Below are 56,743 nucleotides of genomic sequence, written 5' to 3' on the forward strand. Positions count from 1 at the left end.
CCTGCCCCCTCCCTGTAGGAGCGGCCCCAGCCGCGAGCCTTTTGTAGTCGAAGTGGTACGCACACAAGAACAGGAGCGAGGACGACACGATGAGCAGCACCGCAAGCTATGTGCACGGCGCATCCGAAAAGCAACTGATCGGCCAGACCATCGGCCGCTTCTTCGACGAGGCCTGCGCCTCCCATGCCGAACGCGAGGCGCTGATCGTGCGCCACCAGGACGTGCGCCTGACCTACGCCCAGCTCAAGCTCAAGGTTGACGCGCTGGCCTGCGGATTGATGCGGCTTGGCCTCGAACCGGGCGATCGCATCGGGATCTGGTCGCAGAACAACATGGAATGGGCGCTGACCCAGTTCGCCACCGCCAAGGCCGGGCTGGTGCTGGTGAACATCAACCCGGCCTATCGCCGCTCCGAACTCGAGTACGCGCTCAACAAGGTCGGCTGCCGTGCGCTGATCCTGTCGCCCGCTTTCAAGACCAGCAACTACCTCGAGATGATCGCCGACCTCGCACCCGAACTCGGCCACTGCGAGCCTGGCCTGCTGCGCAGCCACCGCCTGCCCGCGCTCGAGATGGTGATCCGCATGGGCGCGGACAGGTCGCCCGGCATGCTCAACTTCGACGAGCTGCTGCGTGCGCCCGCTCGCGAGGAGTTCGCTGCGCTGGCTGTACTGTCCGAGAGGCTGCAGTTCGACGACCCGATCAACATCCAGTTCACCTCCGGCACCACCGGCCATCCCAAGGGCGCGACGCTGTCGCACCACAACATCCTCAACAACGGCTACTTCGTCGGCGAAGCGATCAAGCTCGTGCCGGGCGACCGCCTGTGCATCCCGGTGCCGCTGTACCACTGCTTCGGCATGGTGATGGGCAACCTCGGCTGCCTGACCCACGGCGCGACCATGGTGTACCCGGCCGAGGCCTTCGAGCCGCTGGCCGTGCTGGAGACGGTCGCGCAGGAGCGGTGCTCCGCGCTTTACGGCGTACCAACGATGTTCATCGCCGCGCTCGACCATCCGCGCTTCGCCGAGTTCGATCTCTCCAGCCTGCGCACCGGCATCATGGCCGGCAGTCCGTGCCCGATCGAGGTCATGAAGCGGGTGATCGGCAAGATGAACATGTCGGAGGTGACCATTGCCTACGGCATGACCGAGACCTCGCCGGTGAGCTTCCAGAGCGGTACCGACGACCCCATCGACCGCCGTGTATCGACCGTCGGCCGCGTCCAGCCCCATCTGGAAGTGAAGATCGTCGATACCGACGGCCGCATCGTGCCGCGTGGCACGCCGGGCGAGCTGTGCACGCGCGGTTACTCGGTGATGCTTGGCTACTGGGGCGACGAGGCCAAGACCCGGGAGGCGATCGACGCTGGCGGCTGGATGCATACCGGCGACCTTGCGATCATCGACGACGAGGGCTATTGCAACATCGTCGGTCGTATCAAGGACATGGTGATCCGCGGTGGCGAGAACATCTATCCGCGCGAGATCGAGGAGTTCCTCTACGCTCACCCCAAGGTGCTCGATGTCCAGGTGGTCGGCATTCCCGATCAGAGGTTCGGCGAGGAACTGTGCGCCTGGATCATCGTGCGCGAGGGCGAGGGCCTGACCGAGGACGAGGTGCGCGCCTATTGCCAGGGGCAGATCGCGCACTACAAGATCCCGCGCTACATCCGTTTCGTCGACAGCTTCCCGATGACGGTGACCGGCAAGATCCAGAAGTTCCAGATCCGTCAGAAGATGAAGGAGGAACTCGGCCTCGACGAAGCGAAAACCGCCTGACCAGGAGCGTGCATACATGACCACACCGAAGCTGCCCAACGCCGTGCGCATTGTCGAGATGGGGCCGCGCGACGGCTTGCAGAACGAGAAGCAACTGGTTCCCACCGAGACCAAGGTCGAACTCGTGCGTCGTCTTGAGCGTGCCGGGCTCAAGGCGATCGAGACCACTTCCTTCGTGTCGCCCAAGTGGGTGCCGCAGATGGGTGACAACGCCGAGGTACTCGCGCGCGTGCTCGCGCAGCCAGCGGCTGGTGTCGCGTATCCGGTGCTGACGCCCAACCTCAAGGGCTTCGAGGCGGCGCTTGCTGCCGGGGCGAAGGAGGTGGCGGTGTTTGGCGCCGCGTCCGAGTCCTTCAGCCAGAAGAACATCAACTGCTCGATCGCCGAGTCGCTGGCGCGCTTCCGTCCGGTCACCGAGGCGGCGCACGCGGCCGGCGTGCGCGTGCGCGGCTACGTGTCCTGCGTGGTCGGCTGCCCCTACGAGGGTGCAGTGGTGCCGCCGGCGGTGGCCGAGGTCGCGGCCACCCTGCGCGACATGGGCTGCTACGAGATCTCGCTTGGCGACACGATCGGTGTCGGTAACCCGGCGAGCATCCAGCGCATGCTCGAGGCCGTGGCGATGCGTGTGCCGGTCGAACTGCTTGCCGGCCACTATCACGACACCTACGGCATGGCGGTCGCCAACGTGCATGCCTCGCTGCAGATGGGCGTGGCGGTGTTCGACGCTTCGGTTGGTGGCCTGGGCGGCTGCCCGTATGCAGCGGGGGCATCGGGGAACGTTGCGACCGAGGATGTGGTCTGGCTGCTGCACGGCCTGGGCATCGATACCCGCATCGAACTCGACGCCCTCGTCGACACCGCGGCCTGGATCAGCGGTCAGCTCGGCCGCGAGCCGGCATCGCGCGTGGCGCGTGCGGTGCTCGCCAAGCGCGCGCAGCGCGCGCCGGCTGGTCCATAATCCTGGCTTTGGATCATGAGCTTGCCCGCACGCACGGGCGGCCGACCTGCCAACAGAGAGCTTCGCATGAGTGTTCCTTCCCCCTGTATCAACATCTGCCGCATGTGTCCGGACACCGGCTGGTGCGAGGGCTGCCAGCGCACGATCGACGAGATCACGCGCTGGAGCCGCAGCAGCGACGACGAGCGCCGCACCATCCTGGCCGCGGTTGCCGAGCGTCGTGAATGGCTGGGTGCGACTGCGCCGATAGCGGAGACACGTGCATGAGCGGCGACGCCCTGTGTGTCGGCGTGTGCATGATCGACTGGGATTCCGGCGTCTGCCTCGGTTGTGGGCGCACCGCCGACGAGATCAACGGGGTGCCGGTTGCACCGCCGCCGCCGGCACTCAAGGCCGATGACGCGCCGGTACCGCTGCCGGCCAATGTCGCCGCCGAGCTCGGGGAGGGCAGCGATTGACCCAGCGCCCCCGTCTGCCGCGTACGCTGCAGGTTCTCGAGCGTGGCTGGCTGTCGGCGAACAACGTGGTGCTGGTCGACGGCGACGAGGCGACGCTGGTCGACTCAGGCTACGTGAGTCATGCCGCGCAGACGGTAGAACTGCTGCGCGACGCGCTCGATGGCCGCAGGCTGGGTCGGCTGCTCAACACGCACTCGCATTCGGACCACATTGGCGGCAACGCCAGCGTGCAGCGTGCCTTCGGCTGCTCGATCACCGTGCCCGTCGGCATGGCGCCGGCGGTGAATGAGTGGGACGAGCAGGCCTTGCTGCTGAGCACTGCAGCGCAATCGGGCGAGCGCTTCCATGCCGATGCCACGCTCAGCCCGGGCGAGCGCTTCGTCGCCGGCGAACTCGAGTGGGAGGCGATTGCAGTCCCTGGGCACGACATGGATGCGCTGGCCTACTACAACGCCGAGCGCCGCATCCTGATGTCGGGCGACGCGCTGTGGCGCGACGGCTTCGGCATCCTGTTCGCGGACGTGCTCGGCACCGGAGACGGCCTTGGCGAGGCGCGGCGGACGTTGGAGGAGATAGGCCGGCTGGCGGTGGATGTCGTCATCCCCGGCCACGGCGCACCGTTTGCCGAGTTCGACGATGCGCTCGGACGCGCCTTCGCCCGCTTGCGCGCTTTCGAGGCCGACAGCGCGCGCATGGCGCGCAACGCCATCCGCGCATGCATGACCTTCAAGCTGCTCGAGGTGCGCAGCATGGCGCTCGACGAGTTGCCGCGGCATCTTGCCGAGACGCCGCTCTACCGCGAGGCCAACGCGCGTTTTCTTGGACTGGACCCGGATGCGCTTGCTGCCTGGCTGGTGAAGGAGCTGGAGCGTGCCGGCGTTGCCCGCCGTGAGCATGGTGAGCTGGTTGCGCACTGAGCCATGCTTGCCCGCCTGATCCGCTCCGATCGGCCCGACGAACTGCAGCGCGGCCTGCGCTGGCTCTACGGTTTCGTGCGGCCGCAGCGACGCGCGATCGCGGGCCTGCTGTTGCTGTCGTTCGCAGCGACGCTGCTCGTGCTGCTGCAGCCCTGGCTGATCAAGCTGCTCATCGACGAAGGCCTGCTCGCGCGGGACTACGGCGTGCTGCTGGCCGTCGCCGGGACGATGGTCTTGGTCGGCATCGTCGGCACCGTCCTTGCCGGCATCAACCGGCTGCTCCACACGCGGCTCTCCGGCACCATCCTGTTCGCCTTGCGCAGTGATCTCTACGGCCACCTGCAGCGCCTGTCGCCCGCATTCTATGGTCGTCAGCGCATGGGCGACCTGATGTCGCGCATCGATGGCGACGTCGCCGAGATCCAGCGCTTTGCGGTCGATAGCCTGTTCGCGGCCGTCAGCAGTCTGATCGGCCTCGCCGGGGCGGTGTTGCTGATGCTCAGCCTGTCCTGGGAACTGTCCTTGCTTGTTCTGGTGCTGGTGCCGCTCGAGGTGGTATGGCTGCGCTGGATGCGGCGCAAGGTGGAGGTCGATACGCGGCGCGTACGCGAGCGCGCTGCCGATGTGTCGAGCTTCCTGGTCGAGACCCTGCCGGCGATGAAGTTCATCCAGGCCTCCAGCCGCGAGGCAGACGAACGCGCACGCCTGGACGCGCTGGGCGCGCACTACCTGGGCGGGCTGCTGCGTCTGCAGCGCACCGAATTCCTGACTCATGCCGTGCCGGCGACCCTGACCTCGCTGACACGCGCTGCCGCATTCGTGATCGGCGGCTGGTGGGTGATCAACGACGCCTGGCAGCTCGGCGCGCTGATTGCGTTCTCGACCTACCTCGGCATGGCGACCGGCCCGGTCAACAGCCTGCTCGGCCTGTACGTGGCAGTGCAGCGCATGAGCGTGAGCCTGATGCGGGTGAGCGAGTTGCGCGAGGCGCCGGTGGACGTCGAAATGCGCGTCGGGCTGCATGCGCCGGACGCCGCATGGCGGGGCGGGATCGAGCTCGACGGTGTGGTCTTTCGCCACCCTGGGCGTCAGGAAGCCGTGCTCGATGGCGCTTCGGTGAGCATTCCGGCCGGCAGCAAGGTGGCGCTGACCGGCGCCTCGGGCGTGGGCAAGTCCACGCTCATCGATCTGTTGCATCGCCATTACGATCCTGCCGCCGGTGCAATCAGGATCGACGGCGTGGACCTGCGCGCGCTCGCCCTCAATGAGCTGCGTCGCGCGGTGGCGGTCGTCAGCCAGGACATCGTGCTGTTCCGCGGCTCGCTCGCGGCCAACATCCGCTATGCCGCGCCGCAGGCCGACGATGCCGCTGTACGTGAGGCGGCGCGGCGGGCGCAGCTCGATGTGCTGATCGCGCAGTTGCCGCAAGGGCTCGATACGCCCTTGGGCGAGCGCGGCCAGCAGTTGTCGGGCGGCCAGCGCCAGCGTATCGCGATCGCCCGTGCGCTGTTGCAGGACCCCTGCGTCCTGGTCCTCGACGAGGCGACCTCGGCGGTCGACGAAGCGACCGAGGCCGCGGTGATCGCCGAGGTCGATGCCCTGTTCGCTGGGCGTACGCGCATCCTGATCAGTCATCGTGCAGCCACGCTGTGCGGGTGCGATCTGCGCCTGCGCCTGGAGGGCGGCCGGATCGACGTCCTCGACCTGCCTGCGGAGCTCGCCTAGGTGGCGGCCGCGGCGCTGCGGGTGGCGTTCGTCGATAGCGGCTGCGCCCCCAGACACCAGAATTGCGTTGCGGCCGCGGCAGCCTTCGTGCTCGATGACCGCGGCGTGCGGCGCATCGAGGCGGCGCCCGACGCGCTCGGACATGGCAGCCGCGTCGCCGATATCCTGCTGCATTGCGCACCCCGGATCGAACTCCTGGTCGCCCAGGTGTTCCGCGAGCGTCTCGGTACCACGCCGCTGCAGGTGGCTGCCGCGATCGACTGGGCGGTCGAGTGCGGTGCCGGCCTGATCAACCTCAGCCTTGGCCTGCGTGAGCCGCGCCCCGTGCTCGCCGCCGCCTGCGCGCGCGCGCGCGCCGCGGGCGTGGTGCTGTGTGCGGCTGCACCGGCACGGGGCCCGGCGGTGTATCCCGCAGGCTTCGCGGGCGTGCTGCGGGTGACCGGCGATGCGCGCTGCGCGCCGTCCGAGATCGCGGCCCTGGGCGCGGAGCATGCCGATTTCGGCTCCCATGTGCGGCCGCTGGACGGCACACTGTCCGGCGCCGGCGCCAGCATGGCTTGTGCCTGGCTGAGTGGCCTCGCTGCCCGTCACCTGGCGGCGGCAGGCCGTGCCGACCAGCTGCATGCATGGTTGCGTGCGCAGGCTCGCCACCATGGTGCGGACAATCCGGGGAGCAGGACGCATGAGCAATGAGGGAATCGTGGTCATCGGCGCCGGGCCGGCGGGTGCGGCGACCGCGCTGGGGCTGGCCCGGCTCGGCGAGCCCGTCGTGCTGGTCGGTGAGCCGCGCCGGTTTGCCGCTGTCGAGGGGGTGTCGTCGCGGGTCATCGAGGCCCTCCGCAGTCTGGGTTTCGAGCGCGCGCTCGATGCCTTCGCGCCGCCCTCCCCGCGGCGAGCGAACTGGAACGGGGTGCATGCCGAGGCCAACTCCGAGAGCCTCGTCGATCGGCAGTGCTTCGATCGCGCCATGCTCGTGGATCTGGAGCGCCTGGGGGTGCAGGTGGTGCGCGGGCGCGTTACCGCCGTGCACGCGGAGCAGGGGCGCTACCGGATCGGCGTGGACGCCGCCGATCGCCGTCTTGCCCTGGCTGCGGACTTCGTGGTCGAGGCCCGTGGCCGTGCTGCCCCTGCAGGCGGGCGGCCGCGGCTGCGTGGGGTGGAGACGGTGTCGCTGCTGCAGTACTGGAGAGGCCCGGAAACCTCACCGGGTTCGACGGTGCAGAGCTGCGAGGATGGCTGGATGTGGATGGCTGCACTGGCAGATGGGCGGCGCTATCTGCAGCTGACCCTGGATGTCGCCACCGCAAGCCTGCCTGCCAAGAAGGCGCTCGGCGACTACTGTCGTGCCCGCTTCGAGGCTGTCGACGCGGCTGCAGCCTTCATGGCCGATGCGGCGCCGGTCGGCGAGCCCCATGCGCGTACCAGCACGGCCGTGCTCGGTGGCGAGGTCGCCGGCGACGACTGGCTTCGCGTCGGCGATGCGGCGATGGCGGTCGATCCGCTATCGGGCAACGGCATCTTCCAGGCGCTGTCTTCCGCCTTGCAGGCGCCGGCGGTGGTGGCGACGCTGCGCCATGACCCCGAGCATGGCGGACTTGCCCGGCGCTTCCACCAGCAGCGCATCGAACACCTTTTTCACCGCTTCGCCCGCATTGGCCGGGACTTCTACGCGCAGGAGTCGCGCTGGTCCGATGCGCCATTCTGGGCGGCGCGGCGCAGCTGGCCCGACGCCGCACCAGTGCACGCGGCGGTGACGCCGGAGACGGTGGGCATCGACAGCCGTCCGGTGGTCAAGGACGGCCGCATCGTCGAGCGGACGGTGGTGGTGACGCCCGAGCAGCCGCTCGGCGTGTGGCATCTGGATGGGGTGGAGCTTGCGCCGGCGCTGTGCGCGCTGCGTGCGGCGGGCGCAGGGGTGTCTCCTGAGGCGGTGCTGGAGGCCCGGCTGGGCCTTGCCGCGCCCCGGGCTTCGCAGATCGTGGGCTGGATGAAGGGTCAGGGGTGGATTTCCTGAGGCTGCGCGTTGCCAATTTGGGCTAATGGGCGTAGCAAAAAAACTAATTGGCGTGCAGCCAGAGTCAGATCCGGCGCTTGAGCGTTTCGGAGGGCAGTTCGTCGAACATGGCCTTGTACTCGGCGGCGAAGTGCGACAGGTGCCAGAACCCCCAGCGTGCGGCAATGTCCGCGACCGTCTCGCGGCCGTTCGCGTCTGCGCTCTTGAGTGCCCGCCGCACGGCGTTGAGTCGGATCGCGCGCAGGAACTTGACCGGGTTGAGGTTGAGCACGTCCTGGAAGCTGTACTGCAGCGTGCGGCGCGATACGCCGAGCTCGATGCACAGGTCGGCCACCGTGATCGGCTCGTCGATGTGGGCCTCCATGTAGGCGCGTGCTTGTGCGACCACGAGCTGGCGGGTGCGACATGATGCGGGGCTGGCCGATGCGGTGGTGGCGGACGCAAGGGTGTCGAGCAGCGTGGCGAACAGGGCCTGCTCCATCGCCTTGCGCATCTGCGCGTGGTGGAGGAGCGCAGGCGTGGCCCGCAGGCTTGCCATCATCGTCGCCAGCAGCTTGCCGAGGGCGGTAACCTGCTCGGGGCTGGCGGGCGCAATGCTGCGTGCCGCGAGTTCGGCCTCGATGTTGCGGTGATCGACCTGCTGCGCGTAGTCGCACAGTGCCCTGGCGTCCGCCGTACAGGCCAGGATCTCGAGCCGGCGGGGAGTGCGGAAGTCCAGTTCGTCGGCGCCGCCCAGCGTCAGCATCGAATGCGCGTCATAGACCTCGCCACCAAACCAGCCCGTGCCTTCGATCGCAACCGGTACCGCGAAGGTGCGCGATCCAGGCCAGGCGATCCCGGATTGGTGAACGGACTGGTTCAGCCCCTCGCGGAACAACTGAACGTTGCCGAAGCAGAATTCCTCGAACACGCCGGAAAAGCTGCCGGCGCTCAGTTGATCGTAGCGCTGTTGCCAGTTGCTCAGGCATGCGGCGTGATCGTCCGCGTCTTTCGTTTCGCGTGAGGAATGCGAGTAGGGGAGGCGGTCCGTCCTGGTGGCGGCCGGGCTCATTGCCGGTACTCCCCCGGGGGGCTCCCGGTGGTGCTGGCCAACATGTCTCTTCCTTGTCCGATCGGTGTGCGATCGCCATTGTCGTTATGTGATCCAGTCAGGGGCGGGCGTGGCCTTCACCGCAGCCTTGCCCCCGGTCTGTGCCTGGAGCATGGCACGTCGGTGTCCGCGATGGCAAGCCGGAGCCCGAGCCTGCCCTTGCCGTTTTCGGATAACAGGACCGGCGGTCCGACGCCTAGGATGAATCGAACCCTTCACAGGAGCCCGGCGGCGATCGGGTGCGGCAAGGGCTTCATCAGAGGACACAAGAGGAGATCCGGTCTTGAAGATCAAAACGATTACGGCTGCGCTGGGCAGCCTGGCGGCCCTTGGTGCAGCGCTGGCGCCGGCGCCGGCCCTGGCATCGGCCGAGGCGCTGATACGTGCGAAGTGCCTGCCCTGTCACACCGAGGGCGATGAGGGAATCAGTCGCATCAGTCAGCAGCGCAAAAGTCCCGAAGGGTGGCTGATGTCGGTGGCACGCATGCAGATCGTCCATGGCCTGAAGGTCACGGACGACGAGCGGCGCACCGTGGTCAAGTACCTCGCCGACACGCAGGGTCTGGCGCCCTCCGAGACCGACGGCGTGCGTTACGCGCTCGAGCGACGCTTGAATGCGGTCGAGCAGTTCGAATCCGAGCAGTTCACCCAGATGTGCGCGCGCTGCCATTCCGGCGCCCGGGTGATGCTGCAGCGCCGGCCTGCGGAAGAGTGGGAGCATCTGGTGCATTTCCATCTCGGTCAGTACCCGACTACCGAGTACCAGGCGCTGGGGCGTGACCGCGACTGGTTCGGCATCGCGCTCAAGGAAATGGTCCCCGAGCTGGCGCGCACCCTGCCCTTGCAGACGGAGGCCTGGACGCAATGGCAGGCGCGTGCACCGCAGGTGGTGAAGGGCGAGTGGAGCATGAGCGGCCACATGAGCGGGCGCGGCGGCTTCTCGGGTGTCATGAAGGTCAGCGCCGCCAAGGGCAAGGACCTGTACGCGCTGAGCTTCGACGGGCGCTGGGATGACGGCAGTGAGATGAGCGGCAAGGGGCAGGCGCTGCTGTACACCGGTTATGAGTGGCGCGGCGATCTGGTCGTCGATGGCACGCCGATGCGCCAGGTGTTTGCGCTCGAGGACGGCGTGCTGCGCGGACGCATGTTCCTGCGGGATCAGGACGAGATCGGCGCCGATGTCGTGGCCAGCCTGCAGCAACCCGGCAACAGCCGTGTGCTGGCGGTGCACCCGGCCCACCTCAAGGCCGGCATGGCGGCCGAGTTGCGCATCGTCGGTTCCGGCCTGCAGGGTGAGGTGAGCCTGCCCCCGGGGGTGCGCTTGCTGGAGACGATCCGGCGCTCCGATGCCGAAGTCGTGTTGCGCGTGGAGGCGGCGGATGACGCGCGTGGCGTGCACCAGGTCGCAGTGGGTGAGGCGCGTGGCGGCACGCTCGCTGTGTATGACAGCATCGCGGCGGTGAAGGTGATGCCGGCGTTCGCGGTGGCCCGCATCGGTGGCAATGGCACACCGACGGCGAAGGTGGAGGCCCGCTTCGACGCCGAGGCCTGGGCGGCCGGGCCGGATGGAAAGATCGGTACCGAGGACGACTTCCGCATCGGTTTCGTGCCGGCGAACTGGTCGGTCGAGCCCTTCGACGAGGTTGCCGTGCGCGACGAGGACGTCAAGTTCGCCGGCCTGATGGACGCGGCGAGCGGCGTGTTCGTGCCGGGTGACGCCGGGCCCAATCCGGCGCGCCGGATGTCGGCCAGCAATGTGGGCAATCTCAAGGTCGTGGCCGAGGTGGCTCAGGGTGCCGAGCGCCTGCGCGGCGAGGGCCAGGTGATCGTGGCGCCGCCGCGCTGGAACAACCCGCCGATTCCGTGAGCGGGTCCGCTGTCCGTGCCTGCAGGCGTTTGCCTGCACCCCGAAACCCGCGATTCACGAGGAGTTCCCCATGAGTGCGGTCCTGAATCTCGTGCATGACAACCTGCACGAAGTGCGCGTCGATGGTACGCGCATGCTGTTCCATATCCCGAGCAGTTCGCTGTTCGCGCTCGACACGCTGACCGCGGCCTTGCTCGACCGTATCCGCCGCCAGAGCCTGAGTGCCGAGGCCCTGATCGACGGCCTGCGTACGGAGTTCGAGGCCCATGAGGTGGCCGAGGCGATCCGCGAGCTGGTCGCGCTCGAGCTCATCGACGACGGCCGCCCGGCCGGCGCCACCGCGCTCGCGCACACCTTCGAGCGTTTCCCGCTCACCACGGTGGTGCTCAACGTCAACACCGGCTGCAACCTGAGCTGCACCTACTGCTACAAGGAAGATCTCGACAAGCCCTCGGCGGGTCGCAAGATGGCCTTCGAGACCGCACGCGACGCGATCGAGATGATGCTGCGCGAGTCGCCCGACGAACCCCGCTACACCGTCGTCTTCTTCGGCGGCGAGCCACTCAGCAACCTGCCGCTTATCAAGGACGTGGTGGCGTACTGCGAGACGCGCTTCCCCGAGCTCGGCAAGCAGGTCGATTTCGTCATGACGACGAACGCCACGCTGCTTGCAGACGACACCATCGACTGGCTCAACGCCCACCGCTTCGGCCTGTCGATCAGCATCGACGGTCCCAAGGCGATCCATGACCGCAACCGGCTCACGGTCGGCGGTCAGGGCACCTACGAGACCGTGCGCCGCAAGGCCGAGCGCCTGCTGTCGCGCTATCGCGCGCGGCCGGTCGGCGCGCGTGTCACGCTGACCCATGGCACCACCGAAGTCGAGCGCATCTGGGATCACCTGTTCAACGAGCTCGGCTTTGCCGAAGTCGGCTTCGCGCCGGTGACCTCGGGCGACATCAGCACCTTCAACCTCACGGGCGAGGAGCTGGTCGAGGTCTTCGCCGGGCTCAAGCGGCTTGGCCAGCGCTACCTGGAGGCAGCGCTGGAAGGTCGCAACATCGGCTTCTCCAACATGCACCAGCTGATCACCGACCTGCACGAAGGCCACAAGAAGGCGCTGCCCTGCGGCGCCGGGCTGAAGATGCTGGCGGTCGATCACAAGGGCGAACTGAACCTGTGCCACCGCTTCACCGGCTCCACGCTGCCGACTTTCGGCGATGTGAAGAACGGCATCAAGCGCGAGCAGCTCGGCGACTTCCTGTCCCAGCGCCTGGATCGCACCGATACCGGCTGCGCCAGCTGCCGCATCCGCAACCTGTGCTCGGGCGGCTGCTACCACGAGAGCTACGCGCGCTACGGCGATCCGGCACACCCCACCTACCACTACTGCGATCTGATGCGCGACTGGGTGGACTTCGGCATCGAGGTCTACAGCCGCATCATGGCCGGCAACCCGGCCTTCATCGAACAGCATATTTCCCCGAGGAGGGCGTCATGAAACATCTCAAGGCGATCAATAACAAGGCGCGGCTGCTGGACAAGGCGGTTGCGGAGGACCGGATCGAGGAGGTGGTGGCGATGAGCGCCCTCGCCGGCTGCACGGCGACGGTGGACCCGGGCTGGGAAGTGGACGCCTTCGGCGGCGTGGCCTCGCTGTGCCAGCCGATGGAGTCCGACCTCTACGGCTGTGCTGATCCGTGCTGGTGGCCGGCCCAGGTGCCCGATGTGATGAACACCTACCCGGATTGGAACAAGGACGCGGCCAACACCCGCGAGGACTGGCGCAATCTCGGCTCGGTCTTCCCGGGCGACAAGCTGTAAGGGGGCGGACATGAAGACAACGATGACCGGCGGCGCGCTGCGCCGCACCGCGGCCGCGCTCGCCTGCCTGGCCGCCAGCACCCTGCCTGCGGCTGCAGGCAACGAGGCGCTGGCGCTCAAGCCCGGCAACGAGTACCTGATGGTGGCGAACTATCCGAACAACCTGAACGTGGTCGACCTGGCCAGCGACAGTGTCTACAAGACCTGCAAGCTGCCCGACGCCTTCGGGCCGGGGATCACGCAGATCGCACCTGACCGCCGCACGGCCTATGTCCTCAACAACCGCTTCGGCACGATCTACGGCGTAGACCTCGATACCTGCAAGGTGACTTTCCGCGCCGAGATGTCGCAGGGCGAGAACGAACGCGCCAAGTCGATCGGGTCGTTCACCATCAGCCCCGACGGCAAGGAGCTGTACGCGGTGCAGAACCCCACCCGGATCAACCGCGACCACTATCGCGTCGGCGAGCCGCGCTTCGTCGCCTATGACACCCAGGCCGGTCTTGAGGCCAAGCCGGTACGTACGTTTCCGGCGCCGCGCCAGCTCAACATCATGCTTGCAGGTGACGACGGTGCCGTCTATGTGGCGGGTCCCAACCTCTACAAGGTGGATGTGAAGACGGGCGAGATGACGGTCGCGCTGCCGATCCGCGACTGGCAGCGGCCCACCCATGCCCCGCTCGACGTGCTCTACCTGTGGCCGGTACAGACGCCTACGCGCGACTTCACCATCCTCTACACCACGGCGAAGTTCCAGGACGACAAGCAGGACATGGAGACGGCCGAGTACCAGTACGGCTTCCTCAACGTCGACCTCAAGAGCGGCGAGACCGAGGCGCGCGAATTCGGCCCGCTGACCGAGATCTATTTCACCGGGATCCGCTCGCCGAAGGATCGCAACATCATCTACGGCCTGCTCCATCGCCTCACCAAGTACGACATCGCGCAGCAGAAGCTGGTGGAGGCGGCCGAGCTCGATCACACCTACTACACGTTGCTGACCAACCAGGCGGGGAGCCGGCTGTATCTCACCGGAACCTTCAACGACATCTCCATCCACGACGCCGACACGCTGGCGAAGGTCGGCCAGGTGAAGCTGCCAGGCGGCGACATGTCGCTCGGCACCGGGCAGGTCTTCGTGCGCTGAGTCCGCACACCCAAGCACTGATCCGCTGATCCGCGAGGCGGGGCGTTCATCGGGACCTCACGGGTCCTGAGGGGCTCCTGCACGCCAAAACAATCAATCAGGAGACGAACATCATGCGCATTCACACGACCGTGGTCGCCTTGCTCGCAGGGCTGGCCACACTGGGCAGCGCACAGGCCGCCGACTTCTACGAGCGCGACGGCACCACCCTGGGCTTCAACGTCGACGGCATGGCGGGCGCCTTCTCGACACGCGAGGACTACCTCGGCGAGGGCGGCAAGAAGTGGCGAGAAGCCTTCGTGCACGGCGTCCTGGTCGGCAAGGCTCGCGCCGGCAACGGTGAACTGTACGGCGGGTTGGGCGCGATCGCCCAGGGCTCCTGGGGCGACGGCGATGCTGGCGGCTATACCACCGGGCGTGAGCGCGACATCGACCTCGAGGATGCCTACCTCGGCTGGCGCAGCGCCGGCGGCCTGCTTGACTTCTCCTTCGGCCGCCAGCAGTTCCAGCTCGGTGACGGCTTTCTGATCGCGGGCGACCGCATCAACCTCGGCAAGGGCCTCGACGTACTCGGTGTCGATGTCGATCGCGGCGGCGCCTACTACCTTGCTGCGAAGAAAAGCTTCGGCAATACCGCCATCCTGCGTGTCGACCCCGACGGCCCGTTGCGCGGCGACGCGTTCTGGCTGCAGTCGGACAACCCCTATCACCAGGACACCGAGCTCGGCGGCCTGAACGTGGAGTACGTGTCGGAGACGTACGGCACGCTTGGCCTGAGCTGGATGAAGGTGCTCGATGTGGACAAGGGCACGGGGCTGGGCATCTTCGACCGCCGCGATGGCATGCGCATCACCAGCGTTCGCGGTCAGGGCAGCCTGGGGGTGGAGAACCTGTTCCTGTCCTTCGAGTACGTCGACCAGCGCGGTGGCAGCACGGATGTGAAGAACGACGCCGACGCGTGGACCGTCGAGGGCGGGTGGACCTTTGCCGATCTGCCGTGGAGTCCGACGCTCAACTACCGCCATGCGCGCTTCTCGGCCGACAAGGCCGGAACGGCCCGCAACGAGGCCTTCGATCCGCTGTTCTTCGGTCTCAGCCGAGGCCTGGGGACCTGGTTCCAGGGCGAGGTTGCCGCCAACTATGCCGGACCGGCCAACAGCGGCGACAAAGTGGACCGACTTGAGCTGACCCTGTCGCCGCGTGCCGATCTGTCGGTGACCCTCCAGTACTGGGACATCAAGTCCATCGGTGATGGCGCCGAGCTCGATGGGCGCGAAATCGACCTCTTCGCCTTCTGGCAGATCAACGACAACTTCACCTTTGTGCCGCTGCTCGGCCTCTATGAGCCGCGCGGCGGGGACGTGAAGGCGCTGCAGGGCAACGACCGCCGCAATGTCTATCTGCAGGCCGTGCTGCTGTTCAACTTCTGAGCGCGCCGCAGTTCGCGCCCAAACCGATACCTGATCAAACCAGACCCAAACCTACATACGGAGACGAACGATGGATCGATACAAGGGTGAGTTGCTGAGTGCCAACACGCGCCGCTTCCTGGCCCAGCCCAAGCGCATGCTGATTGGCAGTGAGTGGCTGGAGGCCGTCGGCGGTGGTGTGCTGGAGGTGGTCGACCCGGCCAGCGCACAGGTGTTTGCCAGCGTGCCGGCCGGCGAGGCGGCCGATATCGACCGCGCAGTGGCAGCGGCGCGCAAGGCCTTCGAGCAGGGGGAGTGGCCGCGCATGCGTCCGGTGGACCGCGAGCGCCTGCTGCTGCGCCTGGCCGACCTGGTCGAGGCGAACGCGCAGGAGCTGGCCGAGATCGAGGCCCTCGACAACGGCAAGCCGGTGACCATGGCGCGCGCGGTCGACGTGGCGCTGGTGGTGGATTTCCTGCGCTACATGGCGGGCTGGGCGACCAAGCTGGAAGGCTCGACGATGGAAGTCTCGGTGCCGCTGGTGCGCAACCGCGAGTTCTTCGGCTTTACCCGGCGCGAGCCGGTGGGGGTGGTGGGTGCGATCATCCCGTGGAACTTCCCGCTTCTGATGGTGGCCTGGAAAGCGGGGCCGGCGCTGGCCTCGGGCTGCACCATGGTGCTCAAGCCGGCCGAAGAGACTCCGTTGTCGGCGCTGCGCTTTGCAGAGCTGGTGCTGGAGGCGGGCTACCCGGCCGGCGTGTTCAACGTGGTCACCGGTCATGGTCATACCGCGGGCGCAGCGCTGGCCTCGCACACCGGCATCGAGAAGGTTGCCTTCACCGGCTCGACCGAGATCGGCAAGCTGGTGGGCAAGGCGGCGCTCGACAACATGACGCGGGTGTCGCTGGAACTCGGAGGCAAGAGCCCGGTGATCGTGCTCGACGACGCCGATCCGGCGGTGGCGGCGGCGGGTGCGGCGCAGGCGATCTTCTTCAACCAGGGGCAGGTGTGCTGCGCGGGTTCGCGCCTGTATGTGCATAAGAGCCGCTTCGAGCGCGTGGTCGAGGGCCTGTCCGAGATCGCCGCCGGCATGAAGCTCGGTGCCGGCATCGATCCCACGACCCAGATCGGTCCGCTGGTGTCGGCCACCCAGCAGCAGCGTGTGCTCGGCTACATCCGCAGCGGTTTCGAGCAGGGCGCGCGCGCCCTGGCGGGCGGTGCGGCAGGCGAGGGCGAGGGCTACTTCGTCAAGCCCACCGTGCTGGTGGACACCCGCGACGACATGAAGGTGGTGCGCGAGGAGATCTTCGGTCCGGTGGTGGTGGCAATGCCGTATGACGACCTCGACGAGGTCGCCCGCCGCGCCAACGACACCCCGTTCGGCCTGGGCGCCAGCATCTGGTCGAACGACCTGTCGCGGGTGCATCGGCTGGTGCCGAAGATCAAGGCCGGAACGGTGTGGGTCAACTGCCACAACATCCTCGACGCCTCGATGCCCTTCGGCGGCTACAAGCAATCGGGCATCGGTCGCGAGATGGGGCGCGCGGTGCTCGATCTCTACACCGAGAGCAAGTCGGTGATCATGGCCCTGTAAGCACCCTGTGCGCCGTCGGCCTTGCCGCGGCGCACAGGACGGGGGCCTGCGGGCTGGTGGCCCGCGACCCCTGCGGCCGCGAGGAGGAACGGGAATGAATGCCCCTGAACTGGCGGTGGCGGCCTGCCATGCGCTCGATCTGGCGTGGACAGCGGCTGCAACTGCGGAACGCGCAGAACACTGGCAGCGTCTCCATGGCGATGCGGAGCTTGCGACCTGGCTGGCGCCGCTGCAGCCCACCCATCTGTATTTCGGCAGCGAGTTCTGCGAGCACCTGCTGCCTTCCGCACGGGCGTTGCGCGAGGCCCTGAGCCAGGCTAAGAGCGCCGGGCTGCGTCTGGTCCTGCTCACTCCAGTGGCCTCGCCCGAGGTTCTGGCGCAGCTCGATGTGCTGCTGCCGACGCTGCCCGCCGGCAGCGAGGTGGTGGTCAATGACTGGGGTGTCGCACACGAGCTTGCGAGCCGGTTCGGGGACTTGCGTCCGGTGGCCGGGCGCGTGCTGTGCCGCATGACCAAGGATCCCCGTATCGACGCGGGCTGGGCGGGGCGCTGCGGCCATGGCCTCGCCGCACCGACGATGCACGCCCTTTTCTCGCGCCTGGGCATTCGGCGCCTGGAGATCGACGTGCCCTTGTTCGCCGATGAGGAAGTATTCGCCGACCTGCCGCTGCCTGCCGCGGTACATCTGCCCTACGTCTATGTGGCCAAGGGCCGGATGTGCCGGGCGGGTTCGCTGTCGGTGACAGGAACGGAGCGCTTCGCCGTCGGGCGGCGCTGCCAGAAGGAATGCCTGCGCTTTTCGGCGCTGGCGTCGCGGCCCGGGCGGGCGGATGTGGCTGCCAGCGTGCAGCTTGGCAACACCTTTTTCAGCCGCCATTCGGCGGCGATGGCGAGCAGTCTGCGGCAGGCGGTCGACAGCAAGCGTGTCGCCCGCCTGGTCGTTCCGGGAGCGCCGCTATGAGGATCGTTGCCCCGGTGTCGCGCGTTGCCGAGATCGAGCCGCTGGCGCAGGCGGGCGCCAGCGAGTTCTACTGCGGCCTGGTGCCGCCCGATTGGCTCGGCCGTTTTCACGCCATCAATGCCAATCGTCGCCCGTCGGGCAACCTGACGCGCTACGAGGACCTGGCGCGTGCGATCGACATTGCCCACGCCCATGAGGCCACCGTGTCGCTCGTGCTCAACGCCCAGCACTATTCCGCCGCCCAGATCGGTGCCGCGGAGGATATCGCCGGGCGCTTCGCGGCGCTGGGCGGCGATGCGCTGATCGTCAGCGATCTCGGCCTGCTCCATGCGCTGGCGCTGCGCTTTCCGGCGCTGCGCATGCACGTCAGCTCGGTGGCGACCTGTCGCAACGCCGGTGCGGCGCGGCTGTGCCGCGAGCTCGGCGCGCAGCGCCTGATCCTGCCGCGTGACGTCACCCTGGCCGAGGCCGCCAGCATTGCCGCCGAGGTCCCCGACATCGAGATCGAAGCCTTCGTACTCAACGACGGCTGCATCTTCGAGGAAGGCGCTTGCCACACCATTCACCTGCCGGGCCAGCTCGGCGGCCCGATCTGTCTCGACCGCTTCGAATACCGCTACCGCCGCCGCGATGGCGGGGCGGTGTCGCCGCGGCTGGCGGCGCGCCTGCAGCAGAATGACGCAGAGTACGAGCGCTGGCTGTGGTACCGCTTCTCCTGCGGTTTCAGCACCACGCCCGAAGGCCTGCCCTACGGGCCGTGCGGCCTGTGTGCGGTGCCGGTGCTGCGGCGCGGGCGGGTGGCGGCGATCAAGATTGCCGGGCGTGAAGCGCCCACCGCGCGCAAGCTGGCGAGCGTGCGCATGGTCCGGTCGGTGCTCGAGCGCGTGCGTGCGGGCGAGGACGATGCGGCGGTGCGCGCGTTCGCGGTCGGGCTGCGGCCTTCCGAGTCGCACTGCGCAACGGGCTACATGTGCTATTACCCCGAAGTGCTGCGCGTGGAGGGGCGCTGAGATGGACGCCATCTCCCGCCGCACGCCGAGCGGGGCGGTCATGGCTCTGGCCGCGCTCGCGCTCGCGATCTGGCCCGAACTCGGCCAGCCGGTTCTCGCAGTAGTGGTGGCGCTCGCCGTACATGCCGCGCTGAGGCCGCGTGGGCGGGCTCTTGCGTTGACGCTGTCGGCGGCGCTGGCGTGGGCGTGTGTGTTGGCCCTCGGCTGGCATTTTGCCAGCGACCGTTTCGAGGTGCGCTATGTCTGGCTGTACAGCAGCGCGGAACTGCCGCTCCACCTCAAGCTCGCCAACCTGTGGGGCGGTGATGAGGGCACGACGCTGCTGCTCGCAGCCCTGTGCATCAGTCTCGCGGCAGGCGGTGCGCTGCGTGCGCGGGTCGGGCCCAACCTGTCGCCGACCGCGGCGATCGCGGCGTGGCTTGTGTTGACCGCGCTGTGGCTCGCGCCCTTTGCGGAGACACCCCCGGAATGGTTGGTGCAATCGGCATCGCAGGGCATGAATGCGCATCTGATGAAGCCGTGGATGCTGTTCCATGCGCCCCTGGTGCTGGCGGCCTACGCCTGGACGCTCGCACTCGCGGAGCCGGCGCTCGAGGCGCTGTGCGGTCGCCCGGCGCCATGGCCGATGCTGGCCAGAACGCGGGCGCGGCGGGCGTGGGTGGTGCTTACCGCCGGCATTGGCTTCGGCATGCTGTGGGCGTTCGAAGATGCGATGTATGGCCAGGTCTGGCACTGGGATCCGGTGCAGACTGCGGTGTTCTGCACCTGGTGCCTGCTGGGCGCTCACCTCCACGGATTCGGGGGCTGGGCAGTCGGACGGCGGCGCTGGCAGGTCATGCCGTGGGCGGCGGTGCTTGCTGCAGTCACGATACCGCTTGCGATGGCCGTGACGCGCAACCCGCTGCTTGCGAGTTCGCACCGTTACGTGGGTGCAGACTCGTGGGTCAGCCATGTCGTTCTCGCTTCGATCCTGCTGCTGGCGGCGGTCGGCGCGGGGATTGCGGGCAGGCGGGTCCGCGCCGACCGCCTGCCGGCTACCGACCGTGGCACGCAGCGGCTGGGGATGTGGCTTGTGCAGATCTGCTTTCTGGGCGCGGCCGCGATTGCCGCTGCGCAACTCTTGCTCGCCTTCGGCGCTACCGCGCTTGATCTGCCACGAGCGGAACATCACAAGCCCTTCCTCGCGATGCTTGCCAACCTGACTACCGGTGCCGAGCTCGCGGCCCTGCGCGCGGCCTTCGAGCAATGGGATGTCGACGGTCACGCCGTTGGGCGCATGCTGTCGCTCCCGCTCGTGGCCGTGGGGCTGATCGGCGGCTGGTACTTCTGCCGCCGGGCATCTGCGCGGGGGGCTGCGGTGTCCTTGCCGCTTGCGGTCGCAGTGGTGGCAGGAAATGCAGTGTCTGGCGGTCTGCTGACGGGGGGCTACCAGGGCACGGGTGTCCTGTCGCAACAGATCGTCGCCGTCCTGCCCTTCCTGGATGCCGGATTGGCCAGTGGCGCCTACTTCGCGCTCGGGTGTGGCGCCTGGCTGCTGGCGAGTCTGCGCCGGCAGGGGGCAAGGGGGGTGTCGGCAGCATTGCCCGTGGTCGCGATCCATGCCGGGCTGGTTCTTGCACTGTGGGGCGGGCTGCTGGCAACCGCGCTCAACAGCTACACGCAGCATGAGATCGTCTTCGCTGGCGAGCCGACGGAGTGGGTTCGGGATCGCCATGGCTTTGCCTTGCGCCTGACTGGCCTTGACATGGCACCGCTGCGCGATGGCGGGGTCGGAACGACTGGCGGTGTGCATGCGCTTACCCGCATTGAGCTGCGCGAGCCGGGAGGTGCGCTGGTGGATGGGCAGACGCTGTATCGGGACAGTCGTGCGCCGCCCGAGCGCTACGATGGCCCCCTGCGCCAGGTCTGTGAATTGCTCGACTACCGCTATGCGCGCCATACGGCAACGCCGGGTTACCTGTTGCAGCCCCTGGTCGACCAGGGCTTGTGGCGCACGACCCAGTTCTGGATTGCCCCGGGTGCGGTGGTCGAGTCGCTGGCTGCGGGCGGCAGCGGCGGGGAGGTCATCGTCGTGGTGAAGACCTTCCCCTTCCTGTCGCTGCTGTGGGGAGGGCTGTTGATCATGCTGGCGGGCAGCGCCTGGCTCGCTTTCCGCACCCCTGGCAGGGATGGTCCGACGCCACAGGCGCGGCCGAGGTGATCGCATCGTCGTAAGCGCCGTCGATAAGAAGCCTTTTCATTGACCTGCAACAAGCGGATACAATCGAGCCTTCAATTTTTGGCAAGCGTGGTCATGCAAGAATCCGTCGATTGGATCAATGGCTGGGTGTGGAGCCCGGCCCTGGTGTATCTGTGCCTTCTGGTCGGGCTTTACTTCTCGATCCGCACGCGCTTCATGCAGGTTCGCCATATCGGTGAGATGGTGCAGGCGATGTTCCGCGGCAAGAGCTCTGCAGCCGGGGTGTCGTCGTTCCAGGCCTTGACGATCGCGCTGTCTGGCCGTGTTGGCACCGGTAACATCGCCGGCGTGGCGACGGCGATCGGTTTTGGCGGTCCGGGAGCGATCTTCTGGATGTGGATGGTCGCCTTCCTGGGCGCGGCGACGGCCTATATCGAGTCTGCGCTCGGCCAGATCTACAAGACCGAGCAGCATGGGCTCTACCGCGGCGGACCGGCCTACTACATCGAGAAGGGGCTGGGCTGGCGGGTGTATGCGATCGTGTTTGCCGTCGCCACGCTCTTTGCCTGCGGCGTCCTGCTTCCTGGGGTGCAGACCAACAGCATCGCAGCGGGCATGCAGAACGCCTTCGGCGTTGCGCCTGCAGTGACCGGCACCATCATCGTCATTCTGCTCGGCCTGATCATCTTCGGTGGCGTGCGTCGTATCGCGCAAGTGACCCAGGTGGTGGTGCCCTTCATGGCGCTGGGCTACATCCTCGCTGCAGCGGTGGTGGTCGCACTCAATGTCGAGAAGGTGCCCGAGGTCGTGCGCCTGATCGTGTCCTCGGCCTTCGGTCTGGAGGCTGGGTTCGGCGCCATGATCGGCCTGGCGATCCAGTGGGGCGTCAAGCGCGGCGTGTATTCGAACGAGGCCGGCCAGGGCTCCGGCCCGCATGCCGCCGCCGCGGCCGAGGTGCCCCACCCGGCGGCGCAAGGCCTGGTGCAGGCCTTCTCGGTCTATGTGGATACCTTGTTCGTATGCTCGGCAACCGCCTTCATGATCCTCGTGACTGGCACCTACAACGTGATGGGCGCGGACGGCCAACCGGTGTTCACCGGGCTTGCCAACATCGCCGCCGGTACCGGCTACACCCAGGCCGCGATGGAGGCCGTACTGCCCGGCTTTGGCGCGGTGTTCGTCGCCGTGGCGCTGTTCTTCTTCGCCTTCACGACGGTGCTTGCCTACTACTACATTGCCGAGACCAATCTCGCCTACCTCACCCGCAACCTGCGCTCGGATGCACTGATCTTCGTGCTCAGGGTCGCGCTCATCGGCTCCGCCCTGTACGGCTGCGTGCGCACCAGCGACCTGGCCTGGGGGCTTGGCGACATCGGCGTGGGCATCATGGCCTGGCTCAACATCGTTGCGATCCTGGTGCTGCAGAAGCCGGCCCTGCTTGCGCTCAAGGACTATGAGTCGCAGCAGGCCAAGGGCCGGCTCGTGCCCGAATTCGATCCGCGCCCGCTCGGTATCGAGAATGCCGATTTCTGGGTGCGGCGTGCGGAGCGGCGCAAGCACGAGGGCTGACACCCAGCCTCAGGTTCAGGCCCGCCCTCACTGCGCTATAGTGTCGGCGGGCCTTTTCACATGTGCAGGACCATGCAGATCGTACTCATCAGCGGCTTGTCCGGCTCGGGCAAGAGCATCGCGCTCAACGTACTCGAGGATGCGGGCTATTACGTCGTCGACAACCTGCCTGCAGCATTGCTGCCGCAGTTGGTGGCACACCTGCGCGGTGCAGGGTGGCGGCGGGTGGCGGTCGCGGTGGACATGCGCTCCGGCGCCAGCATCGCGGCGCTGCCGCAGCAGGTGGAGGCACTGCGCGCCACGGTGCGCGACCTGCGGGTGATCTTCCTCGAGGCACGTGACGATGCCTTGATCGCGCGCTTTTCCGAAACGCGGCGCAGACACCCGCTGGCAATCGACGACGTCAGTCTCGAGGAGGCCATCCAGCGCGAGCGCGATGCCCTGGAGCCCATCGCCGCGCTTGGTCACCGTATCGATACCAGCGAGCTGCATCCCAATACCCTGCGTGCCTGGGTGAAGGATTTCATCCAGATGTCGGCGGGCGAGGGCATGACGCTGATGTTCGAGTCCTTCGGCTTCAAGTACGGCATTCCGCTCGATGCCGACCTGGTGTTCGACGTGCGCTGCCTGCCCAATCCCTACTACGATCCCAGGCTGCGCCCACTCACCGGGCGTGACCAGCCGGTGGTGGATTTCCTCGAGAAGCTGCCCGAGGTCGAGCGCATGGCGGGTGATATCCGTCGGTTCATCGCCGACTGGTTGCCGGCATACATGCGTGACAACCGCAGTTATCTCACAGTGGCGATCGGCTGTACCGGCGGCCAGCACCGCTCGGTGTATCTTGCCGAGTGGCTGGCCGTACAGTTTCGTGACCAGGTGGATGTGCTCGTGCGCCATCGTTCGGCGGCGCGCCGCGCTGCGGATCGCGCGGCGGGCAGTGTCCATGACGCGGCGTCTGGCGCAGGCGATGCCCGGGGAGGCGGGGCGGCCGGGACCGTACGCGGCGCCAGCGTGTGAAGCGCAAGCTTGGCGACTGGTGGGCGCTGCTGCGTCCGGGCGATGTGCTGGTCGTGCTTGCCGGCCTGATGGTGTGCGGGCTCGCAGTGCGCAGCCTGTGGCAGGGCGGTGCGCCGGATGGCGCCGTGGTACGCGCCGGTGGAAGGGTCGTGGCCGAGGTCGACCTCGGGCGCGAGCGCTTGATTGAAGTGCCCGGCCCGCTCGGAGTGACGGTGATCGAGATCCAGCCCGGGCGTGCCCGCGTGGCTTCCGACCCGGGGCCGCGTCAGTACTGCGTGCGTCAGGGCTGGCTGACCCAGGCCGGCGCTGTTGCGATCTGTGCGCCCAACGAGGTCAGCCTGAGCCTTACGGGGCGCTCGGCAAACTATGACTCCCTCAACTATTGAACTGACGCCGACGCCGGAAGATCGACGGATCGCGCGCCATGCTGCTGCCGCGATCGTGCTCACCGTGGCCGAGGCCGCCATTCCGCTGCCCCTGCCGGGTGTGAAGCCAGGGCTGGCCAATATCGTCACCCTGGTGGTGCTGGCACGCTGGGGTTGGCGCGAGGCGGTGTGGGTGTCCTTGCTGCGCGTGCTCGCCGGTAGCCTGCTGCTCGGGCAGTTCCTTGCGCCCGGCTTTTTCCTCAGCCTGTCGGGTGCAGTCGCCAGCCTGCTGGTGTTGGGCATTGCAGTGCGCTTGCCCAAACGGTGGTTCGGGCCGGTGAGCCAGAGCATCCTGGCCGCTTTCGCCCATATTGGCGCCCAGCTCGTCGTGGCCCGTCTGTGGCTTGTGCCCCATGATGGTGTGTTCTATCTGTTGCCCGTCTTTGCGCTCGCAGCGGTCGTGTTCGGGTTGGTCAATGGCCTGATTGCAGCTCGATTGCTCAGGGAACTGGGGGCGCGCTCGAGCAAGGGTGGGGCCAGTGCGACGGGCGAGGACGTGGAGAAATAGCCGGAACGCTGCCGCCGAGTTTGCGTCCAACATCGCGTCTGAGCCCCTTGCGGGCGAAAACCATGGGCGCGGAGGAGAGATGCGGGGAAGCTGGTGGCGATGGCTGAGTGCGCTGCTTGCGACGCTATGCGGGCTTGCCTTCGGCTGGGTTGCCGGCATGGGGCTGGTGAATGCCGCCGCGCACGCCGATCACCCGTCCGGGACCGTAATCGGCGATGCGATGGGGCGGCCGCTGCCGCCCGTGGGGTGTGATGCTCAGCCGAGGTGGGAGGATAGCCACTCGAGCAGCCGTTTCCAGCCGTCCTCCGCCTCTTCCCGGCGATAGCTCGGCCGGTAGTCGGCATGGAAGGCGTGGTGTGCGTCCGGGTAGATGTGGATCGTACTCGGGCTACCGGCCTTGCGCAGCGCTTCCTGCATCATCTGCACGCCCTCGAGGGGAATGCCCTGGTCCTGTCCGCCGTAGAGGCCCAGTACCGGTGCGTTCAACCTGTCGGCGACGTCGATCGGTTGCAGGGGAGTATTTGACGACGGGGTGCCGACCAGGCGGCCGTACCAGGCAATGCCCGCGCGAACGCGGGCGGTATGCGCCGCGTATAGCCAGGTGATGCGGCCGCCCCAGCAGAAGCCGGTGATCGCGATCTTTTCAGGGTCTCCGCCCTGAGCTGCAACAGCCCAGTCAGCGCAAGCGTCGAGGTCGGCCATGACCTGGGCGTCAGGGACCTTTGCGACGATTTCCTGGAGAATCTCGGCCACGCTCTCGAGCTTGCTCGGATCGCCCTGGCGGAAGAAGAGTTCGGGAGCGATGGCGAGGTAGCCCTGATGTGCAAGCCGGCGGCAGACGTCGCGGATGTGTTCGTGGACGCCGAAGATCTCCTGCACCACGAGCACGATCGGGAGCCTGCCAGTGGCCTCCGCCGGGCGGGCGAAGTAGATTGGAAGGCGGTCACCGTTGACGTCGATGGTTTCGTCGCCGGTCGTGAGCTTGCTGTCATCGGTGGTGATCAGCGTGCTTGCGTGCACTGGCTGTACCGCGAGCGCAAAGCCTGCCGCGGCAAGTGTGGTGACGAAGCCGCGGCGGTCAAGGCGGGCGGCTGGAAGCAGGCTGTCGAACTGCGGGTTGTCGTGTCGGGTGTCGGGCGTCGTCATGCTCTCGTCTCCTGAGTCCGGGGGGCGCTGTCAGGTGGGCGGCGGGGCAGGAGGCTCCGCGCTACGCAGCCTGGTGAAAGGAGACAACGCATCGAGCTGGCATGTTCCGCACGGTGGAGGGCATCTGCAGATGCAACAACGCCCGCTGCGGCCTTAAGGCACGGAGCGGGCGTGTCGTGCGATGCGCTGTCGCGCTTCAGCGGCGACGGGGAGGCGGCGCAGCCGCTGCGCCGGCCGGCCGGCCGGGCAGGTGGCGGAAGGTGATGCGGCCCTTGGACAGGTCGTAGGGCGACATCTCGAGCGAGACGTTGTCGCCGGCGATGATGCGGATGTGGTGCTTGCGCATCTTGCCGCCGGAGTAGGCAATGAGGTTGTGGCCGTTGTCGAGGGTTACGCGGTAGCGGCCGTCGGGCAGCACCTCGGTAACGGATCCGTGCATTTCGATGAGTTCTTCTTTGGCCATGTTCGGGCTCCTTGTCGTTGTTCCGGCGCTGCACGGTGAGCAGGGTCGGGCTGTTTCGCCTCCGCCGGGAGCGAATCGGGGACCAGGGCGTAGCGCGCAGCGTGCGCAAGGGCCTGGAGAAATCGGCGCGATGTTCGGCGGACCGGTGGGTGGAACTCGCAGTGACGATCCTGCGCGCAGGGCGAAGTGATCTGGGCGAGTACGTGGCGTGGGGGCGGAGGCGTGTCGGCGGTGACGGGGGAAAGCCCCTGTCCGGACGCAAGCGTGCTGCTCCTGACCCATGAGTGCCGAATCAGGACCGCGAACTAAAGGACCGTGAGCGCAAATTCGGCGAAACGTCAATCGGAGACTATACGCGATTCGATGAGGGGCGTCCATCGTTCAGACGTCTGCTCCGTCAACGCCGTACTTGCAGCAGGCGATCGAGGCGGTTTGCGAATGCTTTGCTGTCGGCGCTGCTGAATGCTGCAGGCCCGCCGGTGTCGATGCCTGTGCTGCGCAGCGTATCCATGAAATTGCGCAGGTCCAGCAGCTCGCGGATGTTCTCGCGGCTGTAGCGCTCGCCGCGTGGCGAGAGCGCCTCGGCGTTTCGTTCCACCACGGCAGCGGCAAGTGGAATGTCGGCCGTGATCACGAGGTCGCCGGGTTCGACGTGCGCAGCGATGTACTTGTCCGCCTCGTCGAAGCCGCCCGGCACCTGCACCATGCGGATCAGCGGCGATGGGGGCGTGCGCAGGAACTGGTTGGCCACCAGGATCAGCGGTAGCCGGGTGCGTTCGGCGGCACGGAACAGGATGTCCTTGATGACGACAGGACAGGCGTCGGCATCGACCCAGATCTGCATGGAAACGCATCCTGTAGAAAAGGAAATGCCCCAGCCGTGGCTGAGGCATTTCCCCGTTTTCTTGGTAGGCCGTGCTGGATTCGAACCAGCGACCAACGGATTAAAAGTCCGCTGCTCTACCAGCTGAGCTAACGACCCGAAAAGCGAGGCGAAATTTTAGTTCGGCTGGCCTGTCGCGTCAATAGTGGCTCGCAGTTGTGGCGTTTGCCCCGGGGCGGCATGTGACTCAGGCTTCGCGCATCAGCAGCCAGTACTGGATCTTCAATGTGACGGCCGAGCCGGCGATGATGGCGATTGTGGTGAGCACCGAGCCCAGGGCGAGGGTGGACAGCCCGGTGATGCCCTGGCCGATCGTGCAGCCCATGGCCGTGACCCCTCCGAAACCCATGAGCAAGCCACCAGTCATGTGACGTACCAGGTCGCCGCTGTCGCGGAAGCTCTCGATGCGAAAGTCGCGACTCGCCAGTGCGTGGGCCGCCGAGCCGACGATTACGCCGAGTGCGCTGGCGATGCCGAAAGTCACCACGCGGCTGGTGTCGCTCCACAGCATCAGGAGCTCGAGCGTGTAAGCGAGGGGGGCTACGAAGGTCAACGATTCGGCACGCCCGCTGTTGGTGGCTATGAAGGCCTCCTCCAGCGTCTCCGGGTGTTCGGCGACATAGCCGAGATGGGCGGAGACATACCAGCCGGCCACCACCGTTGCGCCGACGACCACGCCGCCGACCAGGACGTCGCTGCGCCAGGCCTCCCGGTCGGCCAGCGCCCAAAGCAGCAGGCCGCCGCCTACCACCAGCGCGCCCACGAGCAAGGCTGAAGCGGGCGCCATGCCGGAAGCCGCGCTCAGGAATGCGGGGATATCCTGAGTGTGGGGCAGTACGGTGGACACGGTGTCGATGTGGCGTACCCGCCAGACGCCGAACAGGCCCCGCATTGTCATGTAGGCCCCGATGGCGAGGAATACGAAGACCACGATCGATTTGAGGTTGCCGCCACCGATGCGGATCAGCGTCTTGCTGCCGCAGCCCGACGCGAGGGTCATGCCGATGCCGAAAGCCAGGCCACCGACCAGATTCGACAGCCAGATCAGGCGATTGCCGGTGTAGAAGGACTTGCTGGCATCGAACAGGCCAAGGGCCTGCAGGGCCGTCGTGCCGAGGATGGCGATGGCGATGGCAAGTGCCCACATCCGCATTCGGCCCCAGTCGCCCATATTGACGACATCCGATACCGCGCCCATGGTGCAGAAGTTCGTGCGGTTGGCGACGAAGCCGAACACCGCGCCGATGGCGAAGGCGAGCCAGACGATGGTCGAGGCGGAGACCAGGGGTTCTTCCATGATTTTGGCCAGGGGACGAGGGGGAGGCCGAATTCTAACTGCAAAGCGCGATGTGGCCGGGTTGTCGCTGCGGGAGGCGTCAGTGCGCGTGTGCCTGATAGGGCGTGGGATCGGGTACGCCTGCAGCCTCGAAGCCAGCGGCACGCAGGCGGCAGGCTTCGCAGCGGCCGCAGGCCCGGCCACCATCGTCGGCCTGATAGCAGGTTACGGTAAGGCCGTAATCAACCCCCAGTGCGATGCCGCGGCGGATGATGTCGGCCTTGGTGAGTTCGATCAGCGGGGCGTGGATGCGCAGTCGTGCGCCTTCGACGCCGACCTTGGTCGCCAGGTTGGCCATCGTCTCGAAGGCCTGGATGAATTCGGGGCGGCAATCGGGGTAGCCCGAGTAGTCCACTGCGTTGACGCCGACGAAGATGTCATTGGCGCCGAGTACCTCCGCCCAGGCGAGTGCGATGGACAGCATCACCGTGTTGCGGGCGGGGACATAGGTGACCGGGATGCCTGTGTTCTCCTCATCGACCGGCACGGCAATGCCCGGGTCGGTGAGCGCCGAGCCCCCGAACTGGCCCAGGTTGACCCGTGCCAGGCGGTGCTCGCGTGCGCCAAGCGCTTCGGCGACCCGTTTCGATGCGGTCAGCTCGGCCGCGTGGCGCTGGCCGTAGGCGACCGAGAGTGCGTAAGTCTCGAAGCCCATGTCACGGGCGATGGCAAGGCAGGTGGCCGAGTCGAGGCCACCTGAAAGCAGTACGACGGCGCGGGCGGTGGAGGTCATGGGCAATCCGGTTCGAGACGGGGCGGTCTGCGGGCGAGCAGTGCTCAGCGCCCGCGGGCGTCGTTCCACAGCACCTTATGGAGCTGGAGCTGGAAGCGCACGGGCAGGCGGTCGCGGACGATCCATTCGGCGAGCTCGGCCGGGTCGAGCTCACCCGCCACCGGGGACAGCAGCACGTTGCAGCGTTGGTCGAGTCGATGGCGTGCGATCTGCTCGCGCGCCCAGTCGTAGTCGCCTGTGTTGGCGAGCACGATCTTGAGCTCATCGTGTGCGGTGAGCTTGGCGAGGTTCTCGTAGCGGTTCTTGTCGACCTCGCCGGATCCGGGCGCCTTGAGATCCATGATGCGCGACACGCGCCGATCGACACCGGCAATGTCGAGCGCGCCACTGGTCTCGAGCGAGACCTCGTGGCCGGCGTCACACAACGCTTCCAGCAGTGCCAGACAGCCCTTCTGGGCGAGCGGTTCGCCGCCGGTCACACAGACATGGCGCAGGCCATGGCTAGCCACCTCGGCGAGGATGTCATCGAGCGCACGCGTGTGGCCACCGGTGAAGGCATAGGCGGTGTCGCACCAGGTGCAGCGCAGCGGACAGCCGGTGAGGCGGACGAACACGGTGGGCAGGCCCACTCGGCTCGATTCGCCTTGAACGGAGGCAAAGATTTCGGTGATGCGAAGGCGGACGGTCGCGGCCGTCCGCGTGGCTTGCTGCGACATTGCGCTCAGCGCGCGTTCAGGCGCTGGCGTGCGACCTGTGCGGCGTTGCTTTGCGGGTACCGTTCGACGAGCCCCTGCAGGGTGCGGCGGGTGGCGGCTGCATCGCCCAGTGCCTGTTGGCTATTGGCCAGGCCGAGCATGGCGTCGGGGGCGACGTCGTCGTTGGGCCACTTCTGCAGCACGGCATTGAAGTGCTTGGTCGCGGCGGCGACATCGCGCGCCTGGAGCGCAGCGTTGCCGGCCCAGAAGTGGGCGCCTGCAGTGAAGCCGCCCGCGGGGTAGCGGGTCACGAAGGTTTCGAAGGCGGCGAGGGCGTCCTTCTGCTTGCCGTCCTTGAGTAGGCCGAGTGCGGCCTGGTAGTCGGCCGACTCTGCGGCAGGATCGCCGGAGGCGGCCACCCCGGGGGCGCCGCCGCCAGTCTCGATCTGGCGCAGACGTGCGTCCAGGTCGACGTAGAAATCCCTCTGCCGCTGCTTGAGCGTCTCGACCTCGTTCATCAGCAGTTCGATCTGGCCACGCAGGCGCGCCACTTCGGCGCGCAGTTGCTCGTTCTGCATGGCCAGTTCGAGCTGGCCGCGACCGGCGGTCTCGAGCTGGCCCTGAACATCCTGCCTGAGCTGGATGATCTGGTTGCGTGCCTCGGTGTCACCCCCGAAGAGTTGGGCGTGCGCCGGTGCTGCGGCGACGAGGGCAAGCGATGCTGCGAGCGGCAGAAGGCGTTTCATGACGTCTCTCTCTTAGAACTCGCCCGAGTAGAGCATGTCGCCGCGACGATTCTCGGCGTAGCAGGTCTCGGTGCGGTCGTCGCAGCGCGGCTTCTCTTCACCCAGGCTGACCGATTCGATCTGCGCTTCGCGCGCGCCCAGCAGCATCAGCGCCTGCTTGACGACGTCGGCACGCTTCTGGCCCAGGGCGAGGTTGTACTCGCGGCTGCCGCGCTCGTCGGTGTTGCCCTGGACGAGCATGCGCATCTCGGGGTTCTGCACCAGGAAACGGGCGTGGGCTTCGATCAGCGGGCGACCTTCGGGCTTGATCACGTAGCTGTCGAAGTCGAAGAACACGCTGCGCTTGGACAGGATGTTGTTCGGATCGGTCAGCGCGGCGATGCCGCTGCCGCTCATGCCGGGGGCAGTGACGGTGGCCACGCCGGCGCCACGATCTTCAACCGATGCGCCGGCGGTGTCGGTGCCGGTGCTCGAGCACGCGGCAAGCGTCAGGGCGATGAGGGCGGGGAGGACGAGTTTCTTCATGGGTATAGCTCCAGTACTTGTGTTGAAGACAGCAGAGAGGATTGCGGCGTTTGCGCCGCGTTGTGTTTACCGGATCTGCGGGCCCCAGGCGGGCTCGCGGACATCCGCAGCCTGCACCGTCAGCCGCTGTCGGATGCGCCCGTCCGTCGACACCGCGGACAGCACGCCCCTGCCACCGCTGTCGGTGGCGTAGAGGATCATGCGGCCGCTGGGTGCGAAGCTGGGCGATTCGTCGCGTGCCGAATCGGTGAGGATCGTGGTCTGCCGCGTGGCGAGGTCCTGCACGGCGACCTGGAAACGGCCGGCATTGCGGGTGATGAACGCGAGCAGCTTGCCGTCGAACGAGAGTCGCGGCGAGACGTTGTAGTTGCCGTCGAAGGTGACGCGCTGTGCGCTGCCTCCGGCGGCCGGAATTCGGTAGATCTGCGGGCTGCCGCCACGGTCGGACGTGAAGTAGATATGGCCGTCGCTGCCCCAGAAGGGCTCGGTGTCGATGCCCGAGGATTGCGCCAGGCGGCGTACGCCGGAGCCATCCGCATTGATCACGTAGAGCTGGGACTGGCCATCCTTGGTCAGTACCACGGCAAGCTGGTTACCGTCGGGAGACCATGTCGGCGCCGAGTTCGAGCCCTTGAAGTTGGCGATGACCCGACGCTGGCCGGTGGCCAGCGTGTGCACATAGACGATCGGCTTCTTCTGCTCGAACGACACGTAGGCCAGGCTCTGGCCGTCGGGTGACCATGCCGGTGAGATGATCGGCTCGCGCGAGCGCAGCGCGGTTGCGGCGTTCATGCCGTCGGCGTCGGCGACCTGGAGTTCGAAGTTGGGGCCGGACTTGATGACGTAGGCCACGCGGGTGGCGAAATAGCCCGGCAGGCCGGTGAGTTTCTCGAACACGAAGTCGGCGATGCGATGGCCGACAATGCGGTTCTGGGCCGGGCTCATCGGTAGCGCCATGGCCCCCAGTTCGAGCTGCTTCTGGGCGTCGAAGAGGCGGAAGCGTACCTCGTAGCGGCCATCGGCCATCGGGATCAGGCTCCCGGTGAGGACGGCATCGGCGCCGCGCGCGCGCACTGCGGCGAGATCCGGCATCACCGACTCGGGCATCGGCAGCGGCCCCATGTCCACCAGGTTGAACAGGCCGCTGCGTTCGAGGTTGGCGCGCACGACGTCTGTGACGCTCTGCGGCAGCCGGCCTTCGTTCTCGAAGATCGGGATGATCACCGGAAAGCGCGTGGCGCCGGCTCCGGTGATCTCGATCGAGAGCTGGGCGTGCGCGCCCAGCGCGAGGCTGGACAGCGCGGCGGCGAGGAAGAGGCGGAAGGCGGTAAGCAGTTTCGTCATGGCGGGCGGACTCCAGCCGCGGATTATAGACAAGGCGGGCTCAATCGTCGGCCAGCGGGCGGAATTTCAGTTCGAGCGAGCGTTGGAACAGGCTGCGGTTGTCGGGCAGAGGCAAGGGGCTCGAGCGCCGGATTGCGCGCTCGATGGCGTCGTCGAGCGCGGGTACGCCGGACGAGCGCTTCAGGCGCACGTTCAGCACCTCGCCGCTGGGCAGTTGGTCGACCTCGAATACCGCCTCGGGGTTTCCGATCAGGCCGGGCGGACGCAGGAGGTTGCCGCGCACCTTGGCCGCGATGGCTGCGCGGTAGCGATCCACATCGCCTGCTGCCGCCGCGCGTGCGCCTTCCTGGCGCAACAGGTTGTCCAGCTGCGCCTGCTCAGCACGCCGGGTTTCTTGCGCCAGGCGCTGGGCCATGTAGTCATCCTGCACCGGCTTGGGCTCCGGCTTGGGTTTCGGTTTTGGCTGAGGCTTCGGCTCGGGCTTGGGGGCGGGTTTCGGGGGCTCGGGCTTCGGTTGCGGCTTTGGCGGTTCAGGTTTGGGTTCCGGTTTTGGCTCGGGCTTCGGCGCGGGCTTGGGTTCCGGCTTGGGGGGCTCGGGCTTCTTCTCCGGCGCCTTGGTGGTGATCTCCGGCTTGGGGGCCGGTTGCGGCTTGGGCGGCTCAGGAGCCGGCTGAGGTTTGGGCGGCTCGGGAGCCGGCTGAGGCTTGGGAGGCTCAGGCTTCGGCGGCGCAGGCCGGGGCTGGGGAGCCGGCGCAGGAGCGGCGGCGAGTTGAACTTCAAGCGCGGCCGGCGGGCTGCTTTGCCAGCGCACGCCGAAGAACAGGAACAGCGCCAGCCCGAGGTGGACGGCCACCGTCAGGGCCAGCGATGCCCACTTGCCCGGGAGCTCGCGAGTACGGACGACGCGTTCGTTCATCGGCCGCTGGTGCTCGACTGGGTCTGCAGGCTGATCTTCCGCACGCCTTGTTTCCTAGCAGTTTCGAGCACGTCGATTACTTGCTGGTAATTCAGATCGCGGTGGGCCGCAAGCAGGAAGGGTTGCTCCGGGTTCTCCGTTACGAAGTCCTTCAGCATCGTCGACAGTCGCTCTTTAGAAATGGATTCGGGTTGAGCGCCAGTTCGGCGGATGATCGAGTAGGCACCCTTGTCATCGACCTGTATCACTATGGCTTCGGTAACCGGCGCCTCTGCAGGGCCTGCCGAGGGTACGTTGATGTTTCCGGTCTGGACCATGGGGGCGGTGACCATGAAGATCACCAGAAGGACCAGCATCACGTCGATGTAGGGCACGACGTTGATCTGGTTCATCAGGCGGCGTTGGCGCATGGCAGGTTGCTCCGGTCCGTTCAGCGCAGGTTGCGCTGCAGGATGTTGGAGAACTCTTCCATGAAGCTCTCGAAGCGGATGCCGAGGCGGTCGATGTCGTGCGCGAAGCGGTTGTAGGCGACGACCGCCGGGATCGCGGCGAACAGGCCGATCGCGGTGGCGACCAGAGCCTCAGCGATGCCGGGCGCCACCTGCGCGAGCGTGGCCGAGCCGACGCTGGCCAGGCCGCGGAAGGAGTTCATGATCCCCCAGACCGTACCGAGCAGGCCGATGTAGGGCGAAACCGAGCCCACCGAGGCGAGGAAGGCAAGGTGAGCTTCGAGGTCGTCCACCTCGCGCTGGTAGGTCGCGCGCATTGCACGGCGAGCGCCGTCGAGGGTGGCGCCGTGGTCGTGGCCCTTGGCGCGCAGCTTGGTAAACTCGCGGTATCCGGCCTCGAAGATGCGCTCCATGCCTTCGGCCTGGCCGCGGCTTGCCGAGTCGTAGAGCTTGTTGAGGTCGCCGCCGCTCCAGAAGTCGCGCTCGAAGTTGTCGGTGGCGATGCGTGCCTGGCGAATCTGGAAGCGCTTGCGGAAGATCCAGTACCACGACATGACCGACAGGCCGGCGAGCAGCGCCATGACGAGCTGCACCAGGATGCTGGCCTCGGCGATGAGGCTGATGATGGAAAGGTCTTGGGTGACGGTCATGCTTGGCTTTCGAGGAGAGCGTACAGGGGAGCCGGGATGGCGGTGGGTTTGTGGCGGTTTACGTCTACGCAGGCGACGATGACACTGCTCGAGAACAGAAGTTCACCGTCGCGCAGCGCTTGTTGCTCGAACTGGATGCTGGCACGGCGCAGTGTGCCGATGCGGCTGACGATCTGCAGCGTGTCGTCGAGCCTGGCCGAGCCGCGGTAGTCGGCCTGCAGCGAGCGCACCATGAAGGCAATGCCGCTCTCTTCGAGCAAGGCCTGTTGCCCGACGCCGAGCGCGCGCAGCCACTCCGTGCGGCCGCGCTCGCAGAATTTGAGATAGTTTGCGTAGTACACGACGCCCCCGGCGTCGGTGTCTTCGTAATAGACTCTGATGGGTAGGACATGGCTTGCCTGTGCCCGGGCTGGCGCGCTTGGGCTGCCGGGGCTGCAAGTGATATTCGGTTGCATTGCAGCATTCTAGCCGAGCCCGAGCGTACGGTGCGCGCCTGTTGCAAATGTTGGCGATTGTCGCCGCAGGTGCTGCTTAATAGTTGTTTGAAAAGCTTTTTTACCTAAATATTGTTTTTGCCGGTGACGCGTCGTTTGCACCCTTTCGGGCGTGGAGCGGGCGCTCCGGAAATGCAGGAAATCCGCACGTGGCTCTCTCCTTCTTCGGCAAGAAAGTGCCGTCCGTGACTCCTGTGCCAGAGGTCGAGCGGGCGCCGGCTGCGGTCGAGTTGCCGCCGCCGACGGAGCTGTCCGGCCTGGATTTTTCGGCAACAGATCACGGTCGCGCGCTCGGGCGCGCCGCAGGCCTGGTCGAAGTGCAGGAAGTGGGGGCGGGAATTGGTGCCGCCTACGAGGAGGCAGCGGTGCTCTACGCCAATGGCAGCGATGCCGAAGCGCTGGCTTTGCTCGAGGCCACCGTGGGCGATGAGCGCGCCAATGTCGGCGAGGGCATCTGGCTGATGCTGCTCGATCTCTATCGCCTGGGGGGGCACAAACAGCGCTTCGAGTCGAGTGTGCTCGACTACGCGACCCGCTTCGAGCGCTCGCCGCCTGCCTGGCTTGACCTGTCGGGTCGGCTGGTGCGTCCCGGGCAGCCTCTGCCGCCTCTGGTCAATCTCACGGGCCAGCTTGGCGCCCAGGCCGGCAAGCAGTTCGAGCAGGTGGCGGCGATCGCGCGCAGGGCGGGCGCCGTGCGTATCGACGTCGGCCGCGTCCGCGGTGTGGATGACGCGGGCTGTGGCGTGTGGCGGCGCCTGCTCGCCGAACTGGCCGCAGATCGGGTCAAGGTCACCCTGCTCAATGTGGCTGCGCTGGCAGACATCCTGGGGGGGCGTCTGGCGCCGGGCAAGGCCGAGGAGCGCGATACCTGGCTGATGATGCTCGAGTTGCTGCAGTACGCCGGGGACCAGGCACGCTTCGAGGACATCGCCGTCGACTACGCCGTGACCTTCGAGGAGTCGCCGCCGTCCTGGGAGTGCCGCGGCGCAGAGCCGCGTGCCGTATTGCCCCAGGCGGCCTCGGCGCCGGCGTCGGTCACCGATCCGGATGTGCTGGTGCTCGAAGGGGAGTTGAGCGGCGCGGCCAATGATGCGATCAAGCGGCTGGCAGCGTTTGCGACCGAGCGCCGGGTGCTCAAGGTCGATTGCGCGCGCCTGCGTCGAATCGACTTCGTCTGCGCCGGGACACTGTTCAACATTCTCGCCAACCTGCAGGCTCAGGGTACACTCGTCAGCCTGTTCGACGTCAACGCCATGGTCGGCGCGCTGCTGCGCGTCATGAGCGTGGATCAGGTTGCGCACGTCACCCTGCGTCAGTGATTACTTGAAACGCCGGCACTGCGCCGGCGAGGAATCGTCATGGAACAATATCGCGGCACTACCATCCTGTCGGTGCGGCGCGGCAATCGCGTCGCCCTCGGCGGGGACGGCCAGGTCACCCTGGGCAACATCGTCATCAAGGCCTCGGCGCGCAAGGTGCGTACGCTTTACAACGGCCAGATCCTCGCCGGTTTTGCAGGCGGCACGGCCGATGCCTTCACCCTGTTCGAACGCTTCGAGGCCAAGCTCGACAAGCACCAGGGCAACCTGCTGCGCAGCGCGGTCGAGCTCGCCAAGGACTGGCGTACGGACCGCATGCTGCGCCGTCTGGAGGCCATGCTGGCAGTGGCCGATCGCGATCATTCGCTGGTCATCACCGGCAACGGCGACGTGCTCGAGCCCGAGCAGGGCATCGTCGCCATCGGCAGCGGCGGCGCCTATGCGCAGTCGGCGGCGCGGGCCCTGATCGAGAACACCGAGCTCGACCCGAAGGAGGTCGTCTCCAAGGCGCTGTCGATTGCCGGCGACCTGTGCATCTACACCAATCACCACCACACCATCGAAGTGCTGGATTGAGAGCGAACGCATGACCCAGATGACCCCGCCGGAGATCGTCTCCGAACTCGACAAGCATATCGTCGGCCAGGACAAGGCCAAGAAGGCGGTCGCGATCGCGCTGCGCAACCGCTGGCGGCGCGCGCAGGTCGATGAGCCGCTGCGCAGCGAGATCACGCCCAAGAACATCCTCATGATCGGCCCCACGGGGGTCGGCAAGACCGAGATCGCCCGCCGCCTGGCGCGCCTGGCCAATGCGCCCTTCATCAAGATCGAGGCGACCAAGTTCACCGAGGTGGGCTATGTCGGGCGCGATGTCGACACCATCATCCGCGACCTCATGGAGATTGCCATCAAGGATGGCCGCGAGCGCGCGATGAAGCGTGTGCGCGACCGCGCCCTCGATGCCGCCGAGGATCGCGTGCTCGATGCCCTGCTGCCGCCGGCACGCCCGGTGGGCCTGGCCGAGGCCGAGCCGCAGGACTCCGCCACCCGGCAGAAATTCCGCAAGAAGCTGCGCGAGGGAGAACTCGACGACAAGGAGATCGAGATCGAGGTTGCCGCGCCCTCGATGCAGGCCGAGATCTTCGCCCCCCCTGGCATGGAGGAGCTTACCCAGCAGATCCAGGGCATGTTCCAGAACCTGGGCGGTGGCAAGAAGAAGCAGCGCAAGCTCAAGATCCGCGAGGCGCTGAAGCTGCTCGCCGACGAGGAGGCCGCGCGCATGGTCAATGACGAGGAGGTCAAGCTCGAGGCCGTGCGCGCTGTCGAGCAGAACGGCATCGTCTTCCTCGACGAGGTCGACAAGATCGCGGCGCGTACGGATGCGCATGGCGCCGACGTGTCCCGCCAGGGCGTGCAGCGCGACCTGCTGCCGTTGGTGGAGGGGACGACGATCTCGACCAAGTACGGCATGATCAAGACCGATCATGTCCTGTTCATCGCCAGCGGTGCGTTCCACCTGTCCAAGCCCAGCGACCTCATCCCCGAACTGCAGGGCCGCTTCCCGATCCGCGTCGAGCTCGAGTCGCTGTCGGTGGAGGACTTCGAGCGCATCCTCACCAGCACCGACGCCTGCCTCACCCGCCAGTACGAAGCGCTGCTGGCCACCGATGGCGTGACGCTCAGCTTCACCGCCGATGGCATCCGCCGCCTCGCCGAGATCGCCTATCAGGTCAATGAGAAGACCGAGAACATCGGCGCCCGACGTTTGTACACCGTGATGGAGAAGCTGCTCGAGGAGGTCTCGTTCGAGGCCGGCAAGGGTACGCTCGATGCGGTCGTCGTCGATGCGCCGTATGTTGACGGCCGCCTCGACATGCTCGCACAGCGCGAGGATCTGGCGCGCTACGTGCTCTGATCCGCGTCCGCGCCCAGCATGCTGATCCGCATCGTCGAAATCCTCTTTCCGCTGTTCTCGATCACGGCGCTTGGCTACTTCGTCGGTCGCCGTGTCAAGCCCGACCTGTCGCAGGCCAACAAGCTCAACATGGACGTGTTCGTGCCCGCGCTGGTGTTCGCCGCGCTGGCCAACAAGGCCTTCGACATCAGCGCCTTCCTGCCGCTCATCGCCGCCTCGATCGTGATGGTGGTGGGCTCGGGGGTGGCGGCTTGGGTGCTGGCGCGCGTCACCGGCATGCAGCCCAAGACGCTGGTGCCGCCGATGATGTTCAACAACTGCGGCAACCTTGGCCTGCCGCTGGCCGTGCTCGCGTTCGGGGAGCTGGCGCTGGCGCCGATGGTGGTGATGTTCATGGTGTCGAACCTGCTTCACTTCTCCTTCGGTGCCTGGTTGCTGGATCACCGCGTGAGCGTGCTGACGGTGTGGCGTGTGCCGTCCGTGCTTGCCACTGCACTCGGCCTTGGTGTCAGCCTGACGCATTTCGAGGTCTGGCCGCCATTGCTGACCGCGATCCGGATGCTGGGCGAGATCGCAATCCCGCTCATGCTCTTTGGCCTTGGAGTGCGGCTTGCCAACGCACGCATCGGCGCGATCGGGGTGGGCGTGTTCGGTGCCGTGGCGCGGCCTCTGGTCGGGCTCGCGCTGTCGTGGATGGTGCTGCAACTCATCGAACTGCCGCCTCGTGAGGCGGCGCTGGTGCTGGTGTTCGGTGCATTGCCGCCAGCGGTGCTCAACTTCATGTTTGCCGAGCGCTACAACCAGGAGCCGGACAAGGTCGCCTCGATGGTGCTGATCGGCAACGTGGCCGCGGTGGTATTCCTGCCACTCGCGCTTGCGTTGGTGCTGGATTGGGCCTGAGCTCCGGGCCTGCAAAATCCATGGTGGCGGCTCTTTGAGTGCCTCCGGTGCAAGGGCGTACTCGCCCTCAACCCCTCGCGGCTGAGCTTGCTCAGCTCTGGGGCGGTCTTGCTGAGCCTGGCGCACCCATCAGCTTGCCCAGCAGGTCCACCGGCACCGGAAACACCAGCGTCGAGCTCTTGTCGCCTGCCACCTGGGTCAGCGTCTGCAGGTAGCGCAGCTGCATTGCGGCGGGGTCGCGGGACAGCATCTGCGCAGCCTCGAGCAGCGTTTCCGCGGCCTGCTTTTCACCCTCGGCGTGGATCACCTTGGCGCGCCGCTCGCGCTCGGCCTCGGCCTGGCGGGCGATGGCGCGCACCATGGTCTCGTTGAGATCCACATGCTTGATCTCGACGTTGGCCACCTTGATGCCCCATGCATCGGTCTGGGCGTCCAGGATCTGCTGTACATCGGTGTTGAGCTTCTCGCGCTCCGACAGCATCTCGTCGAGCTCGTGCTTGCCGAGTACGGCGCGTAACGTGGTCTGGGCGAGCTGGCTGGTTGCGTTGAAGTAGTCCTCGACCTGGATGATGGCCTTCTGTGGGTCAACCACGCGGAAATACACCACCGCATTCACCTTGACCGAGACGTTGTCACGCGAGATGACGTCCTGCGAGGGTACGTCCATCGTCACCACGCGCAGATCCACCTTGACCATCTGCTGCAGGCCAGGAATCACGATCACCAGGCCCGGGCCCTTGACCCGCCAGAAGCGGCCGAGCATGAAAATGACGCCACGCTCGTACTCGCGCAGCACCTTGAGCGCGGCAATGACGAGGAAGAGCAGCAGCAGGATCAGCGGGCCGAGCCCGAGTTGAAGGTCGATCATGGCGGGAGGCTCCCTGGTTGGGGTTGGAACGGATCGGATTGGGCGGAGGCGGGGGTGACGTCGAGGATGAGCCCGTCCATCGCCACGACGCGGACGTGGCTGCCGGAGGCAAGTGGCTGCGCGCAGCGGGCCCGCCACGTCTCGCCGTGCACATGGATCCACCAGCCGCCACCTTCGGCCGCGGCGCCGACGGTGCCCAGTGCGCCGAGCATTTCCTCGCTGCCACTCACCACCGGGCGGCGGTGGCTGCGTGCGGCAAAGGTACCAATGGCGATGATGATGGCTGCGCTCGCCAGTGCCATGCCGATCACGAGCGCGAGGGGCAGGCCGAAGCCGGGCACGTCCGCATCCATCAGGAACACGCCGCCGACCACGAAAGCGATGATGCCGCCGACGCCGAGGACGCCGAAGCTGGGCAGGAAAGCCTCGGCCAGCATCAAGGCCGCGCCCACCGCCAGCAGCAACACGCCGGCCCAGTTCACCGGCAGGAGCTGGAAGGCGTAGAGGGCGATCAGAAGCGAGATCGCGCCCGCCACGCCGGGTACGCCGAAGCCGGGTGAGGTGAATTCGAAGAACAGTCCGTACATGCCGATCATCATCAGGATCAGCGCCACCTGCGGGTTGGCGAGCGCAGCCAGCACCCGGTTGCGCCAGTCGGGCTCCAGGCGTTCGAGCGCGATGCTGGCGGTGGCCAGCGTGCGTGTGCCGTCGAGAACGGCGACCTCGCGGCCGTCGAGCTGCTTGAGCAGATCGGTGGTGTCGAAGGCGATGAGGTCGATCACACCCTGGGCGAGCGCTTCCTCCGCCGACAGGCTGGCCGCCTCGCGTACCGCGCGTTCGGCGAAATCCACATCACGCCCGCGTAGCTGTGCCAAGCTGCGGATGTAGGCGGTGGCGTCGGACATCGACTTGGCTGCCATGGCGTCGGTGGGCGTGGTGGCCTGCGGGCGTGTGGATGCCGCGGGCGGGGCTGGGGTGGGGGCGTCGGCGTCCCGGTCATCACCCGCCGTGCCCGCTTCCTTGCCGGAGGCTGGGGCCCGCTGCGCACGCTCCTCGGCTTCTGCTCCCGCCGCAGGCGAGTCCTCGCGCGGCGCGGTCCTGCCTGGTTGAGGGCCGCCCACGCCGATCGCCACCGGCGTGGCTGCCCCCAGGTTGGTGGCAGGCGCCATTGCCGCGATGTGGCTGGCGTAAAGGATGTAGGTGCCCGCGCTTGCTGCGCGTGCGCCCTCGGGGGCTACGAAGGTCGCCACCGGTACCGGTGAGGCGAGGATGTCCTTGATGATCGTGCGCATCGAGCTGTCGAGCCCGCCCGGCGTATCGAGCTCGATCACCACCAGCTGCGCGCCGGTCGCGGCCGCACGCGCCAGGCCCTTGTGGATGTAGTCCGCGCTCGCCGGGCCGATCGCGCCATCGACACGCAGTACCAGCGCAGCGCCGCCCTGCTGGGCGGTCAGCGTGCCTGCCAGTGTCATTGCCAAGGCAAGGACGACCAGCATAAGTCCGAACAGCCTGCGCGCATGTCCGCGTGCACTTGCACCCATCCTCGTGTCCTCCGTCGTCCAGTGCCGCGCGCTTGTGCGGTGGGCCGTGTCAGTCCGAGTGTAGATGGTCCGAACAAGTTCGCTCGATCAACGTCCTTGCACGGAGCATTTGCAGCGGGTGGCGACGCCGGCCTCGTTCGTGGTCAGCCGGCAGGGCAGGCTGCCGCAGGCTTCAGCGCGCGCCGAAACGGTCCATGCGCCGGCGGTCGCGCTTGGTGGGGCGGCCATGCAGGTCGGCTCCGGGGGCCGCTGCGACCGTGCGCAGCGCGCGGGCGCGCTCGCGGGCGGCGACGCTCTCGGCCGTCTCTTCGTAGAGCGTCTGCGCAACGGTGGCCGAGCCGCGTTTGTCCGCGATCGCCCGCACGATGACCGTGCGGATGTCCTCGCCGATGGTGATGTCGAGCCGGTCGCCAGCCTTCACGTCACGCGCGGGCTTCACCGCGATGCCGTTGAGCTTGACCTTGCCGCCCTCGACGGCCTCGGTCGCACCGGTACGATGCTTGAAGAAGCGAGCGGCCCACAGCCACTTGTCGAGGCGGGTACGGGCGGTTTCGACAGGGTTGGTGGTGGTCTGGGGCATGGGCGGACAAAAAGGAAACGGCGCTGCCGACATTATCGGCAGCGCCGCGAGTGTGCGCAAAGCGGGTCGGCCGGCAATCCGCTCAGCCGATCATCCCCGCGCCCACGGTGTTGTTGGTGCTTTCGTCGATGATGATGAAGGCACCGGTTGCGCGGTTGTCGGCGTAGCGGTCGGCGACGATCGGCTGCGCGAGCTTGAGGCTGACGCGGGCGATGTCGTTCATGGCCAGGCCTGCGGTCTCCTCCTGCGCCAGGGTATTCACATCCAGCCGGTAGTCGATCCGGGCGACCTTGGCCTTCACCTCGCGCGTGGTGTGGCGCAGCAGGTAGGTGCGCGCGGGTGACAGCGGCGTCTCCGCCAGCCAGCACACGGTGGCGTCGATCTGCTTGACCGGCTCCGGCGCCTCGGCGGACTTGACGATGAGGTCGCCGCGCGAGATGTCGATCTCGTCCTCCAGCAGCAAGGTCACCGACTGCTCGTGGATCGCGCGCGGCAGGCGCTCGCCGCCGAGTTCGATCGCCTTCACCCGGCTGCTGGCGCCCGAGGGCAGTACCGTCACCGCATCGCCGACGGCGATCTCGCCCGACTCCACCCGGCCCATGAAGCCGCGGTAGTCGTGCAGCTCGGGGTTGGCGGAATCCTGCGGGCGGCACACGAACTGTACCGGGAAGCGGAAGTCCTCGGCCTGCTCGGTGTGGGCTGCGGGGGCGTTCTCGAGGACGTCGAGCAGGGTCGGGCCGTCGTACCAGGACAGGCGCTCGCCACGGTCGACGATCATGTCGCCCTCGAGTGCCGAGATCGGGATGAAGCGCAGGTCCTTGATGCCGAGCTTGGCGGCGAAGGCGAGGTATTCGGCCTTGATGCGCTCGAACACGGCCTGGTCGTAGTCGACCAGGTCCATCTTGTTGACCGCGACCACCAGGTGGGGGATGCCGACCAGGCTGGCGAGGTAGGAGTGGCGGCGGGTCTGGGTGAGCACACCCTTGCGGGCATCGATGAGGATGATGGCGAGGTTGGCGGTGGAGGCCGCGGTGACCATGTTGCGGGTGTACTGCTCGTGGCCGGGGGCGTCGGCGATGATGTACTTGCGCCGGCCGGTCGAGAAGTAGCGATAGGCGACGTCGATGGTGATGCCTTGCTCGCGCTCGGCCTGCAGCCCGTCGGTGAGCAGGGACAGGTCGACCGCGCTCATGCCACGCTTGGCCGAGGTCTTCTCGATGGCGTTCAGCGTGTCGGCGAGGATGGTCTTGGTGTCGAACAGCAGACGACCGATCAGGGTGCTCTTGCCGTCGTCGACGCTGCCGCAGGTGAGGAAGCGCAGCAGGCCGTTGTCGATCTCGGGCAGGTGTTCAAGGGCGGACATGGTCATGATTCCTTCAATTCTCTGTGTTCGGGCGCGGGTCAGAAGTAGCCTTCTTTCTTGCGCTGCTCCATCGACGCTTCCGAGGTCTGGTCGTCCATCCGCGTCGCGCCGCGCTCGGTGATCGTCGTCGTTGCCGTCTCGGCGAGGATCTTCTCGACCGTGTCGGCGTCGGACTCCACCGGCGCCGTGCAGGTGATGTCGCCGACGGTGCGGAAGCGCACCAGCACGTCCTCGACCACGTCGCCGTCCCTGGCCGGCGTCAGCTCGGTCACCGGCTGCAGCAGGCCGTTCTTGCGCACCACCGGGCGGGTGTGGGCGAAGTAGATCGACGGCAGCTCGAGCTGCTCGCGCTGGATGTACTGCCACACGTCGAGCTCGGTCCAGTTGCTGATCGGAAACGCCCGGATGTTCTCGCCCTTGTGCGAACGTGCGTTGTAGAGGTTCCACAGCTCGGGGCGCTGGTTCTTCGGGTCCCACTGACCGAACTCGTCGCGGAAGCTCATGATGCGCTCCTTGGCGCGCGCCTTCTCCTCGTCGCGGCGGGCGCCGCCGATGCAGGCGTCGAAGCCGAATTCCTCGATCGCCTCGAGCAGCGTCACCGACTGGTGCTTGTTGCGCGACTCGCCCGGGTGCTTGAGCACCACCGTGCCACGCGCCATCGAGTCCTCGACCGAGCGCACGATCAGGCGTTCGCCCAGCTCGGCGGCGCGCTTGTCGCGGAAGTCGGTCACTTCCTTGTAGTTGTGGCCGGTATCGATGTGCATCAGCGGGAAGGGGAAGCGGCCGGGGCGGAACGCCTTCTCGGCCAGGCGCAGCAGGCAGATGGAGTCCTTGCCGCCGGAGAACAGCAGCACCGGGTTGGCGCACTGGCCTGCGACCTCGCGCAGGATGTGGATGGCTTCGGCCTCGAGCCAGTCGAGGTGGGACAGCGTCTGTTTGGTGAGCGTCGACATGATTTGGTTACCGTTGCGGATGCTTGATCGGGTGCGAGCGCAAGGCGCGCAGGGCGGCCTTGAGGCCGGCGCGCAGGGCGCCGAGGCGGTGTTGCAGGCTGCGGCGACCGGCGCCGACGACCGGCGCGTGCGGGGCCTGGGCGGGGTGCTTGCCGTTCATCGCTTCAGCCCTTCTTGACGTGGAGGCCGCACTCCTTGGAGGCGGGGTCTTCCCACCACCAGCGCCCGGCGCGCACGTCCTCGCCCACGGCGACGGCGCGCGTGCAGGGCGCACAGCCGATGCTGGGGTAGAACTGGTCGTGCAGCGCGTTGTAGGGCACCTCGTGAAGGCGAATGTAGGCCCAGACTTCCGTCTCGCTCCAGTCCGACAGCGGGTTGAGCTTGTCCAGGCCGTTGGCGCTGTCGAACTCGCGCACCGGCAGGCCCGTGCGGGTCACCGACTGGGCGGCGCGCAGGCCGGTGATCCAGGCCTTCTTGCCGGCGAGCGCGCGGCGCAGCGGTTCCATCTTGCGCACGCCGCAGCAGGCCTTGCGCAGCTCGACCGAGTCGTAGAAGGCGTTGATGCCCTGGCTGCGCACGAAGGTCTCGACTGCGCTCGCGTCCGGGAAATAGATCTTGAGCTTGGTGCCATAGCGCTGCTCGACCTCGCCGATCAGGGTGTAGGTCTCGGCGGGCAGGCGGCCGGTGTCGAGCGAGAAGATCTCGATCGGCAGCGCGTTCGCCAGAATCAGGTCGGTCAGCACCATGTCCTCGGCGCCGAAGCTGTTGGCGAAGGCGAGCTCGCCGCCGGCACCGAACTCGGCCACCGCCTCGCGCAGAAAGGCCTGTGCTGCTGCGGCCTTGGCGCCTACGGTGGCGCGCAGCGCGTCGGTGAGCTCGGGGCGGGTCGCCGGGTTGGCGGCGGCCGGGCGCAACAGGGACACGCTGGCGTTCATCAGGCGGCTTCCTTGTGCAAAGGGGTGCGCGGCTGGCGGCGGAACAGCGGTTCCGGGCGATCGACCGCGCCCTGGTAGGGCTCGGAGAAGTCGCGCAGGCTGGCGAGCGCTGCCTCGAGCTGGGCGGCGCTGTACTTGCCTTCGCGCGGCTGCAGCACCGAGAAGCCGCAGCGCAGCAGGAAGAAGAACTGGTCGCGCAGCACGTCGCCGATCGCGCGCAATTCGCCGCCATAGCCATGGCGAGTGCGCAGCAGCGTGGCGATGGAGTAGCCGCGACCGTCGGCAAACTTGGGGAAGTCGACCGCAATCAGTGCCAGTGCGGACAGGTCGCCGGCGAGGACAGCCGGATCCTCGTTGCCGGCCAGCCATACGCCGAGCACGCCGGCTTCGGCCTGGGCGTGCAGTGCGTCGCGGCGCGCCAGCCACACCGCCAGCGGCACGATCACACGACCGGCGGGCAGGGCGACGGCAGCGGGGTCATCGCCCTCGGCCAGGCGCAGTACCGTCCATTCGTCGGCCTGGACGCGGCCACTCTTGATGATCTCAGACATGAGCGCTTTCTCCGGCTTGCTGGCGTGCGCTGCGTTCGGCATACACACGGGTCTTGAAGGATTCCACCCCGATGCGGCGCACGGTGTCGATGAAGCGCTCGTCATCCTGGCGGTTGTCGATGTAGTTGTTGATCAGCGAGCTGATCACGTCGGGCATCTCGGCGGCGGCAAAGGAGGGGCCGATCACCTTGCCGAGCGCGGCCTGGTTGCCCTGTTCGCCGCCGACGGTCACCTGATAGAACTCGGCGCCGTTCTTGTCCACGCCGAGGATGCCGATGTGGCCGACGTGATGGTGCCCACAGGCGTTCATGCAGCCCGAAATGTTGATCTCCAGTTCGCCGATGTCGAACAGATGGTCGAGGTCGTCGAAACGGTCCTGGATGGCGTTGGCGATCGGGATCGACTTGGCGTTGGCGAGCGCACAGAAGTCACCCCCCGGGCAGGCGATGATGTCGGTGAGCAGGCCGATGTTGGGCGTTGCCAGGCCGATCGCACGGGCGTCCTGCCACAGTTGATGCAGGTCGGCCTCGCGCACGCTGGCGAGCACGATGTTCTGCTCGTGGGTGCTGCGCACCTCGCCGAAGGCGTAGCGGTCGGCGAGATCGGCAACGGCGTCGAACTGCTCGGCGGTGAGGTCGCCCGGTGCCACGCCATAGGGCTTGAGCGACAGCACCACGCTGGCGTAGCCCGCCACACGGTGTCCGCGCACGCTGCGCCGCGCCCAGGCGGCGAAGGCCTTGTCCGCGACGAGCTGTGCGCGGTAGCCGGCGTCCGCCTCCAGTGCGCTCAGCACCGGGTCGTTGAAGCGGCTGGCGACACGGTCGATCTCGGCCTGGGTCAGCGTCGACGGGCCGTCCTTGAGGTGGGCGAACTCTTCCTCGACCTGGCGTGCGAACTCGGTCACGCCGAGCGCCTTCACCAGGATCTTGATGCGTGCCTTGTAGGCGTTGTCGCGCCGGCCGTGCAGGTTGTAGACGCGCAGGACGGCCTCGCAGTAGTTGAGGATCTGCTGCCAGGGCACGAAGGCGGCGACTTCCTCGCCGATGATCGGCGTGCGTCCCAGGCCGCCTCCCACCAGCACGCGGAAGCCCTGCTCGCCGGCGGCGTTGCGTACGATGTCCAGCCCGATGTCGTGCACCTGGATCACGGCGCGGTCTTCACGTGCGCCGTTGACCGCGATCTTGAACTTGCGCGGCAGGAAGGCGAATTCGGGGTGGAAGGTGCTCCACTGGCGAAGGATCTCGCACCACGGCCGCGGGTCGACGTGTTCGTCGGGGGCGACACCGGCGAAGGGGTCGGAGGTGACGTTGCGGATGCAGTTGCCCGAGGTCTGGATGGCGTGCATCTGCACTTTTGCCAGCAGATCGAGGATCTCGGGCACGTCTTCCAGGCGCGGCCAGTTGAACTGGATGTTCTGGCGCGTGGTGATGTGGCCGTAGCCGCGGTCGTAGGTGCGGGCGATATGGCCCAGGGTGCGCAGCTGCGTCGAGTTCAGGTTGCCATAGGGGACGGCGATGCGCAGCATCGGCGCGTGGCGCTGGATGTAGAGACCGTTCTGCAGGCGCAGGGGGCGGAACTCGTCCTCGCTGAGCTCCCCGGCCAGGTAGCGGCGGGTCTGGTCGGCGAACTGGGCGACGCGCTCATCGACGATGCGCTGGTCGTATTCGTCGTACTGGTACATGGCTGGACTCTCGATCTGGGGGTGCGGAGGGGCGTGTTCGTTGTGCGCTGCATCGTATCTTTGTCGTTTAGTTTGAAAAAGACATTTTGAGTTAGTATTCAAGAAGATTTGGTTATATAGGTGCGCGATGAACATCCAGCAGCTGCGCTATATCCAGGAAGTTGCCCGGCGCGGGCTCAACGTGTCCGATGCGGCCGACGCCTTGTTCACCTCGCAGCCCGGCGTGTCCAAGCAGATCCGCCTGCTCGAGTCCGAGCTGGGTATCGAGATCTTCGTGCGCCACGGCAAGCGCCTGGTCGATATCACCGAGCCGGGGCGGGCGGTGCTCGCCATTGCCGAGCGCGTGCTGCACGACCTCGGCAACCTTCAGCAGGTGGGCGAGGAGTTTGCCAACGAGGCCAGCGGTAGCCTGTCGATCGCCACCACCCACACGCAGGCGCGCTACGTGCTGCCCCGGGTGGTGCGCGACTTCATGCAGCGCTATCCGCAGGTCAGGCTGTCGCTGCACCAGGGCAATCCGCGCCAGGTGTGCGAGATGGTGCTCGACGGTACGGCCGACATCGCCATCGCCACTGAGGCCATCGCCGACTACGACGACCTCGTCATGCTGCCCTGCTACCAGTGGAACCGCTGCGTGGTGGCGACGCCGCGCCACCCGATCCTGCGCGAGTCGCCGCTCACCCTCGAGGCCATCGCGCGCTATCCGATCATCACCTATGACGACGCCTTCACCGGCCGCAGCCACATCAACAAGGCCTTCCTTGGGCGTGGGCTGAAGCCCAATGTGGTGCTCACGGCGATCGACTCGGATGTGATCAAGAAGTATGTCGAGCTCGACCTGGGTGTCGGCATCCTGGCGCGCATGGCCTATGACTCCGAAGAGGATCGCAAGCTCGGCATGGCGGACGCCTCGCATCTGTTCGAGTCGAGCACCACCCGCATTGGCCTGCGCAGGCGTGCGTGGCTGCGAGCGTACGTCTATGCCTTCATCGAAGGTTTCGCGCCGCACCTGACCCGACGCATGGTCGAGACCGCCGTGGCTGGCGGCGGGACCGATCCGGGGCTATGAACTGCGGCGCTGGCGCCGCATCAGCCGCGTTCGAACCAGCGCCGCAGGCGGGCGCCGCGCAGTCCTGCCGCCAGCCCCGCGATGAGGCGGACGCGCGCCTTGAGCGGATCGAGTCCGCCTGCGTTCAGCCAGTTGCCGGGCGTGCCGGCGCGCTGCGCGCTGACGCCGCCGCCACAGCGGCTGGCCAGCACCACGGGCACTGCGCTGGGCAGTGCATCGAGCGCCGGTCTCCAGCTCTCGGGCAGGCTGGCATTGCCGGGCAGGCCCAGCACCAGACCGGCGCCGCCGGTGAGCAGGCTGGCGCGCGCCAGCGCGCGCGCGACGGCGGAGGCCAGCGCTGGCGAGCTCCCTGCACCTACGGTCAGGAGTTCGACCGGCGGCAGGGTGACGACCTCGGCGGGCAGGGCGACGCGGCTGTAGCGGTTGGGCGTGAGCGCCTGCAGCGCTGCGTCGCTGGCCAGTACGCTGAGCGACTCGGGCGTGCTGAAAGCATCCACCGCTGTCGGGTGGCGCTTGGCGAGACTGGCCGCGGGCAGGATGCGGTCGCCCAGCACGGCCAGCACGCCCGCGCGTGCCGCGGCCGGGCGACAGGCCAGTTCGACCGCCTGGTAGAGGTTGAGCGGTCCGTCCGCTGACAGCGCCGTCGCCGGCCGCATCGCGGCGGTCATCACCACCGGCTTGGCCGCATTCACCGTGATCTGGAGAAAGTAGGCGGTCTCTTCCAGGGTGTCGGTGCCGTGGGTGATCACGATCCCGTCCACCCCCGGGAGCGCAGCGAGCATCTGTACCCGGCGCGACAGCACCAGCCAGTGCTGCGGCGTCATGTCCTTGCTGTCGATATTGAACAGCTGCTCGAAGGTCAGCTCGGCCAGGCGTGCAAGCTGCGGCACCGCCGCCACCAGGGCCTCGGCGCCGAGCTGGCCGGCGGTGTAGCCATGGGTGTCGGTTGCCGAACTGGCGGTGCCGGCGATCGTGCCGCCGGTGGCGAGCAGGACGATACGGGGTCTGCGGGGGCTGAGGGCTGTGCTCAATGCAGTCTCGGCGCGAGTGGGGAACAGGCGCGATTCTACGGGATCGCAGACATCTGCAGGTTTGCGCACGGTGGTCGCTCGGATGTGGCCTGGCAACCTGCCCCTGAGGATGACGCAGTGCACGCTTGCCCCGGCAATGCGCTCGTATACTCGTGCCAGTTACGATTCACTTATCCGTCCCGGTCCCAGATGACACCCGCTCTCCGCCCGCTCGCCCGCTGTCTTGCCATCGCCCTTGCCCTCGCCCTGCCGCTGACGCCGGCCCATGCAGACCCGGCGGCGGCCAGTCGCTATTACGAGGATGGTCTCAAGCGCTTCGAGAAGGATGATGTTGCCGGTGCGGTGATCCAGCTCAAGAACGCGTTGCAGCAGGACCGCAACATGCTTGCGGCGCAGTTGCTGCTCGGCCGCGCCTACCTGATCCAGGGCGAACTCGGGCCGGCCGAGGTCGCCTTCAACGAAGCGCTGCGTCTGGGGGTCGATCCGGCCGAGGTCACGGTTCCGCTGGGCGAGATCTATCTGCTGCAAGGGCGCCACGCCGAGTTGCTCGAGCGTGTGCGTGCGGACCGCGTGATCGGTGAGGCCCAGGTGCGGGTGCTGAGCATGCGCGGCAGGGCGCTGGCGGCAACAGGCTCGTTCGCAGAGGCCCAGCGCAGCTTTGCCGAGGCGCGTACGCTCGATCCTGCGTCGCCGGCGCCGCTCATCGCCGAAGTGCCGGTCCTGATCGCGGCTGGCCGCGTCGATCAGGCGCGCGAGCTCGCCAATGCGGCGGTCGCGCTTGCGCCGGGCAGCGCGGCGGCCTTCAACATGCGTGCGTCGGTGGCGCACGCGACCGGCGCCCTGGCTGAGGCGCTGGCCGACTACAGCAGTGCGCTCGAACTCGATCCGAAACATGTGGATGCACGCATCGCACGTGCCGGCATCCAGATCGACCTCGGCAATGAAGCGGCGGCGGCCGAAGATCTCGCGCGCCTGGCGGTCGATGTGCCCACCGAGCCGCGCTCGAACTTCCTGCGTGCGCTGCTCGCGGGACGACGGGGCGATCGTCAGGCCGAGGCCGCACTGCTGACAGAGGTCGCGCGTGTCGTCGATACCTTGCCCGCCGAGTGGCTGGCGAGCCAGGAGCAGTTGCTGATGGCCGGTGGCCTCGCGCACTACTCGAGCGGCCAGCTCGAGAAGGCGCGCAAGTACCTCGAAGTGCTGGTCGCGCGCTATCCGCGCAACGCTGGCGCCCGCAAGCTGCTTGCTGCCGTGCATATGGATGGCGAGGACTACGCGCGCGCCCAGCTCTTGCTCGAGAGTGTGCTGCGCGACAGTCCGGCCGATGCGCAAGCCTTGTTCCTGATCGGACGTATCCATCTCGCACTCGGGCGCAATGCGCGCGCGGTGGAGGCGCTCGAGCGCGCTGTCGCCGGTGGCGAGCAGGGTGCAGGGGCGCTGGCTTCGCTCAGTCAAGGGCTGTTGCGCACCGGCGAGCGTGCGGCGGCGCTGGAAGCCCTCACACAGGCTTTCGACAAGCTGCCTGCTGACTTCGGCCTCGCTTCCGGGCTGGCCACGCTGCGCCTGCGCAGTGGCGATGTGGCGGGGGCGCTTGATGTCGCTGGTCGCCATGTCGCCGCAGGTGCGCAGGGGGCGGAGGCGCTGCACCTGCTCGGGCAGATGCAGGCGGCCAGCGGTGATGTGGTTGCGGCGCGCAAGTCCTTCGAGTCTGCCTTGTTGTCGCAAGGCGATTTCCTGCCTGCGCAGGTTGGCCTCTTGCGGCTGGATGTGCGTGCGGGCGCATTCGATCAGGCGCGGCGCGCGCTCGACCCCTTGTTGCGCAAGCATCGCCACGACGCCGGGCTGATGTACGAGTATGTGCTGCTCGAGCGCAGGGCGGGGCGGCTGGCAGAGGCCGAGCGCTGGGCGGAGAAGGCGCTTGCCGAGGCAAGCGACAACCTTCAGTACGGCCTCACCCTGATCGAACTGCGCTCGGCGGCCGGTAACCGCGACGGCGCGCGTGAGGTGGCGCGAGCACTGGCGGCGCGGCGTGCGGGCGACCTGGTCGCGCTAGCGGCGCTCGCGCAGACCGAGATCGACGCCGGGGACAACCGCGCCGCTCAGCAGGTGCTGCGCGAGATGGTGCGCGCTGCCGGCTTCGATACCGCACACCTGGTACGCATCGGGTACATGCAACTGGCTGCGGCCGATCCTGTTGCCGCGCGCTACTCGGCCGACAAGGCACTGCAAGGCCGGCCAGATGATCTCGACGCGCTCGTGCTTGCCGTAGAGGCGGCGGTCGCCGAGCGCAACATCGTGCTTGCAGCGGGCTACCTTGAGCGCGTGCTTGCAGCGCACCCGAACCATTTCGAGCGCTATCGCCTGGCTGGTGATCTCGCCCGCGAGCGGGGCGAGCATGCAGAGGCGGCGCGCCTGTTCCGTGAGGCGATGGCGCGTGCTCCATCCACGGCATTGCTGTACCGGCTTGCGGACGTCCATGTCCGTCAGGGTGAGCCGGTGCAGGCGCTTGCCCCGGTGCGCGCGCGCGTGCAGCAGGCGCCGGGCGATATCGCCGCGCGCGAGCTGCTGGCCGAGCTGCTGATGCGCAGCGGCCAGCTGCGCGAGGCCCGCGAAACCTATGAAGCCTTGGTTGCGGCGGGCCGTACCAGCGCTGCCGTGCGCAACAACCTCGCCATCGTGCTGCTGGAGCTGGGCGAAGGCGATCCGCTCGCCCATGCCAGCGAGGCGCTGCGCCTTGCGCCGGGCGACGCCGCGGTGATGGACACCATGGGGTGGGTCCTGGCCTCGCTGCAGCGCTACGAGGAATCGATGCGCTACCTGCGCGATGCCCGCCTGCGCGCGCCGAACAATGCCGAGATTCGCTGGCACTTGGCCTACGTGCTGGCGAAGATGGGGCGTCGGGGAGAGGCAGCGGATGAGCTGAAGGCTGCGCTTGCCATGCCGGGTGAGTTTTCCTGGCGCGGCGAGGCGCGGGCACTGCTTGCCGAACTGGGCGCAAAATAGTCGGAAGTTTTTACACTTGCTCGCGGCAAGGCCAAATGTTTTTGAGCATGTTATTGTTTTCAAAGAAATTGTTTTTTATGGCATGAAGTGTGCTTCAGTGTCGTGAAAGCAGTAGAAAAGAACTACGTGAGAAGGTAAAAAAGATGAATCACAAACAGCTCGCATGTGCGTTGGTGACTGCAGGCCTGGCCTTGGGTTCGGGCGCGGCAAGCGCCTCGACGACGTGGAATCTCAATACGTCGACCACCGTGCCCGCAATGAGCGCGTGGTACAACTTGAACGATGGAAAGCTCGGCTCCGGTGCGGTTACCAAGTGGGACGGCGGTGTCGGCGTGCAGCATCTCGGTGCAGACGGCAAAGCCGGTGGTAGCAACGGCAACGCCGACGAAACGCTCTCAGCGCCTGAGCATGCGATGGATACGAACGGCCGCTTCGAGTCCCTGCTGCTCAATTTCGGGCCGCAGGAGGTCAAACTCGACAAGGTGAGCATTGGCTGGGTCCAGACCGACTCCGATTTCTTCCTGCTCGCCTACACTGGCGCCACGCCTTTCTCCGGTAGTCTCGCCAACAACACGTACGCGAATCTCTTGAGTAGCGGCTGGTCGCTGGTCGGCAACTATGCCAACGGCGCGTCCACCGGGACTTACAACACCGGCGCCTCGGTGTATTCGAGCTTCTGGCTCATCGGTGCCGGTGCGATCTCGGCTTCGGGCGTCACCAACGGTGACGGCAGGCACGACTACATCAAGATCGCATCAGTTGCAGGTGTCACCAAGATCCCGCCCCCGCCTCCGCCGTCGGGCGTCCCCGAACCCGGCTCGCTGGCCCTCGCCGGCCTGGGTCTGCTTGGCCTGGTCGCGACGCGCCGGCGCTGGAAGTCGGCCTGATCGGTCTGCAAGCATCAAACAAAAGAGGCGCCCGCGGGCGCCTCTTTTGTTTGGCGGTGCGCCGCGCTCAATCCTGTGCGGCGTCCTCCTGCTGCTGCAGCAGCCACATCTGCGCATAGGCGCCGCCCTTGGCGAGCAGCGGCGTATGGCGACCGCGCTCGACGATGCGGCCCTTGTCGAGCACGATGATTTCGTCGGCGTCCATGATCGTCGACAGGCGGTGGGCGATCACCAGCGCGGTGCGGCCCTGCGCAGCGAGCTCGATCTGCGCCTGGATCGCCTTTTCGGTTCGCGAGTCGAGCGCGGAGGTGGCCTCGTCGAAGATCAGGATGGCGGGGTTCTTCAATAGCGCGCGCGCGATCGCCACGCGCTGCTTTTCGCCGCCGGACAGTTTCAGGCCGCGCTCGCCGACCCGCGTCTCGTAGCCGTCGGGCAGCTGGTGGATGAAGTCTTCCAGCTGTGCCGCACGTGCGGCGGCCTCGACCTCTTCGCGACTGGCGCCGGGACGGCCGTACTGGATGTTGTAGTACAGGGTGTCGTTGAACAGCACCGTGTCCTGCGGGACGATGCCGATCGCTGCGCGCAGGCTGTCCTGGCTGAGGTTGCGCAGGTCGTGGCCGTTGATGCAGATGGCGCCGCCCTGCACGTCGTAGAAGCGGTAGAGCAGGCGGGCGAGGGTGGACTTGCCCGAGCCCGAGTGCCCCACCACCGCCACCGTGTGCCCGGCCGGAATGCCGAAATCGACGTCGAACAGGATCGGCCGCTTGGCGTCGTAGGCGAAGCTCACGTTCTCGAAGCGCACGCTCGCCGGGCCCGCTGGCAGTGTGCGCGCGTCGGGCGCGTCCGCGATCTCGCGCTGGGTGTGCATGAGGCCGAACATGCGCTCGATATCGGTGAGCGCCTGGCGGATCTCGCGGTAGAGCACGCCGAGGAAGTTGAGCGGGATGTAGAGCTGGATCATGAAGGCATTCACGAGCACGATGTCGCCGATCGTCATCTCGCCGCTGGCCACCCGGATCGCCGCCTGCCACATCATCGCCGTCACCGCGACCGCGATGATCGCCGCCTGGCCGACGTTGAGCGCCGACAGCGAATACTGGTTGGTGACCTGGGCCTTGGTCCATTTCTGCAGCTGCTCGTCGTAGCGTCTGGCCTCGAATTCCTCGTTGTTGAAGTACTTCACTGTCTCGTAGTTGATCAGGCTGTCGATTGCGCGCGCGTTGGCGGCGGAGTCGAGCTCGTTGGCCTGGCGTCGCAGCGCGGTGCGCCAGTTGGTCACCTTCACGGTAAAGGTGATGTAGATCGTCAGCGCGCTGAGCGTGATGAGCGCGAACACGGCGTCGTAGCTCACCAGCAGGATGCCGATCACCATGCCGATCTCGATCAGCGTGGGCAGGATGGAGTACAGCGTGTAGCTGATCAGTGAGCCGATCGAGCGTGTGCCGCGCTCGATGTCCCGCGTCAGCCCGCCCGTCTGGCGTTCCAGATGAAAGCGCAGCGACAGCGCGTGCAGATGGCGGAATACGCGCAGCGAAATCTCGCGCACCGCCTGCTGGGTTACGCGCGCGAACACCACCTCGCGCAACTCGGTGAGTAGCGAGGTCGAGAAGCGCAGCACGCCGTAGGCCAGCAGGAGCGTGGCCGGCACGACGATGAAGGCCTGCTCGGGCGTGATCGTGAGGCCGTCGATCAGGTGCTTGAAGACCAGCGGCACCGACACGTTGGCGCCCTTGGCGGCGACCAGGCAGGCGAGCGCGAACAGCACCCGGCCCTTGTAGGCCCAGATGAAGGGGATCAGGCTCTTGAGAGTCTGCCAGTCGCGGCGTTCGGTGGGTTCGGGGCCGGGCAGGGCGGCGGAGGGGGCGCGTCTCATCAGGGGGTCCAGTTCGGCTTGGGCGCAGGGCAAGGGCGGATGCCGGCAGCGGATTCTGTTGGCAGGGCCGGCCGGCGTCAAATCCGCAGCGGTTTGAGCGCCTGAGCAGATCGTGCCATGTGGAAAATTTCCTTCTCCCCGCTTGACTTGAGCGCAGGAGTTTGTACTATTCAAACAAACGTTTGAATTAGAAAAATGGATGCGCCCATCAGCAGGTATCAATCGGTTGATGCGGTCTTTCCCCAAAGAGATAAGTGTTTATCCCGAGGAGACAGCGCGGTTGCCTCTGCGCATGCTCTGCCCTTGGGCGCCGCAAACGGCCGGATGCCGTCTGCGGATGCATTTGATTGCAGCACCCAGATACACCCGCCCGCTACAGAGTGCGGGGTTGCCACCGAGGAGGAGTCAAATGAGTCGGATCAAGCATCGAGCAGCATCGCACCGCCCCGCACTGGCACTAAGCACCCTGGCCTCAGCCGTCGTGCTCGCCTTTGCTGCGCCTGCCAGCGTGCACGCCTTCGAATTCACCAGCGCCAGCGGCGAGGTGACAGGCAGCTTCGATACCACCCTGTCGGTGGGTGGGCTGTGGCGGATGCAGGGTAGGGATGCTTCGCTGGTCGGGATTACGAACGGCGGAACCTCTCGCTCAGTGAACGAAGATGACGGCAATCTCAACTATGACAAAGGCGATCTGGTTTCGCTTGCTTTAAAGGCCACTCACGATCTAGAGCTGAACTACCGAAATTACGGTGCGTTTGTTCGGGCGTCGTACTTCTATGACCATGCTGTCATGAACAAGAGCGGCTTGAGTGACGCGGCACGCAGCCAGACAGGCCGTGACTTTGAATTGCTTGATGCCTATGTTCGTGGTCGCTTCGACGTGGGGGGGCGCGCGCTCAATGTTCGTTTGGGTAACCAGGTGGTCAACTGGGGGGAGAGTACGTTCATTCAGAACGGCATCAATGTGCTGAATCCGGTGAACGTCAGCCGGCTAAGAATTCCTGGTTCAGAGCTTCGCGAAGGCTTGATTCCCACCAATATGCTTTGGGCGTCTCAGGATCTTACAGACCGCTTGTCAGTTGAGGCGACTCTGATGCTTGAGTGGGAAAAAACGAAGATCGATCCGGCAGGAACTTTCTTTAGTAACAACGATTACTTGAGCCCTGGGGCGAATAATGTGTTTGTCGGATTTGGTCGCAGGAAAGATCTGGGGACGCCAGCCACTAATCCGGTGCCGCCAGTTGGGCCTTCGGCTGCCCTTTATCCCGTAACTGAAGCACTTGCTGGGCCGTTCGATCCCGAGGCGGCTGTGTGGGCGCCGCGCAGCCCGGATCGAAAGGCAAGAGATGGAGGCCAGTTCGGCCTTGCGGCTCGTTACTTCGCTGATCACCTAAATAACACCGAGTTCGGTCTTTATCACGTTCGCTATCACAGTAGAACG

General features: G+C 66.9%; 54 protein-coding genes and 1 tRNA gene (1 of these 55 cut by a window edge). 29 read left to right on the forward strand and 26 right to left on the reverse strand.

Annotation, left to right across the window (positions count from 1 at the left end):
- Positions 1-89: 89 nt before the first annotated feature.
- The 8 genes from C662_RS04675 (at position 90) to qhpG (ending at position 7,853) form a co-directional block, all read left to right on the forward strand.
- Positions 90-1,781 (forward strand): AMP-binding protein, encoded by a 1,692-nt coding sequence (locus C662_RS04675; RefSeq protein WP_002925631.1) that lies wholly within the window; start codon positions 90-92, stop codon positions 1,779-1,781.
- 16 nt (positions 1,782-1,797) lie between these two features.
- Positions 1,798-2,739, forward strand: coding sequence for a hydroxymethylglutaryl-CoA lyase (locus tag C662_RS04680; protein WP_002925632.1), 942 nt, complete (start codon positions 1,798-1,800; stop codon positions 2,737-2,739).
- Between the two features lie 66 nt (positions 2,740-2,805).
- On the forward strand, positions 2,806-3,006 hold the full coding sequence (locus C662_RS19985) for a DUF1289 domain-containing protein (RefSeq protein ID WP_083485734.1): 201 nt from the start codon (positions 2,806-2,808) through the stop codon (positions 3,004-3,006).
- On the forward strand, positions 3,003-3,197 hold the full coding sequence (locus tag C662_RS04685; RefSeq protein ID WP_002925636.1) for a DUF1289 domain-containing protein: 195 nt from the start codon (positions 3,003-3,005) through the stop codon (positions 3,195-3,197). The genes C662_RS19985 and C662_RS04685 overlap by 4 nt, the downstream gene beginning before the upstream one ends.
- On the forward strand, positions 3,194-4,114 hold the full coding sequence (locus C662_RS04690) for an MBL fold metallo-hydrolase (protein WP_002925637.1): 921 nt from the start codon (positions 3,194-3,196) through the stop codon (positions 4,112-4,114). Before C662_RS04685 ends, C662_RS04690 begins: the two co-directional genes overlap by 4 nt.
- A gap of 3 nt (positions 4,115-4,117) precedes the next feature.
- On the forward strand, positions 4,118-5,839 hold the full coding sequence (locus tag C662_RS04695) for an ABC transporter ATP-binding protein (protein ID WP_002925638.1): 1,722 nt from the start codon (positions 4,118-4,120) through the stop codon (positions 5,837-5,839).
- A complete protein-coding gene (qhpE, locus tag C662_RS04700) occupies positions 5,840-6,532 on the forward strand; it encodes a subtilisin-like serine protease QhpE (protein WP_002925639.1) in 693 nt (230 codons plus the stop codon).
- Positions 6,522-7,853, forward strand: a complete 1,332-nt coding sequence (gene qhpG / locus C662_RS04705) for a flavin-dependent monooxygenase QhpG (RefSeq protein ID WP_002925640.1) — start codon at positions 6,522-6,524, stop codon at positions 7,851-7,853. The genes qhpE and qhpG overlap by 11 nt, the downstream gene beginning before the upstream one ends.
- A gap of 64 nt (positions 7,854-7,917) precedes the next feature.
- On the opposite strand, the gene C662_RS04710 is transcribed toward qhpG, so the two are convergent.
- Positions 7,918-8,904, reverse strand: coding sequence for a helix-turn-helix domain-containing protein (locus tag C662_RS04710; RefSeq protein ID WP_002925641.1), 987 nt, complete (start codon positions 8,902-8,904; stop codon positions 7,918-7,920).
- Between the two features lie 322 nt (positions 8,905-9,226).
- Between C662_RS04710 and peaA the strand changes: the two genes are divergently transcribed.
- From peaA to C662_RS04775, 13 genes are all read left to right on the forward strand, one after another.
- Positions 9,227-10,810, forward strand: coding sequence for a quinohemoprotein amine dehydrogenase subunit alpha (gene peaA, locus C662_RS04715; RefSeq protein WP_002925645.1), 1,584 nt, complete (start codon positions 9,227-9,229; stop codon positions 10,808-10,810).
- Between the two features lie 70 nt (positions 10,811-10,880).
- Positions 10,881-12,311 (forward strand): quinohemoprotein amine dehydrogenase maturation protein, encoded by a 1,431-nt coding sequence (gene peaB, locus C662_RS04720; protein ID WP_002925647.1) that lies wholly within the window; start codon positions 10,881-10,883, stop codon positions 12,309-12,311.
- Positions 12,308-12,634, forward strand: coding sequence for a quinohemoprotein amine dehydrogenase subunit gamma (qhpC, locus tag C662_RS04725; RefSeq protein WP_002925648.1), 327 nt, complete (start codon positions 12,308-12,310; stop codon positions 12,632-12,634). Before peaB ends, qhpC begins: the two co-directional genes overlap by 4 nt.
- A gap of 10 nt (positions 12,635-12,644) precedes the next feature.
- Complete coding sequence (gene peaD, locus C662_RS04730) at positions 12,645-13,781, forward strand: quinohemoprotein amine dehydrogenase subunit beta (protein ID WP_198291879.1); 1,137 nt, start codon at positions 12,645-12,647, stop codon at positions 13,779-13,781.
- A 113-nt stretch (positions 13,782-13,894) separates the two neighbouring features.
- Positions 13,895-15,211 (forward strand): alginate export family protein, encoded by a 1,317-nt coding sequence (locus tag C662_RS04735; RefSeq protein ID WP_002925650.1) that lies wholly within the window; start codon positions 13,895-13,897, stop codon positions 15,209-15,211.
- A gap of 70 nt (positions 15,212-15,281) precedes the next feature.
- A complete protein-coding gene (locus C662_RS04740) occupies positions 15,282-16,784 on the forward strand; it encodes an aldehyde dehydrogenase family protein (RefSeq protein WP_002925651.1) in 1,503 nt (500 codons plus the stop codon).
- A gap of 94 nt (positions 16,785-16,878) precedes the next feature.
- Positions 16,879-17,745, forward strand: coding sequence for a hypothetical protein (locus tag C662_RS04745; protein WP_002925652.1), 867 nt, complete (start codon positions 16,879-16,881; stop codon positions 17,743-17,745).
- Complete coding sequence (locus tag C662_RS04750; RefSeq protein ID WP_002925653.1) at positions 17,742-18,755, forward strand: U32 family peptidase; 1,014 nt, start codon at positions 17,742-17,744, stop codon at positions 18,753-18,755. Before C662_RS04745 ends, C662_RS04750 begins: the two co-directional genes overlap by 4 nt.
- Before the next feature lies 1 nt (position 18,756).
- Entirely contained in the window at positions 18,757-20,955 is a 2,199-nt protein-coding gene (gene ccsA, locus C662_RS04755) for a cytochrome c biogenesis protein CcsA (RefSeq protein WP_002925654.1), read from the forward strand.
- Positions 20,956-21,048: 93 nt separating this feature from the next.
- Complete coding sequence (locus tag C662_RS04760; RefSeq protein WP_002925655.1) at positions 21,049-22,503, forward strand: alanine/glycine:cation symporter family protein; 1,455 nt, start codon at positions 21,049-21,051, stop codon at positions 22,501-22,503.
- Between the two features lie 72 nt (positions 22,504-22,575).
- Positions 22,576-23,520: an RNase adapter RapZ gene (gene rapZ / locus C662_RS04765; protein WP_002925656.1), complete on the forward strand. Its 945-nt coding sequence runs from the start codon at positions 22,576-22,578 to the stop codon at positions 23,518-23,520.
- Positions 23,517-23,906, forward strand: a complete 390-nt coding sequence (locus C662_RS04770) for a NusG domain II-containing protein (protein ID WP_002925657.1) — start codon at positions 23,517-23,519, stop codon at positions 23,904-23,906. Before rapZ ends, C662_RS04770 begins: the two co-directional genes overlap by 4 nt.
- Complete coding sequence (locus tag C662_RS04775) at positions 23,887-24,453, forward strand: Gx transporter family protein (protein WP_232433218.1); 567 nt, start codon at positions 23,887-23,889, stop codon at positions 24,451-24,453. Before C662_RS04770 ends, C662_RS04775 begins: the two co-directional genes overlap by 20 nt.
- 255 nt (positions 24,454-24,708) lie before the next feature.
- Here the strand turns inward: C662_RS04775 and C662_RS04780 are convergent, their stop codons facing one another.
- The 14 genes from C662_RS04780 to ybgC all read right to left on the reverse strand — a co-directional run bounded on the left by C662_RS04780 (position 24,709) and on the right by ybgC (position 34,794).
- Positions 24,709-25,599 carry a dienelactone hydrolase family protein gene (locus tag C662_RS04780; RefSeq protein WP_002925665.1) on the reverse strand — a complete coding sequence of 297 codons (891 nt, stop codon included), beginning with the start codon at positions 25,597-25,599 and terminating at the stop codon, positions 24,709-24,711.
- A 196-nt stretch (positions 25,600-25,795) separates the two neighbouring features.
- The gene (gene infA, locus C662_RS04785) at positions 25,796-26,062 is read right to left on the reverse strand and encodes a translation initiation factor IF-1 (protein ID WP_002925671.1); all 267 of its coding nucleotides are present in this window, start codon (positions 26,060-26,062) and stop codon (positions 25,796-25,798) included.
- A 397-nt stretch (positions 26,063-26,459) separates the two neighbouring features.
- Positions 26,460-26,906: a YaiI/YqxD family protein gene (locus tag C662_RS04790; protein WP_002925673.1), complete on the reverse strand. Its 447-nt coding sequence runs from the start codon at positions 26,904-26,906 to the stop codon at positions 26,460-26,462.
- A gap of 62 nt (positions 26,907-26,968) precedes the next feature.
- Positions 26,969-27,044: transfer RNA gene (locus C662_RS04795), tRNA-Lys, on the reverse strand.
- An 88-nt stretch (positions 27,045-27,132) separates the two neighbouring features.
- A complete protein-coding gene (locus C662_RS04800; protein ID WP_002925675.1) occupies positions 27,133-28,242 on the reverse strand; it encodes a YeeE/YedE family protein in 1,110 nt (369 codons plus the stop codon).
- Positions 28,243-28,321: 79 nt separating this feature from the next.
- A complete protein-coding gene (gene queC, locus C662_RS04805) occupies positions 28,322-29,014 on the reverse strand; it encodes a 7-cyano-7-deazaguanine synthase QueC (protein WP_002925677.1) in 693 nt (230 codons plus the stop codon).
- A 44-nt stretch (positions 29,015-29,058) separates the two neighbouring features.
- A complete protein-coding gene (gene queE / locus C662_RS04810) occupies positions 29,059-29,730 on the reverse strand; it encodes a 7-carboxy-7-deazaguanine synthase QueE (protein ID WP_002925678.1) in 672 nt (223 codons plus the stop codon).
- Positions 29,731-29,735: 5 nt separating this feature from the next.
- Entirely contained in the window at positions 29,736-30,455 is a 720-nt protein-coding gene (ybgF, locus tag C662_RS04815; protein ID WP_002925682.1) for a tol-pal system protein YbgF, read from the reverse strand.
- A gap of 12 nt (positions 30,456-30,467) precedes the next feature.
- A complete protein-coding gene (gene pal, locus C662_RS04820; protein ID WP_002925683.1) occupies positions 30,468-30,980 on the reverse strand; it encodes a peptidoglycan-associated lipoprotein Pal in 513 nt (170 codons plus the stop codon).
- Between the two features lie 66 nt (positions 30,981-31,046).
- Positions 31,047-32,324 carry a Tol-Pal system beta propeller repeat protein TolB gene (gene tolB, locus C662_RS04825; protein WP_002925684.1) on the reverse strand — a complete coding sequence of 426 codons (1,278 nt, stop codon included), beginning with the start codon at positions 32,322-32,324 and terminating at the stop codon, positions 31,047-31,049.
- A gap of 40 nt (positions 32,325-32,364) precedes the next feature.
- Positions 32,365-33,240 carry an energy transducer TonB gene (locus tag C662_RS04830; protein ID WP_002925685.1) on the reverse strand — a complete coding sequence of 292 codons (876 nt, stop codon included), beginning with the start codon at positions 33,238-33,240 and terminating at the stop codon, positions 32,365-32,367.
- Positions 33,237-33,650 (reverse strand): ExbD/TolR family protein, encoded by a 414-nt coding sequence (locus tag C662_RS04835; protein ID WP_002925686.1) that lies wholly within the window; start codon positions 33,648-33,650, stop codon positions 33,237-33,239. Before C662_RS04835 ends, C662_RS04830 begins: the two co-directional genes overlap by 4 nt.
- Before the next feature lie 20 nt (positions 33,651-33,670).
- Positions 33,671-34,339: a protein TolQ gene (tolQ, locus tag C662_RS04840; protein WP_002925687.1), complete on the reverse strand. Its 669-nt coding sequence runs from the start codon at positions 34,337-34,339 to the stop codon at positions 33,671-33,673.
- Positions 34,336-34,794 carry a tol-pal system-associated acyl-CoA thioesterase gene (gene ybgC, locus C662_RS04845; protein WP_232433219.1) on the reverse strand — a complete coding sequence of 153 codons (459 nt, stop codon included), beginning with the start codon at positions 34,792-34,794 and terminating at the stop codon, positions 34,336-34,338. Before ybgC ends, tolQ begins: the two co-directional genes overlap by 4 nt.
- 188 nt (positions 34,795-34,982) lie before the next feature.
- Here ybgC and C662_RS04850 point away from each other — a divergent pair, with 188 nt between their 5' ends.
- Genes C662_RS04850 through C662_RS04865 form a run of 4 tightly spaced genes read left to right on the forward strand, consistent with a single transcriptional unit; the run spans position 34,983 to position 38,967 of the window.
- A complete protein-coding gene (locus C662_RS04850) occupies positions 34,983-36,152 on the forward strand; it encodes an STAS domain-containing protein (protein ID WP_002925690.1) in 1,170 nt (389 codons plus the stop codon).
- Positions 36,153-36,191: 39 nt separating this feature from the next.
- Positions 36,192-36,728 carry an ATP-dependent protease subunit HslV gene (gene hslV, locus C662_RS04855; protein WP_002925693.1) on the forward strand — a complete coding sequence of 179 codons (537 nt, stop codon included), beginning with the start codon at positions 36,192-36,194 and terminating at the stop codon, positions 36,726-36,728.
- 10 nt (positions 36,729-36,738) lie between these two features.
- Entirely contained in the window at positions 36,739-38,067 is a 1,329-nt protein-coding gene (gene hslU / locus C662_RS04860) for an ATP-dependent protease ATPase subunit HslU (protein ID WP_002925694.1), read from the forward strand.
- A gap of 18 nt (positions 38,068-38,085) precedes the next feature.
- Positions 38,086-38,967, forward strand: coding sequence for an AEC family transporter (locus C662_RS04865; RefSeq protein ID WP_002925696.1), 882 nt, complete (start codon positions 38,086-38,088; stop codon positions 38,965-38,967).
- A 91-nt stretch (positions 38,968-39,058) separates the two neighbouring features.
- On the opposite strand, the gene C662_RS04870 is transcribed toward C662_RS04865, so the two are convergent.
- The 9 genes from C662_RS04870 to C662_RS04905 form a co-directional block, all read right to left on the reverse strand.
- Positions 39,059-39,835: a slipin family protein gene (locus C662_RS04870; RefSeq protein ID WP_002925698.1), complete on the reverse strand. Its 777-nt coding sequence runs from the start codon at positions 39,833-39,835 to the stop codon at positions 39,059-39,061.
- On the reverse strand, positions 39,832-41,376 hold the full coding sequence (locus C662_RS04875; RefSeq protein WP_002925699.1) for an NfeD family protein: 1,545 nt from the start codon (positions 41,374-41,376) through the stop codon (positions 39,832-39,834). The genes C662_RS04870 and C662_RS04875 overlap by 4 nt, the downstream gene beginning before the upstream one ends.
- Before the next feature lie 172 nt (positions 41,377-41,548).
- Positions 41,549-41,956: an RNA-binding S4 domain-containing protein gene (locus C662_RS04880; RefSeq protein ID WP_002925701.1), complete on the reverse strand. Its 408-nt coding sequence runs from the start codon at positions 41,954-41,956 to the stop codon at positions 41,549-41,551.
- A gap of 82 nt (positions 41,957-42,038) precedes the next feature.
- Complete coding sequence (gene cysN, locus C662_RS04885) at positions 42,039-43,319, reverse strand: sulfate adenylyltransferase subunit CysN (RefSeq protein WP_002925703.1); 1,281 nt, start codon at positions 43,317-43,319, stop codon at positions 42,039-42,041.
- 38 nt (positions 43,320-43,357) lie between these two features.
- Positions 43,358-44,272 carry a sulfate adenylyltransferase subunit CysD gene (cysD, locus tag C662_RS04890; RefSeq protein ID WP_002925704.1) on the reverse strand — a complete coding sequence of 305 codons (915 nt, stop codon included), beginning with the start codon at positions 44,270-44,272 and terminating at the stop codon, positions 43,358-43,360.
- Positions 44,273-44,279: 7 nt separating this feature from the next.
- A complete protein-coding gene (locus C662_RS20425) occupies positions 44,280-44,432 on the reverse strand; it encodes a hypothetical protein (protein WP_002925707.1) in 153 nt (50 codons plus the stop codon).
- A gap of 4 nt (positions 44,433-44,436) precedes the next feature.
- The gene (locus C662_RS04895; protein WP_002925716.1) at positions 44,437-45,207 is read right to left on the reverse strand and encodes a phosphoadenylyl-sulfate reductase; all 771 of its coding nucleotides are present in this window, start codon (positions 45,205-45,207) and stop codon (positions 44,437-44,439) included.
- A complete protein-coding gene (locus tag C662_RS04900; protein ID WP_002925719.1) occupies positions 45,207-45,758 on the reverse strand; it encodes a DUF934 domain-containing protein in 552 nt (183 codons plus the stop codon). Before C662_RS04900 ends, C662_RS04895 begins: the two co-directional genes overlap by 1 nt.
- Positions 45,751-47,439, reverse strand: a complete 1,689-nt coding sequence (locus C662_RS04905) for a nitrite/sulfite reductase (protein ID WP_002925721.1) — start codon at positions 47,437-47,439, stop codon at positions 45,751-45,753. Before C662_RS04905 ends, C662_RS04900 begins: the two co-directional genes overlap by 8 nt.
- Positions 47,440-47,566: 127 nt before the next feature.
- On the opposite strand from C662_RS04905, the gene cysB reads away from it, so the two are divergent.
- On the forward strand, positions 47,567-48,508 hold the full coding sequence (cysB, locus tag C662_RS04910) for an HTH-type transcriptional regulator CysB (RefSeq protein ID WP_002925724.1): 942 nt from the start codon (positions 47,567-47,569) through the stop codon (positions 48,506-48,508).
- 20 nt (positions 48,509-48,528) lie between these two features.
- Here the strand turns inward: cysB and C662_RS04915 are convergent, their stop codons facing one another.
- A complete protein-coding gene (locus C662_RS04915; RefSeq protein WP_002925725.1) occupies positions 48,529-49,539 on the reverse strand; it encodes an asparaginase in 1,011 nt (336 codons plus the stop codon).
- A gap of 189 nt (positions 49,540-49,728) precedes the next feature.
- Between C662_RS04915 and prsT the strand changes: the two genes are divergently transcribed.
- Positions 49,729-52,542: an XrtA/PEP-CTERM system TPR-repeat protein PrsT gene (gene prsT / locus C662_RS04920; protein ID WP_002925726.1), complete on the forward strand. Its 2,814-nt coding sequence runs from the start codon at positions 49,729-49,731 to the stop codon at positions 52,540-52,542.
- Between the two features lie 143 nt (positions 52,543-52,685).
- Positions 52,686-53,429, forward strand: a complete 744-nt coding sequence (xdp1, locus tag C662_RS04925) for an exosortase-dependent surface protein XDP1 (RefSeq protein ID WP_002925727.1) — start codon at positions 52,686-52,688, stop codon at positions 53,427-53,429.
- Between the two features lie 67 nt (positions 53,430-53,496).
- Here the strand turns inward: xdp1 and C662_RS04930 are convergent, their stop codons facing one another.
- Positions 53,497-55,302 (reverse strand): ABCB family ABC transporter ATP-binding protein/permease, encoded by a 1,806-nt coding sequence (locus C662_RS04930; protein WP_002925728.1) that lies wholly within the window; start codon positions 55,300-55,302, stop codon positions 53,497-53,499.
- A 409-nt stretch (positions 55,303-55,711) separates the two neighbouring features.
- Between C662_RS04930 and C662_RS04935 the strand changes: the two genes are divergently transcribed.
- On the forward strand, positions 55,712-56,743 hold the 5' portion of the coding sequence (locus tag C662_RS04935; RefSeq protein ID WP_037984170.1) for a DUF1302 domain-containing protein. The gene runs 918 nt beyond the window's last position; only the first 1,032 of its 1,950 coding nucleotides appear in the window; the start codon lies at positions 55,712-55,714; its stop codon lies off the right edge, out of view.

Source organism: Thauera sp. 28, assembly GCF_000310145.2.
GTDB classification, from domain to species: domain Bacteria; phylum Pseudomonadota; class Gammaproteobacteria; order Burkholderiales; family Rhodocyclaceae; genus Thauera; species Thauera mechernichensis.

Coding starts and splice junctions, on each gene's coding strand:
- C662_RS04675 (WP_002925631.1), top strand. CDS start 90: ATGAGCAGCACCGCAAGCTATGTGCACGGCGCATCCGAAAAGCAACTG.
- C662_RS04680 (WP_002925632.1), top strand. CDS start 1,798: ATGACCACACCGAAGCTGCCCAACGCCGTGCGCATTGTCGAGATGGGG.
- C662_RS19985 (WP_083485734.1), top strand. CDS start 2,806: ATGAGTGTTCCTTCCCCCTGTATCAACATCTGCCGCATGTGTCCGGAC.
- C662_RS04685 (WP_002925636.1), top strand. CDS start 3,003: ATGAGCGGCGACGCCCTGTGTGTCGGCGTGTGCATGATCGACTGGGAT.
- C662_RS04695 (WP_002925638.1), top strand. CDS start 4,118: ATGCTTGCCCGCCTGATCCGCTCCGATCGGCCCGACGAACTGCAGCGC.
- qhpG (WP_002925640.1), top strand. CDS start 6,522: ATGAGCAATGAGGGAATCGTGGTCATCGGCGCCGGGCCGGCGGGTGCG.
- C662_RS04710 (WP_002925641.1), bottom strand. CDS start 8,904: ATGAGCCCGGCCGCCACCAGGACGGACCGCCTCCCCTACTCGCATTCC.
- peaB (WP_002925647.1), top strand. CDS start 10,881: ATGAGTGCGGTCCTGAATCTCGTGCATGACAACCTGCACGAAGTGCGC.
- qhpC (WP_002925648.1), top strand. CDS start 12,308: ATGAAACATCTCAAGGCGATCAATAACAAGGCGCGGCTGCTGGACAAG.
- peaD (WP_198291879.1), top strand. CDS start 12,645: ATGAAGACAACGATGACCGGCGGCGCGCTGCGCCGCACCGCGGCCGCG.
- C662_RS04735 (WP_002925650.1), top strand. CDS start 13,895: ATGCGCATTCACACGACCGTGGTCGCCTTGCTCGCAGGGCTGGCCACA.
- C662_RS04740 (WP_002925651.1), top strand. CDS start 15,282: ATGGATCGATACAAGGGTGAGTTGCTGAGTGCCAACACGCGCCGCTTC.
- C662_RS04745 (WP_002925652.1), top strand. CDS start 16,879: ATGAATGCCCCTGAACTGGCGGTGGCGGCCTGCCATGCGCTCGATCTG.
- C662_RS04750 (WP_002925653.1), top strand. CDS start 17,742: ATGAGGATCGTTGCCCCGGTGTCGCGCGTTGCCGAGATCGAGCCGCTG.
- ccsA (WP_002925654.1), top strand. CDS start 18,757: ATGGACGCCATCTCCCGCCGCACGCCGAGCGGGGCGGTCATGGCTCTG.
- C662_RS04760 (WP_002925655.1), top strand. CDS start 21,049: ATGCAAGAATCCGTCGATTGGATCAATGGCTGGGTGTGGAGCCCGGCC.
- rapZ (WP_002925656.1), top strand. CDS start 22,576: ATGCAGATCGTACTCATCAGCGGCTTGTCCGGCTCGGGCAAGAGCATC.
- C662_RS04775 (WP_232433218.1), top strand. CDS start 23,887: ATGACTCCCTCAACTATTGAACTGACGCCGACGCCGGAAGATCGACGG.
- C662_RS04780 (WP_002925665.1), bottom strand. CDS start 25,599: ATGACGACGCCCGACACCCGACACGACAACCCGCAGTTCGACAGCCTG.
- infA (WP_002925671.1), bottom strand. CDS start 26,062: ATGGCCAAAGAAGAACTCATCGAAATGCACGGATCCGTTACCGAGGTG.
- C662_RS04790 (WP_002925673.1), bottom strand. CDS start 26,906: ATGCAGATCTGGGTCGATGCCGACGCCTGTCCTGTCGTCATCAAGGAC.
- C662_RS04800 (WP_002925675.1), bottom strand. CDS start 28,242: ATGGAAGAACCCCTGGTCTCCGCCTCGACCATCGTCTGGCTCGCCTTC.
- queC (WP_002925677.1), bottom strand. CDS start 29,014: ATGACCTCCACCGCCCGCGCCGTCGTACTGCTTTCAGGTGGCCTCGAC.
- queE (WP_002925678.1), bottom strand. CDS start 29,730: ATGTCGCAGCAAGCCACGCGGACGGCCGCGACCGTCCGCCTTCGCATC.
- ybgF (WP_002925682.1), bottom strand. CDS start 30,455: ATGAAACGCCTTCTGCCGCTCGCAGCATCGCTTGCCCTCGTCGCCGCA.
- pal (WP_002925683.1), bottom strand. CDS start 30,980: ATGAAGAAACTCGTCCTCCCCGCCCTCATCGCCCTGACGCTTGCCGCG.
- tolB (WP_002925684.1), bottom strand. CDS start 32,324: ATGACGAAACTGCTTACCGCCTTCCGCCTCTTCCTCGCCGCCGCGCTG.
- C662_RS04830 (WP_002925685.1), bottom strand. CDS start 33,240: ATGAACGAACGCGTCGTCCGTACTCGCGAGCTCCCGGGCAAGTGGGCA.
- C662_RS04835 (WP_002925686.1), bottom strand. CDS start 33,650: ATGCGCCAACGCCGCCTGATGAACCAGATCAACGTCGTGCCCTACATC.
- tolQ (WP_002925687.1), bottom strand. CDS start 34,339: ATGACCGTCACCCAAGACCTTTCCATCATCAGCCTCATCGCCGAGGCC.
- ybgC (WP_232433219.1), bottom strand. CDS start 34,794: ATGCAACCGAATATCACTTGCAGCCCCGGCAGCCCAAGCGCGCCAGCC.
- hslV (WP_002925693.1), top strand. CDS start 36,192: ATGGAACAATATCGCGGCACTACCATCCTGTCGGTGCGGCGCGGCAAT.
- hslU (WP_002925694.1), top strand. CDS start 36,739: ATGACCCAGATGACCCCGCCGGAGATCGTCTCCGAACTCGACAAGCAT.
- C662_RS04865 (WP_002925696.1), top strand. CDS start 38,086: ATGCTGATCCGCATCGTCGAAATCCTCTTTCCGCTGTTCTCGATCACG.
- C662_RS04870 (WP_002925698.1), bottom strand. CDS start 39,835: ATGATCGACCTTCAACTCGGGCTCGGCCCGCTGATCCTGCTGCTGCTC.
- C662_RS04875 (WP_002925699.1), bottom strand. CDS start 41,376: ATGGGTGCAAGTGCACGCGGACATGCGCGCAGGCTGTTCGGACTTATG.
- C662_RS04880 (WP_002925701.1), bottom strand. CDS start 41,956: ATGCCCCAGACCACCACCAACCCTGTCGAAACCGCCCGTACCCGCCTC.
- cysN (WP_002925703.1), bottom strand. CDS start 43,319: ATGTCCGCCCTTGAACACCTGCCCGAGATCGACAACGGCCTGCTGCGC.
- cysD (WP_002925704.1), bottom strand. CDS start 44,272: ATGTCGACGCTCACCAAACAGACGCTGTCCCACCTCGACTGGCTCGAG.
- C662_RS20425 (WP_002925707.1), bottom strand. CDS start 44,432: ATGAACGGCAAGCACCCCGCCCAGGCCCCGCACGCGCCGGTCGTCGGC.
- C662_RS04895 (WP_002925716.1), bottom strand. CDS start 45,207: ATGAACGCCAGCGTGTCCCTGTTGCGCCCGGCCGCCGCCAACCCGGCG.
- C662_RS04900 (WP_002925719.1), bottom strand. CDS start 45,758: ATGTCTGAGATCATCAAGAGTGGCCGCGTCCAGGCCGACGAATGGACG.
- C662_RS04905 (WP_002925721.1), bottom strand. CDS start 47,439: ATGTACCAGTACGACGAATACGACCAGCGCATCGTCGATGAGCGCGTC.
- cysB (WP_002925724.1), top strand. CDS start 47,567: ATGAACATCCAGCAGCTGCGCTATATCCAGGAAGTTGCCCGGCGCGGG.
- prsT (WP_002925726.1), top strand. CDS start 49,729: ATGACACCCGCTCTCCGCCCGCTCGCCCGCTGTCTTGCCATCGCCCTT.
- xdp1 (WP_002925727.1), top strand. CDS start 52,686: ATGAATCACAAACAGCTCGCATGTGCGTTGGTGACTGCAGGCCTGGCC.
- C662_RS04930 (WP_002925728.1), bottom strand. CDS start 55,302: ATGAGACGCGCCCCCTCCGCCGCCCTGCCCGGCCCCGAACCCACCGAA.